This is a genomic window from Massilia sp. S19_KUP03_FR1 (assembly GCF_036688685.1).
In the GTDB taxonomy this organism is placed as follows: domain Bacteria; phylum Pseudomonadota; class Gammaproteobacteria; order Burkholderiales; family Burkholderiaceae_D; genus JALYUM01.
In genome coordinates this window covers 1-48,244 of the sequence record NZ_JAQQPS010000034.1, presented here as the reverse complement: position 1 = coordinate 48,244, position 48,244 = coordinate 1, and the positions used below count along the sequence as shown (strand labels likewise).

Below are 48,244 nucleotides of genomic sequence, written 5' to 3'. Positions count from 1 at the left end.
GGAGCGGGAGAAGAGGCTCGAACTCTCGACCTCAACCTTGGCAAGGTTGCGCTCTACCAACTGAGCTACTCCCGCTTGGCTCTTCGTGCTGCTTCGTTCACAACAGGCCCGCATTATAGATGATCCATGGGGCTTGTCAAGGAACCTTCTTCACCCATTTTGCCTAAATGGATTTTTCCTTGATCAGCGGCCAGGCCAGGCGCATGTAGTAGAACATCGACCACACGGTCAGGATGGCGGCAATGTACATCAGCCAGGTGCCCAGCTCCTGGGTATCGACCAGATGGAAGGCCACGTCGTGAAACAGCAACAAGGGGATGGCCGTCATCTGCGCTGCTGTCTTGATCTTGCCGATCGAGCTGACCGCCACCGAGCGCGATGCACCCAGCTGGGCCATCCACTCGCGCAGCGCCGAGATGGCGATTTCGCGGCCGATGATGATGAACGCGATGAAATGGTCGACGCGGTCGAGGTGCACCAGCACCAGCAAGGCACCGGCCACCATCAATTTATCGGCCACCGGGTCGAGGAAGGCGCCAAAGGCCGAGGTCTGGTTCCAGCGGCGCGCCAGGAAGCCGTCCAGCCAGTCGGTGAGGGCCGCGACGATGAAGACCAGCGTGGCGGCCAGGTCCTGGTCGGAGCGCGGCAGCCAGTGCACCGGCAAATAATAGACGCCTACTACCAGGGGAATCAGTGCAACCCGCAGCCAGGTCAGGAGAATCGGAATGTTAAAAGGCATAGGGGCGATCTGGGCTAAGCGTTAAGAATATATGCGGCAACAGTCTACATGGCTATTGTCGTATAGACCAGTTATGCACGCGCCCAGCAACATGCCGACACAATTCCAGTCTGTCAGTGTAGCTGGCGGTAGATTTCCTCGGCCAGTGTGCTCGATATGCCTTCGACTGACATCAAATCTTCCACGCTGGCGTCGACCACGCCGCGCAGCCCGCCAAAGCGCGCCAGCAGGCGCTGGCGCCGTTTGGCCCCAATCCCCTCGATTTCCTCCAGGCGCGACGCCTGGCGTGTCTTGGCACGCTTGGCGCGCATGCCAGTGATGGCGAAGCGGTGCGCTTCGTCGCGGATCAGCGCGACCAGCATCAGGGCCGCCGATTCCTTGCCCAGCTCCTGCGCTGCGCGGCCATCGACAAACACCAGCGTTTCCAGGCCAACCCGCCTGCCCTCGCCTTTTGCCACGCCGACGATCAGGCTGATGTCCAGCCCCAGCTCGGCAAACACCGAGCGCGCCTGTTCGACCTGCCCCTTGCCGCCGTCGATCAACACCACGTCCGGCATCACGCCTTCGCCATTCACGATTTTTTCGTAACGCCGCATCAGCACCTGGCGCATCGCCGCATAATCGTCGCCCGGTGTGATGCCATTGATGTTGTAGCGCCGGTATTCGCCGTTCTGCATGGCGTGGTGCTGGAACACCACGCACGAAGCCTGCGTCGCCTCTCCTCCGGTGTGGCTGATGTCGAAGCACTCGACGCGCAGCGCATCCAGATCGTCCATTTCCAGCGTCAGCGCGTCAGCCAGCGCGCGCGTGCGCGATTGCTGCGATCCCTGTTCCGACAACAAGCGCGCCAGCGAAATTTCCGCGCCCTTTTGGGCCAGCTCAAGCCACTGGCGGCGTTGCCCCTGCGGCTGAAAAATCAGGTTGATGCGGTGTCCGCACTGTTCGGTCAGCGCCACCATCAAGGCGGGCTGGTTGAACTCGATATTCAAGATCAGGCAGCCGGGAACGAATTTTTCCGTGTAGTGCTGGGCCAGGAAGGCCGCCAGCACTTCGCAGTCGAGGCTGGTGTCGTCATCGACTGCGGCCGCTTCCACTTGCGACGGGAAATAGGCGCGGTCGCCCAGGTGGCGCCCGCCCCGCACCATGGCCAGGTTGACGCAGGCGCGCCCGCCCTGCAACACCACTGCAATGATGTCGACGTCGGCGTCGCCGGTCGTTTCCATGCTCTGCTGGTGCAACACGCGCGAGAGCGACTGGATCTGGTTGCGCACGCCAGCGGCCTGCTCGAATTTGAGCTGCTCGGCAAAAGCGTGCATCTTCTTTTCCAGGTCGGCCAGCACTTCGCTCTGGCGCCCGCGCAGGAATTTGCCGGCATTGTCGACATCGACCTGGTAATCCTCCGGCGTGATGAGTTTTACGCACGGGCCGCTGCAGCGGCCGATCTGGTGCAGCAGGCACGGACGCGTGCGGTTGGCGTACACGCTGTCCTCGCAGGTGCGCAGCATGAACACCTTTTGCAGGATCTGGATCGATTCCTTGACCGCCCAGGCACTCGGGAAGGGGCCGAAGTACTGGTTGCGCTTGTCCACGGCGCCGCGGTAGTAGGCCATGCGCGGCACCGCGCCGCCGGTGATCTTCAGATACGGATACGACTTGTCGTCCCGGAACAAAATATTGAAGCGCGGCTTCAGGGTCTTGATCAGGTTGTTTTCCAGGATCAGCGCTTCCGCTTCGCTGTTGGTGACCGAGGTTTCCAGGCGCGCAATGCGCTCGACCATCATCGCGATGCGCGGGCTGGACAGGTTCTTCTGGAAATAGCTCGAGACACGTTTTTTGAGGTCGCGCGCCTTGCCGACGTACAGCACGGCGTCATTCGCATCGAAATAGCGGTACACGCCGGGCAGATTCGGTAACTTGGCCACCGTCGCCAGCACCTGCGCGCGCGGATCGACTTTTACAGCGGGGAATACTTCTTCAGTCATTGCTTGTCTTTAACTTGCTCACGCTGCGGCGGTGACGATCACGAACGCGACGCCGTAGTCGGCCTCGTCGCTGATGGTCACTTGCGCCGTGAGTTGATGTTCATCCATGAATGCTGCCAGCGCGCCACTGCAAACGATCACCGGCTTGCCACTCGGTGCATTGAGCATCTGGGCCGAGCGCCAGGTCATCGGCATGCGCATGCCCAGGCCGATGGCTTTCGAGAACGCTTCCTTGGCCGAGAACCGGGTGGCGAGAAAGCGCAGGCCGCGGATCTCGTTCTTGGCGCGGCGCGCGTGGAACTTGACCAGCTCTTCCGGGCCGAGGATCTTTTCGGCAAAGCGCTCGTTGCGTCCCAGTGCCGCCGCCACGCGCGAGATCTGGACGATGTCCGTGCCGATGCCGTAGATCGTCGTCATCGCAGCGTCACCCCCAGGCGCGCCGCGACCATGATCGCCTTCATTTCGCGCACGGCATTTTCCCAGCCTGCAAACAGGGCGTGGGCGACGATCGCATGACCGATGTTCAGCTCGCGGATATCCTGCAACTGGGCAATCGCCTGGACGTTCGTGTAGTGCAAGCCGTGGCCGGCATTCACCACCAGGCCCTGCGCCACGCCGAAACGGGCGCCGGCGCGGATGCGTTCAAGTTCGGGCGCAACCGCAGCGCCTTCTGCCTCTGCGTAACGGCCCGTGTGCAACTCGATGACGGGGGCGCCCAGGGCGGCGGTGGCGGCGATCTGCTGCTCGTCGGCATCAATGAACAGGGACACGCGAATGCCCTCCCCTTGCAGCTGTTTCACGGCCGCCTCCACCTGCTTGTAGTAGCGCACCACGTCGAGTCCACCCTCAGTCGTCACTTCTTCGCGCCGCTCCGGCACCAGGCAGACATCCTGCGGTTTCACGCGGCAGGCGAAGTCGATCATTTCCTGCGTGACGGCCGCTTCCAGATTCATGCGCGTCATCAGTTGCGGACGCATCGCCAGAACGTCGGCGTCCTTGATGTGGCGGCGGTCTTCGCGCAGGTGCAAGGTGATCAGGTCGGCGCCGGCCTGTTCGGCCAGCAAGGCGGCGCGGATCGGGTCCGGGTAGCGCGTGCCGCGCGCATTGCGCACGGTGGCGATGTGGTCGATGTTGACGCCGAGGTCGATGACCGTGCCGGAAGGTTGCAAAAAGCTCATGGTGAATTCTTATAGTTGCATCAGGTCGATCAGGATCTGGCGCGTGTTGAGGGGGTTGCCACCCAGTTGATGCGCCAGCAAAAAACGCATCAACTGCTTGCTTTGCGCCTGGGTCTGCGCATCGCGATAATCTTCGCGGTCCATGTCGAGCAGGGTTTTACCGAGCACGCGCGGCCAGGTATCGGACGCGCGCGCCAGCCGCGCACCGCGCTCCGGGTCGACCACATATTCTTGTTCAGAGAGCACGGCGCCGCGCTGCTCCGTGTCGCGCGTCAAATCGGCCGCGACCCCAGTCTCTTTAAGTAGGGCCCGTTCGAATTTTCGCAAGACGATCTGCGCGGTTTCATTGTGCGCCAACTGGTTCAAGGTCGAGACATAGTGGTCGAACAAGGCCGGATGGGCATCGTCGCGTGCCAGCAGTTTGACCAGCAATTCATTGACGTAAAAGCCGCACAACAGTGCGTTCTTTTCGATCGGCAGCATGCCGCCGACCCACTCGGCGTCGGTCAGGGTGCGCAACTCCGATTTTCCGGTCCACGAGACCGACAAGGGCTGAAAGGTTTGCAGCACCCCGCGCAGCTGCGAATGGGGCCGCTTGGCGCCCTTGGCCACCAGCGCCACGCGACCGAAGTCGCGCGTCATCATGTCGATGATCAGGCTGGTTTCTTTGTAGGGGTAGCTGTGCAGCACGAAGCCGGGCTGGCCGCTGACGCGGTGGTCGCGCACTGGCGCGCGACTGCGCTTGGGCAGCGCAGCGGCAGTGTTGATGGCAGCCGTGCGCGCGGCGGCCTGATCGGCAGCTTGCGCGACGACGTCCCGACTGGCGGGAGCGTCGGCCACGGCCGCTTGCACGGGCTTATTCGTAGCCGTAGGCGCGCAAGCCGGCTTCATTGTCGGCCCAGCCGGATTTGACCTTGACCCAAATTTCCAGGTACACCGGTCCGCCAAACAGTTTTTCCATGTCCAGGCGCGATTGGGTCGAAATGTCTTTCAATCGTGCACCCTTGTTACCGATGATCATCGATTTATGGGTGTCGCGCTCGACCAGGATGGCGGCGAACACGCGGCGCAGGTCGCCTTCCTGCTCGAACTGCTCGATCAGGACGGTGCTGGTGTAGGGCAATTCATCGCCCAGCAGGCGGAACACTTTTTCGCGCACAATCTCTGCGGCCAGGAATTTTTCGCTGCGGTCGGTGATATCGTCCGGGCCGAACACTGGCGGATTTTCCGGCAGGCGCGTGCGAATTTCGCGTTCCAGCGCATCGGTCTGAAAGCGCAATTTCGCCGAGACCGGGACGATGGCGGCGAAATTATGCAGCGCCGCCACTTTCTGCGCGAACGGCATCAGCGCGGCTTTATCCTTGACACGGTCCGATTTGTTAATCACCAGGATCACCGGGACGTCCGATGGCAGCAGGTCGATGACTTGCTGGTCGGCCGGCCCGAAGGTGCCCGCTTCCACCAGGAACAGGATTACGTCCGATGAGATCAAGCTACCGGTGACCGTTTTGTTCAGTGTCTTGTTCAGCGCATTCGCATGGCGGGTCTGGAAGCCCGGCGTGTCGACGTAAATGAACTGGGCGTCGTCGCGGGTCTGGATGCCGGTAATGCGGTGGCGCGTGGTCTGCGCCTTGCGCGACGTAATCGACACCTTGGCGCCGATCAGTACGTTCATCAGCGTCGACTTGCCCACGTTCGGGCGGCCGACGATGGCGATGTAGCCGCAGTGGAAAGCGGTGTCGGGCGTGGTGTCAGGGGTGGTCAATTCGGTGTTCATACGGACGTCGTTCCTTCGAGATGCGTGGCGACGTCCGGGCTGGAATCGAAGCTGCTGTCGCTTTGAATGGTGGCAATGCCGGCCAGCTTGAGCTGGGCGGCGCGTGGCTTGGGTTTGCGCGCAGGCGCGGCGGCTTTGTTGCCTTTCGCGGCACTGTGGCCGACGGCGTCGAGCGCCAGTTTGGCGGCGGCCTGCTCGCCGGCGCGGCGGCTGCCGCCGCGGCCGTACACCTGGATATTCAGGCGCGGAACCAGGCATTCGATTTCGAATTCCTGGCTGTGCGCGGCGCCGTGGGTGGCGACGACGTTGTACGTCGGCAGCGGGATTTTTTTACTCTGCAAAAATTCCTGCAGCAGGGTCTTGGCATCCTTGCCCAGCGTGCGCGGGTCGACCGAGTCGAGGATGGGAATATAGAACGCGCGGATCACCCGACTGGCCGCGTCGAAACCGCTGTCGAGGAAAATCGCCCCCAGCAAGGCTTCGAGCGTGTCGGCCAGGATCGAGGGACGGCGAAAACCGCCCGACTTCAACTCGCCCTCGCCGAGGCGCAGGAACTGCGACAGTTCGAGGCGCTGGGCAATTTCAAACAGCGACTGCTGCTTGACCAGGTTGGCGCGCAAGCGCGACAGGTCGCCCTCGTCGATCGCGGCAAAGCGTTCGTACAGGATCGAGGCGACCACGCAGTTCAGGACGGAGTCGCCCAGAAATTCGAGGCGCTCGTTATGCGTGGCGCTGTGGCTGCGATGGGTCAGGGCTTGCTGCAACAAGCCAGCATCCTGAAACGTGTAACCGAGGCGGGTCTGCAATAACTGGAGATTCATTGTCAATTCATGGCCTAACTATCTGCTAACTGCGTAAAACCTTATTTTGGCGGTGTTGCCGATAGCTCCGCAACGACGCCGCTTGGATCGGTGGTGCCGGAATAATCGATCACCAGGCTGACGTTACCCGCGATCGGCAGGCGTTTTTCGTAAGCGAAGCTGATTTCGACCTGGCCGCTGTCACGGGTGAAATTCAGGTCGCGTCCGGCGATCGTGGTGATATACGCGACGTCGGCGTTCTTGTCGAAGCTGGTGCGCATTTCCTGCACCGAACCACCGCTCGCTTTTGCGACGGCGATGCTGTTCTTGATGGCTTTGTACTCGATATAACTCGGCACGGTACGCATGCCGAATACCGCGATGACACCGATAATAGCAATGACAAAAATCAGGCCGCTGAGTGAAACGCCACGCTGCTTGTTACGAAAAACTTGCATCTTAAAATCCTCCGGATGGGGTTTTAATGGATGCCGCCGATGCGCTTCAGATCACCGAGATTCATCCAGACGAAGAACGCCTTGCCGACGATATTCTTATCCGGAACAAAACCCCAAAACCGGCTATCCGCGCTGTCGTCACGGTTATCACCCATCATGAAATAATTTCCTTCCGGAACGATACAGGTAAATTTGTCGTAAGAGTACTGGCAGTTGTCACGATGGGGGAAATTCGCCACCGATGCAACATCAAACGGCCCCCGATCGTCCATATTCAAGATGCGGTGTTGCTGCCCCGGCAAGTCTTCCATGAACTGCTTGTAGTAAACCGGACGGTCCGAATCGAGGTAATCGCTCATCGGCGCGTACGTCACTGGCTTGCCATTGACCGTCAGACGCTTGTTTTCGTAGGTGATTTTATCACCCGGCACGCCGATGACGCGCTTGATGTAATCCTGCGTCATGTCCTGGGGATATTTAAACACCATCACGTCGCCGCGCTGCGGGTCGTTGATCTGGATAATTTTCTGGTTCAGGATCGGCAGGCGAATGCCATAGGTGTACTTGTTCACCAGGATCAGGTCGCCCACTTCCAGCGTCGGCACCATCGACTTCGACGGGATCTTGAACGGCTCCCACAGGAACGAGCGCAGGATGAACACCAGTGCGATGACCGGGAAGAAACTGCCCGAGTACTCGATCCAGGTTGGCTGGCGCAGGATTGCCGCTGCAATCTGGGCGCGCTGGCCATTGTCGGCGTCGAGGCGCAGGCCTTCGCTGGTCAATTTCGCCTGACGCGCATCGTAGGCGGCCAGCGCCGCACCGGCGGCGGCGCGGCGCTGCCTGGCAAAAATAAAGACATCGAGGCACCAGATGACGCCGGTGACCACCATGGCCACGAACAAGATCAGCGCAAAATTACTCAGGATGGTTTGAAAACTCATTTATCGTCCACTTGAAGGATTGCCAGGAAAGCTTCTTGTGGAATCTCCACCGAGCCCACTTGCTTCATGCGCTTCTTGCCGGCCTTTTGCTTCTCCAGCAGTTTCTTTTTACGGCTGATATCGCCGCCATAACACTTGGCCAGCACGTTCTTGCGCAGCGCTTTCACGTTTTCACGCGAAATCACGTTCGCACCGATCGCGGCCTGGATGGCCACGTCGAACATCTGGCGCGGGATCAGTTCGCGCATCTTGGCGGCAACCTGGCGGCCACGGAACTGGCTGTTGGCGCGGTGCACGATGATGGCCAGCGCATCGACCTTCTCGCTATTGATCAGCATGTCGACTTTGACCACGTCGGCGGCGCGGTATTCCTTGAACTCGTAGTCCATCGAGGCGTAACCGCGCGAGGTCGATTTCAGCTTGTCGAAGAAGTCCAGCACGATTTCGGCCATCGGCATTTCGTACACCAGTTTGACCTGGCGACCGTGGTAGCTCATGTCGAGTTGCACGCCGCGCTTGCCGATACACAAGGTAATCACCGAGCCGACATATTCCTGCGGCGAGTACAGATTGACCGTGACGATCGGCTCGCGCACTTCTTCGATCTTGGACGGATCCGGCATTTTCGATGGATTGTCGACGCGCACCATCGAGCCGTCGCGCATGATGACTTCGTACACCACGGTCGGCGCCGTCGTGATCAGGTCCATGTCGAACTCGCGCTCGAGGCGTTCCTGGACGATTTCCATGTGCAGCAAACCGAGGAAGCCGCAGCGGAAGCCGAAGCCCAGCGCCTGCGACACTTCCGGCTCGTACATCAGGGCGGCATCGTTCAATTTCAGCTTTTCCAGCGAGTCGCGCAGCGCATCGTACTGGTTCGCTTCTACCGGGAACAGGCCGGCGAACACTTGCGGCTGGACTTCTTTAAAGCCTGGCAATGGCTCGGCGGCAGGTCGTGCCACGTGGGTGACGGTGTCGCCCACCTTGGCGGCCTTCAATTCCTTGATGCCGGCGATGACAAAGCCCACCTGCCCTGCGGAAATCTGTGGCAGCGACTGCGATTTCGGGCTGAACACGCCCACCGATTCCACAAGTTGCTGGGATTCGGATGCCATCAGCAAGATCTTTTCTTTTGGCTTCAGGGTGCCGTTGATGACGCGCACCAGCATGACCACGCCGACATAGTTGTCGAACCACGAGTCGACGATCAGCGCCTGCAGCGGCGCACTCGGGTCGCCTTTTGGCGGCGGCACGCGCGCGATCAAGGATTCGAGCACGTCTTCCACGCCCAGGCCGCTCTTGGCCGAGCACATCGCGGCGTCGCTGGCATCGATGCCGATGACGTCCTCGATTTCTTTCTTGGCATTTTCCGGGTCGGCGTGCGGCAAGTCGATCTTGTTGAGGACCGGCACCACTTCCACGCCCAGGTCGAGCGCGGTGTAGCAATTGGCCACCGTCTGCGCTTCCACGCCTTGCGAGGCATCGACCACCAGCAGCGCGCCTTCGCACGCCGACAGCGAGCGCGACACTTCATAGCTGAAGTCGACGTGGCCCGGCGTGTCGATCAAATTCAGGTTGTAGATGACCCCGTCGCGCGCCTTGTAATGCAGCGCTGCGGTCTGGGCCTTGATCGTGATCCCGCGCTCGCGCTCGAGGTCCATCGAATCGAGTACCTGCGCCTCCATGTCGCGGTCGGACAAGCCGCCGCAGATCTGGATGATGCGGTCGGCCAGGGTCGATTTACCGTGGTCGATGTGGGCGATGATGGAGAAGTTACGTATGTTGTTCATTAACCAAACTCAAAACCAAAAAGGAAGCGCAATACGAAAAAAGCGCTCAGTTGGGAGACTCCCCCCAATGCGAGCGCTAATTTAGCGAGAGATGCTGTGTGCGGCAGACGTGACGCGTCTCGAACCTTGGCATTTTACCGGATTTCTACATTGAAAGCCCGGTTTATGCTGAAGACGCTGACGAAGAGGAAAGTTGTGGCCCTGCCAGCCAGTTGCGAACTGCTAATTCATCGAGGAAATAGTGGCACAGTTCGGGGTCTTGCAGGCCGCCGAACAGCACGGGCACCAGTTCGTCGAAACGCGCCAATGGCCCCGCGTCGCCCGCCTCGGCCGCCGCATCGATGTCGATCACGGTGACCAGAAAGGGCCGCGGCGGCGACGCCATGGCGCGCAGGGCTGCCAGCATCTCCTCGCACAGGTGGCAATAGCTGCGCGAAAACAGCGTCAATTCCAGCACGACTACGAACGCGGCCTGATCACCACGAACTGGGTGGTGTTGTCGCGCCGCACCAGCACCGCGACGCTTTTCTTCGGATCGAGTTTCGCGGCCAGGGCGTTGAAACTGGCGGCGTCGCGCACTTCGACGTTATTCATCTGCATCAGCACGTCGCCGGCCTTGATACCGGCCGCCGCCGCCGCGCCGACTGCCGAGTCGACCAGCACGCCGCCGTCGATTTTCATGGCTTTGCGCTGGGCGGCGCTCAGGTCCGACACGTGCATGCCGAGCGCATTCGGCGCGACCGTGGCGGGCGGCGCTTTGGGTGTCGGCTTGACGCTGGCCGCTTCGTCCTGCAACTGGACAATGGTGACCGGCACGTCGAGTTGCTGGCCGCGGCGCCAGACGGTGACGGTGGCGCGGCTGCCGACCGGCGTCGCGCCGACCAGGCGCGGCAAGTCCGGGGTCTTGTCGATGGCCTGGCCATTGAATTTGAGGATGATGTCGCCAACCTTGATGCCGGCTTTTTCGGCCGGGCCGTCCGGCTCGACCATCGACACCTCGGCGCCGCGCGCCGCGCCCAGGCCCAGCGACTCGGCCACGTCGCGCGTGACCTCACCAATTTGCACGCCAAGGCGCCCGCGCGTGACGCGGCCGGTGGCTTTCAACTGATCGGCCACGCGCATCGCTTCGGCGATCGGCACGGCAAAAGAAATGCCGTTATAGGCGCCCGAGAGCGTCGCGATCTGCGAATTGATGCCGATGACCTCGCCGCGCATATTAATCAGCGGGCCGCCCGAATTGCCGGGATTGACGGCCACGTCGCTTTGAATCAGTGGCAGGTATTCGCCGGTGTCGCGCGCCTTGGCGGAGATGATGCCGGCGGTGACGGTGTTATCGAGGTTGAATGGCGAACCGATGGCGATGACCCACTCGCCGACACGGATCTTGTTCGAGTCGCCCATGCGCAGGCGCGGCAGATTGGTGGCCGCCAGCTTCAGCAAGGCGACATCGGAGCGCTTGTCGCTGCCCAGCACCTTGGCCTTGAACTCGCGCCGGTCGGTCAGCGTGACGGTGACTTCGTCGGCACCTTCGACCACGTGGGCGTTGGTCAAGACATAGCCGTCGTCGGAAATGATGAAGCCGGAGCCGACGCCGCGCGTGACTTCTTCTTCCTGCGGCTGCTGCGGCGCGCGCCGGCCACCGCGCGGCACCGCCTGGCCGCCGAAGAAGCGGCGCAGGAAATCCTGCATTTCTTCTTCATTTGGCGTACCACCCTGGCCCTGGCGTACTTTTTCGGTGGTGCGAATGTTGACGACTGCCGGGCCGACCTTGTCGATCAGGTCGGTAAAATCGGGCAAGCCGGTGACAACAGGGGTGGGCACCGGCGCTGCCGCCAGCACCGGGCCGTTGAACGCGAGGGAGAAGCCTGCGAGCAGCAGGGCCGGGACGATGTGGCTGGCGAATGTGCGTGTCATGGAGTGAAAAAAGAGGTGGATCTTGGCGTTATGGTAAGGCAAAATCGACGGTTTGTCGCGACGTGATGCCGGGCTCGCCAAGCGCAACGATCGCAGCCTCACGCACTCGCCAAGGGCACGCTGGCCACCTCCGCCACCGGCGCCGCACTGAGCGCTTTCTTGACCGGCAGCGGCTCCGCAGCCAAGCGCGCCGCCAGCCGATCGTTAAAACCGGGCGCCAGCGGCGGGCCGGGATCGACGCGCAGCACATCGCCGATCAGGTGGTACAGGGCCCAGGTCTGGCGACCGTCATCTCCTTGCAAAGCAGCCAGGGCCAGCTCCACATCGGCGTCCGGCGAAGCGCCGTCGGCGAAAGCGGAAATATGCTCGCGAATTTTTTTGTGCGTGTCCATCAATGTTCCATTACAGCGTTAAATTGCGAATTTTTAAGCTCCCCGTGTGTTACGTTTTTCACCACGATGCTACCGGCGTTTCTGATCCGGCATATCCAAAAGCGGCCTCAACTTTTCGGCGATGACTTCGCGTGCGCGAAAAATGCGACTGCGCACGGTGCCGATGGGACAGGCCATCACTTCGGATATCTCTTCGTAGCTCAAACCTTCAATTTCGCGCAGGACGATTGCCGTCCGTAATTCGAGCGGCAGCGCTTCCATTGCGGCGTTGACGGTGTGGGCGATTTGCTTGCTCGCCAACACCGATTCCGGCGTATTGATGTCGCGCAGGTTTTCCGCATCATCAAACCCCTCGGCGCGCTCCGCATCGGCCTCGGTCGAGGTCGGGGCGCGCCGCCCCTGTGTTACCAAAAAATTTTTTGCGGTATTGATACCAATGCGATACAACCAGGTATAAAAGGCCGAATCGCCGCGAAAATGCCGCAAAGCCCGGAACGCCTTGATGAACGTTTCCTGCACCACGTCCTCGGCCTCCGCCGGGTCGTGCACCAGACGCGCGACCAGCCGCATCAGCCGGCGCTGGTACTTGGCGACCAGCAGGTCGAATGCTTCCCGCTCGCCAGCCTGGACGCGCGCCACCAAGACCTGATCACCATCGCGTTCATTCGTCACGCAAGCCCCTGAGGACAGCGAAAACGTTGCTCCTACTATCTAAGAGTTGTTTCGCTGCAATAAGTTCAATGTATTTTTTGCCCATCCTTCGCGCTGCTGTGTCCGGCAATGGCGCGCATCGCCACGGACAGTGCGCGGAACGCTTCGCGCCCCGTACTGTCGGGCAAAACTAATATTGTCTGCGGGGGCGCCGCCGCATCGTCGGTGCTGCCGAAACGCAGCACCAGCAGCGCTCCCCATAGCAAAGAACCCGGCAACAGCCGCACTGCGCGCCCGGGCTCTGGCAGCTTCTGTTGTACCGTCAGGCGTAGCGCACCAGCTTTAGAAATATCAATCTGGCGCGTCTTCAAAGGCTGGGCCGCGGCCGTCGCGCAGAGCACCGCGGCCACGCCGGCACAACCTGCCAGCAGCCACGGCCAGGCCACGTCGAGCGCACCGCACAGGATCGACCAGGCAGCACCGCCATGCACCAGTGCAGCGAGAAACAGCAGCATGCGCAAGCGGCGCGACGGCGCAATCGACACCGATAGGGAAATCGAGGGCGGCAAGGCAGCAGCATGCATGTCGCGCATGGCGTTGGTATGGATGAGAAAGTGGGAAGGGAACGACAGGAGGCACTGCACAAACTAAAACCCCTTCCGTTTGACCGGAAGGGGCTGTACTGGTTCAGACTTTTTTGAACACCAGCGTACCGTTGGTACCACCGAAGCCAAACGAGTTTTTGACCGCGTAGTCGATCTTCATTTCGCGCGCCGTGTTGGCGCAGAAATCAAGGTCGCAGGCCGGGTCCTGGTTGAAGATGTTGATCGTCGGTGGCGAGACCTGATGGTACATCGCCAACACGGTGAACACCGCCTCCAGGCCGCCAGCGCCGCCCAGCAGGTGGCCGGTCATCGACTTGGTCGAATTGACCACCAGCTTGCCGGCGTGGTCGCCGAAGGTGCGCTTGATGCCCTGCACTTCGGCCAGGTCACCCTGCGGCGTCGACGTGCCATGCGCATTGATGTACTGAATTTGATCGCGATTCAGTTCAGCATTTGCCAAGGCCGACACCATGCACCGGCTTGCACCGGCGCCATCTTCGACTGGCGAGGTGATGTGGTAAGCATCCGCGCTCATGCCAAAGCCAATCAGCTCCGCATAAATACGCGCGCCGCGTGCTTTCGCATGCTCGTACTCTTCCAGCACCATGACACCGGCGCCTTCACCGAGGACGAAACCGTCACGGTCCATGTCCCATGGCCGCGACGCGGTCGATGGATCATCATTGCGTGACGACAAAGCGCGCGCCGTGGCGAAACCACCCAGACCCAGCGGCGAAATGGTCGACTCGGCACCGCCTGCCACCATGACATCGGCGTCGCCGTATTCGATCAGGCGGCCAGCCGCACCGATGCAGTGCAAGCCAGTGGTGCAAGCTGTCACGATGGCAAGGTTGGGGCCGCGCAGGCCGTACTTGATCGACAAGTCGCCGGAAATCATGTTGATGATCGAGGCTGGGACGAAGAACGGCGAAATGCGGCGTGGGCCGCGCTTGTCGTATTCTTCTTTTTGCTCTTCGATGCGCGGCAGACCGCCAATGCCGGAACCAATGATCACACCGATACGGTCGGCATTTTCTTCGGTAACGACAATGCCGCAATCCTGCAGCGCCTGCACACCCGCAGCCATGCCAAAGTGGATAAACGTATCCATATTGCGCGACTCTTTGGGCGGCAGGTAGTCATCGATATTGAAGCCTTTGACTTCGCCCGCAAAACGGGTCGAGAAAGCGGTGGCGTCGAACCGGGTAATGTCGGCAATACCCGACTTGCCGGCAAGTGCTGCACTCCAGGTATCGGCAATATTATTGCCGATCGGTGAAACACAGCCCAGGCCGGTAATGACGACACGACGATTGCGTGAACGACTCAAGCGATTCTCCTGAATGCTATGAACAGCTTAGGCCTTGACGTGCGCGGTTGCGTAGTCGATGGCTTGCTTGACGGTGGTGATTTTCTCAGCCTGCTCGTCAGGGATTTCCATTTCAAATTCATCTTCCAGGGCCATTACCAGCTCAACGGTGTCGAGGGAGTCTGCGCCGAGGTCGTCAACGAACGAGGATTCGATTTTGATGTCTGCTTCAGCAACACCCAGCTGCTCAGCGACGATTTTTTTAACGCGTTGTTCGATATCCGACATGTTATGGCTCCATTAGGTATGTGTTGCGGAAAGTGCGCGCATTTTATCAGGTTTGCGCGCCTTGAAACGTTTTTCGGTAACAGCTGCTAAGTCGACCGAAGGCACTACTAAAAACCGTGAATCTACCGGAACTTTATGGGTGCCGGCGCACCACTTCAACCCATGTACATGCCACCGTTGACGTGCAAGGTGGTGCCGGTGATGTAGGCCGCCTGCGGCCCCGCCAGGAAGGCGACCGCGTGGGCGATGTCCTCCGGCGCACCCAGACGGCCCAGCGGGATCTGGGTCATCAATGCCGCGTGCTGGTCGGCGCCCAGCGACTTGGTCATGTCGGTGTCGATAAAGCCCGGCGCGACGCAATTGACGGTGATGTTGCGGCTGCCAATTTCACGGGCCAGCGCACGACTCATGCCGGCCACGCCGGCTTTGGCGGCGGCGTAATTCATCTGGCCTGCATTGCCGGACGAGCCGACCACCGAGGTGATATTGATGATGCGGCCGGATTTGGCTTTCATCATGCCGCGCAGCACGGCGCGCGACAGGCGTGCGACTGCCGTGAGGTTGGTCGCGATGACGCTGTCCCATTCCTCATCCTTCATGCGCATGGCCAATTGATCCTGCGTGATGCCGGCGTTATTCACCAGAATCGACAAGCTGCCGACGTTCTTCTGCACGTCGTCGACCACGGCGGCGCAGTTGGCGGCATCGGTCACGTTCAGGACCACGCCCTTGCTACCGGCTGCCGCGCCGCAGTCTGCCAGGTAGGCGGAGATGGCTTCAGCGCCGGCGGCGCTGGTGGCCGTGCCGACTACTTTGGCGCCTTGGCGTGCCAGCTCGAGGGCGATGGCTTTACCGATCCCGCGCGTCGCGCCGGTGACCAGTGCCACTTGATTTTCGAGATTCATGGATTGTCCTTGTTGTATCACTATATTAATCGACAATTACGCCGACATTGCGGCAATCAGGCGCTCCAGGGCAGCCTGGTCGACCAGCGCTTCACCAACCAGCACCGGATCGATGCGCTTGGCCATGCCGATCAGCACTTTGCTCGGTGCGCATTCGATCACTTGCGTGACGCCGTCGGCTGCCATTTTCTGCATGGTTTCCACCCAGCGCACGGGGCCGGCGGCCTGGCGCACCAGCGCATCCTTGATGCCGGCCGGATCGTTCACGATGGCCACATCGACGTTGTTGATGACAGCGATCTGCGGCGTGTTGAAGGGGATGCCAGCCAGGTAATCGCGCAGGCGATCCGAGGCCGGCGCGAGCAGCGACGAGTGGAACGGCGCCGACACGGCCAGCTTCATGGCGCGCTTGGCGCCTTTCGACTTGGCCAGTTCGCAGGCGCGGTCAATGGCACCCATGTGGCCGGCGATGACGATCTGGGTCGGTTCGTTGAAGTTGACCGCTTCGAGCACCTCACCCTGGGCGGCTTCGACGCACAGCGCGCGCACGGCGTCGGCATCGAGCCCGAGCACGACGGCCATGCCGCCCTGCCCGACCGGCACCGCGTCCTGCATGGCCTGGGCGCGGAAGCGCACCAGCGGCACCGCATCTTTAAAGGCGATGACGCCGGCGGCGACCAGTGCCGAGTATTCACCCAGGCTATGGCCGGCCACGACGTGCGGCACCGGGCCGCCCGCAGCGATCCAGGCGCGGTACACGGCCACGGCCGCGGTCAGCATCACCGGCTGGGTATTCGTGGTGAGGTCGAGCGCTTCTTTCGGGCCTTCCAGGATCAGGCGGCCGAGGTCAATGCCGAGCGCGTCGGAAGCTTCGACCAGCGTGTCCGCAACCACCTTGTTGTCAGCAAAACCGTTCAGGAAGCCAACGGCTTGCGCCCCTTGGCCGGGAAAGACAAATGCAAATTTATTCATTGAATGATTCCTATGTTACATGCGGACGAGAATCGCGCCCCAGGTAAAGCCACCACCGACGCCTTCCATCATGACGTTGTGACCAGGTTGAATGCGGCCGTCGCGCACGGCGACATCGAGCGCCAGCGGAATCGAGGCGGCCGAGGTGTTGCCGTGCTGATCCACCGTCACCACCATTTTTTCCAGTGGCAGGCCGAGCTTTTTGGCGGTCGACTTCATGATCCGGATATTCGCCTGGTGCGGCACCAGCCAGTCGATCTCGGCGGCGTCCATGCCGGCCGCCTCGAGGGTTTCAACCGCCACCTGCTCGAGCACCGTCACGGCGAGCTTGAAGACGGCCTGGCCGTCCATGTGCAAATAGCCGCTGCCGGCAATGGCGCCATTCGACAGGTTGCCCGGAACGGACAAAATGTCGGCGTAGCGGCCGTCGGCATGCAATTTGGTGGCCAGGATGCCCGGCTCGCTCGACGCGCCCAGCAGCACGGCGCCGGCGCCGTCGCCGAACAGCACGCAAGTGGTACGGTCTTCGAAATTGAGGATACGCGAAAACACTTCCGCGCCGATCACCAGCACATGCTTGTGGGCGCCGGATTTGATGAAGGCGTCGGCAACCGACACCGCATACACAAAGCCGCTGCAGACTGCGGCCACGTCGAATGCGGCGCTGCCATTGGTCATGCCGAGCTTGCGCTGGACGATACAGGCAGTACTCGGGAAACTTCCATGGAAATCCGGGGTCGAACTGGCAACGATGACCAGATCGACGTCGGCGGGAGTCTTGCCTGCCATGTCGAGTGCCTTCAAACCGGCTTCAACGGCCATGTCCGAGGCGTTCTGGTCCGCAGCGGCATAGTGGCGCGCCGCGATGCCGCTGCGCGAGACGATCCATTCATCCGACGTTTCGACGCCCTTGGCAGCCAGCTCGGCCGCCAGTTCGGCGTTGGTCACGCGACGTTGTGGCAAATAGCTGCCGGTACCGATGATTTTGCTGTACAGAGTCATGTGGCCGTCCTGCTGGGTTAAAACATATTAGTTACTTGATCGAGGTGCTGGCCGCTTCCGCGCTGGTGGCGGCGGGTGCGTCCGGCATCGGCATCAGCTCGGCGATCATGCCGGCGAGCCGTTCCTGCACATTGAATTTGGCTGCGTCGAACGAGCGCTTCAGGGCCCATTCATACGAATAGGCGTCGGCCCCACCGTGGCTTTTGAATACCAGGCCGCGCAGGCCCAGCAGACTGGCCCCGTTGTAGCGCGACGGGTTGAGCTTTTTCAGCGATTTGCGGGCGATCACGGCGCCGATCATGCTCATCACACTTTCGCGCAGCGTGGCTTTGAAAAAGTGCGCCAGGCCCTCGATCGCTTTCAGCGTGACATTCCCGACAAAGCCGTCGCATACGACGACATTGGTCGTGCCCTTGAAAATATCGGTGCCTTCGACGTTGCCGTAGAAATTCAGATTGCCGCGTGCATGGTCTTCGCGCAGCAAGGCGCCGGTGGCTTTCACCACTTCATTGCCCTTGATTTCTTCGGTGCCGACATTGAGCAGGCCGATGGTCGGCCGCACCACGCCCTCCATGGCGGAGAACAACACCGATCCCATGATGGCGAACTGGTGCAGGTGATGGGGCTCGCAATCGACGTTCGCGCCCAGGTCGAGCATATAGGTCGGCTCGCCCTTTTCGTTGGGAATGATCGAGCAGATGGCCGGGCGGTCGACGCCGGGCATGGTTTTCAGCACGTAACGGGAAACCGCCATCAGGGCGCCGGTATTGCCGGCCGAGCAGCAAACTTGCGCCTTGCCGTCACGCACCAGTTCGATCGCCACGCGCATCGACGAATCCTTCTTGCGGCGCAGGGCCACTTCGAGCGGATCGTCCATGGTCACCACTTCGGACGCGTGTACGATCGACAGGCGCGGGTGATCGCTGGCATGGTGTTTTTTGAGCTCGGCGCGCAGGACGTCTTCCAGGCCGACCAGGATCAGTTCGGCTTCAGGTTGCGCCTTGGCGAAGCTAATCGCTGCGGGGATCGTCACGGCAGGACCGTGATCGCCGCCCATGCAGTCGATGGAAATTTTAATTGTCATTTGGGAAGGCGTACTGGGGCACGGGTGCCGGCAGCAGCAGGCAATGTGCGTGGTGCAACACCAACGAACGAGAAATCAAAATGACGGTGTGCAAAGAACTTGCTGCCGCAGACATGCAAAAAGCGGCGCCACGCCTAACCAGCACGGTGCACCGCTTTTAATATTACAAAAAAACAAGACGTCGATTACTCGTCGTTCTTGGTCTTCAGTACTTTACGACCACGGTAGAAACCGTTCGGGCTGATGTGGTGACGCAGATGCGTCTCACCAGTCGTAGGCTCGATACCCAGTTGTGGAGCAACCAGGAAATCGTGCGAACGGTGCATACCGCGCTTCGAAGGGGACTTCTTATTCTGCTGAACTGCCATGACTAACTCCTAAACCATAAGTTCTAAAATTCTAACACATTCGACTTGCAAATACATGCGCATCGAGTATCCCAGCGGCAAGATTTCTGCCAACATGTTTCACGCTTCACCTCATTTACTACTTACCACTGCCATACTCGACTACTGCACGTGCTGGCATTTCTACGACACGTTCTGTACTACAAAAAATTTATTCGGATTTCAGGTTCTGCAAGCCGGCGAACGGCGACGGTTTGTCGCTTTTCAAGGCATCGAGCATCGGCGTTGCCGGGCAGACATCGTGCTTTGGCACCTGCGGCAGGGCCAATAACGCTTCATCTTCCAGCAGATCACGGATGTCGCAGGTACGGCTGCCGACGATCACATCGATACTTTCATTGTCCAGGATCTCTTCGATCTGGTCCGCCTCTTCATCGTCCTTGCCCAATACCAGCATGGTGGACGAATCGAGTGGATACGCAAACGGCGCCAGACAGCGCTGGCACACCAGTTGCACGGTACCCGTCACCGACAAGGTCAATGAAGGATAGCCTTCACGCAGCACACCGCCCTGAATGGACCAATGCAAGGTGCCGGAATTGTCAGCAAGGTCGCTGGTAAAACGTTGCATCTCTGCGACAGGCGTGGCGCCTTCGCGCAGGCCGTTGCTTCGACTAAATTCAAAAGCGTCGATGACAAAAGCGCTCATTTGAGAGGTTTCCCCGGAAAACCTGCGATAATAACAGGCTTGTTTGGGTCGCGTCAAAGGCTTGAAGCAGTTTCTCCCCACTTTATCCACAGTGTTATGCACTGCGATGTCAAAGCGCCGACGAAAAATGCGTGTCGAGCCGGGCATTATTATAAGTCAGTTTTTCCATCAAACGCACATGAGCGATAAAATCATCACACCGCCGTTGATTCTTGCCTCCAGTTCCGTCTACCGGCGCGAACTACTCAGTCGGCTCGGCTTGCCCTTCGAATGCGTTGCGCCCCACCTCGATGAAACGCCCCTGCCCGGCGAGACGCCACCGGTAACGGCCATGCGCCTCGCGACCGCGAAAGCAGCCGCCGTGGCGGCCCTCTACCCCGGCACGCTGGTGATCGGTTCAGACCAGGTTGCCACGCTTGATGATCTGCAGATCGGCAAACCCGGCACCCACGACGCCGCGTTTGCCCAGCTTCAACTTATGCGCGGTCGCAGCGTCGTGTTTCATACGGCGCTGTGCCTGTTCGACGGGCGCGAAGGCGGCGGCCCGGTGCAACTCGAAAACATCCAGACCACCGTCACATTCCGCGACTTGCCCGACAACGAGCTCGACGCCTATCTGCGCATCGAACAACCCTACGATTGCGCTGGCAGCGCCAAGAACGAGGGTCTCGGCATCGCCATCCTCGAGCGCATCGACAGCACCGACCCCACTGCCCTGACCGGCTTGCCCCTCATTGCCCTGACCGGCATGCTGCGGCGCGCCGGCGTCGCCTTTTTCGGCGCCTGACCATTTCACCTGAAAATTTATGCCCGGCATCCTGTACCTCATACCAAACACCCTTGGACCCACCGCCGCCCTTTCTGGCGCCTTGCACCATGTTTTGCCGGAACAGGTGCAAGCCCTGACCGCCAGCCTGGATTATTTTGTCGCGGAGAATGCCAAGACCGCGCGCGCGTTCCTGAAATTGATTGCCATCGACCATCCACTGGGGCGCCCGCTGCAGGAAATCGAGATCGCGGAACTGAACGTCAACACGCCAGCGGCGGCGCTGGCCGGTTTATTGGCGCCTTTATTGGCCGGGCGCGACGCGGGCCTGGTGTCAGAAGCGGGCGTGCCCGCCGTGGCTGATCCCGGCGCCGACCTGGTGCGCCTGGCGCATCAGCACGGCATCACGGTACGGCCGCTGGTCGGCCCCTCTTCGCTGTTGTTGTCGGTGATGGCGAGCGGCCTGAACGGCCAGAGTTTTGCCTTCAATGGCTACCTGCCGACCGAGAGCGCCGCGCGCACCAAGCGCATCAAGGAACTGGAACAGCGATCACGCGTCGAGAAACAGACGCAGTTGCTGATCGAAACGCCTTATCGGAATGCGGCGATGCTCGATGCACTGGTGGGTGCATGCCAGCCGGGCACGCTCATTTGCGTGGCGACCGATTTGAGCCTGGAATCGGAATCGGTGCGCACCTACACTGGCGCGAAATGGAAGGCGCTCCTGGCGGCCGATCAAGCACCGGATTTCCACAAGAAACCAACGGTATTCCTGTTACTGGGGCAGTAAAAACATCAGTGCACTTCGCAGGATAGTTCCTGCACCCACTCGAAGGCCGCGAATTCGATATCGCGGATTTCCTTGACGGTCAGACCGAGTTTCTTCAAAGCGGCACTCAGCGGCCGGCCGCTGACCGCATTTTCCAGCACTTCGGCCACGCGCAGCATCTGGCCGAAAGTGCCGGTGCGGTCGATCAGCGCGGCCCGCACCTCGGTGGCGACGTCGACGTTCTCCAGGATGTCGTGCATCGGCACCGACAACATCGCTTCCGTCAGCGACATGATGCCGACCGTAAACGCGGTATCGGCTGCGGCCGGGTCGTTCGGCGTCACCTTCAGCGACATCAGTTCAAGCAATTTACCGCGCGTGCTGGCCATTTGCAGCAGCGGCGACTTCAGCTCGACTGTCGCGCCGGGCGCCGTGTAGAGCAGGATCTGCAGCCAGCGCTGCAACTGGCGCCGGCCCAGCAACTGCAGTGCCTGCGCCAGCGAGTCGATGCGTTGCCCGGGACGCGCCGCGCGGCTGTTGACCAGGCGCAGCAGGTTCAGGCTGACCAGCGCGTCGCGCTTGACGGCCGTCTCGATGGTGCGGTCGTCGGCCTGGCTTTTCAGCAGGTCAAGCAGCGCCAGGATGGCCACATCGGATGGTGCGATCTTTCTGCCGCTGAGCATATGGGGACGGGCAAAGTGGTAGCCCTGGAAATAATCAAAGCCCAGCTCCAGGCACAGATTGAATTCTTCCTGGGTCTCGACCTTTTCTGCCAGTAACTTTTTTTGCGGACGGCGCAAGGCGCACGTCAGGCTCGACAGGTCGGCCCGGGCAACCCCCTGGATGTCGACCTTGATGATGTCGACCAGCGCCACCAGCGAGTCGATTTCGGGTGAAAATGCCACCACGTCGTCGAGGGCGAATTTGAAGCCCAGCTGTTTCAGCTCGACCACGCGCGCCAGCAGGCGCGGCGTCGGCGTCACCGTTTCCAGGATTTCCAGGATCACTTGATGGGGCGGCAGGAAGCGCACGAAGTCGCTCATCAGCACAAATTCATCGACATTCACGAAGGCCAGCTGCTCGCCGACGACCTGCGCCATGCCCAGTTGGGATGCGTGCGAAATCACGGCGGCGGTCGCGGCGGCGCTATCGGTAATATTCGCGTCTTCGTGTTCGCCGGCTGCGCGAAACAGCAGCTCGTAGGCAAACAGATTCTGGTCACGGCCGAGAATCGGCTGGCGCGCCAGGAAGAATTCGTCGGATGGCGTCGTCTTCACTGCCGGAACTTCGGCATGCATCTAAAACTCCCTGAAACAAATGGCACGCAGATGCATGCAGCAGACGCGGCAGACGTCCCTTCGGTCGAATGATAGCATCATCTCGCGATGCTCTTTACATTTCGACATCGAAACGCGCCGGGTGTTACGGACGGCGTGGACGTGTGCTTTTTGCCACAGGACGGCCCGAGGCTGGCTTCGCAGCACTGCCGGCGGCGCCGGCCGGCTTCATGAATTTGCGGGCATTCAATTTGGCAGCAGGCGATTTCACGCTCGGGCGACCGAGCGATTCATCCTTCGGCTCGGCGCCGGGCGAACCGACCGGCGCCTGGCCCGGCAGGCGCAAACTGCCGCCGCCAGCCAGTGGACTGGCGCGGCGGGCATTGCCGACCGGGGTCCGGATGGCGCCATTGGCAATCGTGCGCTGGGCGGCCGCACCGGTCATCTGCTCACCTTTTTCAATCACAAACGTGGCGCCGGCATCCTTGCCCAGCACTTTGACCAGATACGGCATCACCTGGCGCAGCAGGGGTTCCAGGGTGTATGGCGGATTCATGATGAACATGCCGCTGCTGTGCAAACCGAAACCGGCCGGGCCGGGGGTGGAGACGGTCAGCGACACGTTCAGCCACTCTTTTGCCGGCAAGCGTTTCAGTTTGTCGGCAAACTGGCGCGACTCCATTCGATGCAGCAAGGGATACCAGACGGCAAAGGTGCCGGTCGGGAAACGACCGAGCGCTTCCTCCAGTGCATCCTTGACCTTGCGGTAATCGTTCTTGTCTTCGTACGGCGGGTCGATCAGCACCAGCGCGCGGCGCGATGGCGGCGGCAGCAAGGTTTTCAGCGCGGCAAAGCCGTCGCCGCGCTCGATCAGGACACGGCGACCGCGGGCGGTCGGACGCTCGCCCTGCTCGGCCTTGTGCGCATCGACGCGGCGGAAATTGTCCGCCAGGATCTTGCTGTCGGCCGGATGCAGTTCGAACAGGCGCAGGCGATCGATGTCGCGCGCGAGTTTGTCGGCGACATACGGCGAACCCGGGTAATAGCGCATCTTGCCGCTCGGGTTCATGCCTTTGACCAGGTCGAGATATTCCTTGAGTGCCGGCGGCAGGTCGGTGCGGTCCCACAGCGGGCCGATACCGGTTTCGTATTCCGCGTTTTTGGCGGCGTAGCCACCGTCGAGGGCGTAGACGCCGGCGCCAGAGTGGGTATCGATGTAGGTGTAGGCAGCGTCCTTCTGGTTCATATAGGCGTGAAGCTGAACCTGGACAAAATGCTTCAACACATCGGCGTGATTACCCGCGTGAAAGGCGTGGCGGTAGCTCAACATAGGGAGGGTGTTCCAAAAAACGGTAATGGGCGCGCCGGCGGGAGGTCAACCGGCAAGGATGCGCCATTATCGCTTAAAATGACGCGGGGCTTGCGAATAGCGATCTGAAGCGCTCATTTGCCCCCCGCGTTCTACAACGGGCGACGCGAATTACGCTACCTTCTTCTCATCAAAGAACTGTTCATCTTCGGTGGAACCATGCAGCGCCGTGGTCGAACTTTGCCCGTTCTGGATTGCCTGCGTCACCGCATCGAAATACCCGGTGCCCACTTCGCGCTGGTGCTTGACGGCGGTAAAGCCCTTGTCGGCCGCGGCGAATTCGGCTTCCTGCAATTCGACGAAGGCCGACATCTGGCGCCGCGCATAGCCGTGCGCGAGGTTGAACATGCCGTAGTTCAGCGAATGGAAACCGGCCAGTGTGATGAACTGGAATTTGTAGCCCATCGCGCCCAGCTCTTTCTGGAAGCTGGCAATGGTGGCGTCATCCAGGTTTTTCTTCCAGTTGAACGATGGCGAGCAGTTATACGCCAGCATTTTGCCCGGGAATTTGGCGTGCACGGCGTCGGCGAATTTTTTGGCAAAGGCCAGGTCCGGCTTGCCGGTTTCGCACCAGACCAGGTCGGCATACGGGGCGTAGGCAATGGCGCGCGAGATGGCCTGGTCGAGGCCGTTGCGCACTTTATAAAAGCCTTCGACGGTGCGTTCGCCGGTGACGAAGGGCTGGTCGACCGGGTCGACGTCGGACGTGAGCAGATCGGCGGCTTCCGCATCGGTACGGGCGATCACCAGGGTCGAGGTGCCCATGACATCGGCAGCCAGGCGCGCTGCCGTCAATTTTTCGATGGCTTCACGCGATGGCACCAGCACCTTGCCGCCCATATGGCCGCATTTTTTGACCGACGCCAACTGGTCTTCGAAGTGCACGCCGGCGGCGCCCGCTTCGATCATCGACTTCATCAGCTCATAGGCGTTGAGCACGCCGCCGAAACCGGCTTCGGCATCGGCCACGATGGGCGCGAAATAATCGATGTCGTCCTTGCCTTCCGACCATTGAATCTGGTCGGCACGCTGGAAGGTGTTGTTGATGCGGCGCACGACCAGTGGCACCGAGTTGGCAGGATACAGCGACTGATCGGGATACATTTCGCCAGCCACGTTGGCATCGCCGGCCACTTGCCAGCCCGACAAATAAATGGCTTTCAGACCGGCTTTGACTTGCTGCATGGCCTGGTTGCCGGTCAGGGCGCCCAGGGCATTCACGAACGGCTCTTCATTGACCAGGTCCCACAGTTTTTCGGCGCCGCGCTTGGCCAGCGTGTGCTCGATGCGCAGTGAACCGCGCAGGCGGACCACGTCGGCCGCCGTGTAAGTGCGGGTGACGCCTTTCCAGCGTGGATTGGTGTCCCAGTCTTGCTGGAGTGCTGCAATTTGCTGTTCGCGAGTTGCCATGGTAATTCTCCTGAAATGTGAGCGTAGTAGAAAATGAACTGATGAAAATCGTCGATCCCTTGGAATCATTGTAGGCCGTTTGTGCAAAGCAGCACCACTCTTATATAAGACATAGGAGTAAATTAAAACTCAATCTAATCAAGCGCTTGGATTTAGTTTTTCGGGATGCGAAACGATATTTCTTCAGTCGGGATAAATTCTTGGGCGAATTTTGCTGCGCATTTCACGATATGAAACACGGCTGGCGTCAGGTGAAATGCGGCGCCCCGCACATGCTAGTGCGGGGGCAGATGGGAAGAATTGAGCTAAGGCAACTTCAGTTCAGCGCTTCGCGCGACACCAGGATGCCGTCGGCGTCTGCCACGATCCAGTCGCCGGGACGGATGTGGGTGCCGGCAATGTGGATGATGGTGTCGCGGTGGCCGGCGCCCAGCTTGCCGCCGCGGCGTGGATGGACGGCTTTCGCGCGGATACCGATATCGGCGGCATTGAGCTCGTCAACATCGCGCACGCAGCCGTCGACGATGATGCCGCTCCAGCCATTGGCTTGCGCCAGCAGCGCCAGCTGGCCGCCGACCAGTGCGCAGCGCTGGCTGCCGCCGCCGTCGATCACCAGCACGCGGCCCGCGCCCGGCGTCTCGAGCGTCGCACGTACCAGCGCGTTGTCGTCCGTCACTTGCAGCGTGACGGCGTGTCCGGAAAAGGCGCGGCGTTTGCCGAAGGAAATGTAAAACGGCGCCAGCACGGCCATGCGGCCGTCGTTGAGACGGTCGCAGTGGGCATCGCAAAGGTCGGTGGTGGAAGTGGTCATGGGCGAACTTTCAGGAGGCAGCGGCGCGTCAGTGCGCCGCTGCCTCCAGACTACGCCGAAATCTGCCGCTCTGGCGTGCGGCTTACTTGTCCAGCGCCACTGCCGGCCGGAACGACAGCGCGCCGTTCACCACCCGCACCGGAATCGTGTCTTTCGGCCCGAACTTGCCCGACAAGATCAGTTTCGACAGCGGATTTTCGATCTGCTGCTGGATCGCGCGTTTCAACGGCCGCGCGCCATACACCGGATCGTAGCCCGCCTCGGCAATTTTCTGCAGCGCTTCGTCGGACACATCGAGCGACATCTCCATCTTGGCCAGGCGCTGTTCCAGGTGGCGCAGCTGGATCTTGGCAATGGCGCCGATGTTTTTCTCGTCCAGGCCGTGGAACACGACGATCTCGTCGATCCGGTTGATGAACTCGGGCCGGAAGTGGCTGCGCACTTCCGCCATCACGGCCAGTTTCACGACGCCCGGGTCGTCGCTCTCCATCGACTGGATTTTATGGGAACCGAGGTTCGACGTCATCACGATCACGGTGTTCTTGAAATCGACCGTGCGGCCCTGCCCGTCCGTCATGCGGCCATCGTCGAGCACCTGCAGCAGAACATTGAACACATCGTGGTGGGCCTTTTCGACTTCATCGAGCAGGATCACGCTGTACGGTTTGCGGCGCACGGCTTCGGTGAGATAGCCGCCCTCGTCGTAACCGACATAACCCGGCGGCGCGCCGATCAGGCGCGACACCGAATGCTTCTCCATGAATTCGCTCATGTCGAGGCGGATCATGGCGTCCTCGGTATCGAACAGGTAGGCAGCCAGCGCCTTGCACAATTCGGTCTTGCCCACGCCGGTGGGGCCGAGGAACATGAAGGAGCCGTACGGACGGTTCGGATCCGACAGGCCGGCGCGCGAGCGGCGGATGGCGTCGGCCACTGCCGTGATGGCTTCGTCCTGGCCCACCACGCGCTTGTGCAGCTCGTCTTCGATGTGCATCAGCTTGTCGCGCTCGCCCTGCATCATGCGCGATACCGGAATACCGGTCGCGCGCGAGACCACTTCGGCGATCTCTTCGGCACCGACCTGCGTGCGCAGCAGCTTCGGCTTGCCGCCATCGGCATGCTGGTCCCGGTCGACCGTCGCCTCGGCCTGCTTTAGTTGCTGCTCGAGTTCCGGCAGGCGCCCATATTGCAACTCCGACATGCGGGCGTAATTGCTTTGCCGGCGCGCTTCTTCCATCTGGAAGCGCACGGCCTCGATCTCCTCCTTGATGTGGGTGGTGCCCTGCACCATCGCCTTTTCGGCCTTCAGGATTTCATCGAAATCGTTGTATTCGCGCTCCAGGCGCGCAATTTCCGCGTCGATCAGCTCGAGGCGGCGCAGCGATGCTTCGTCCTTTTCTTTCTTGACGGCTTCCTTCTCGATTTTCAGCTGGATGATGCGGCGCTCGAGGCGGTCCATCACTTCCGGCTTGGAATCGATCTCGATCTTGATTTTCGACGCGGCTTCATCGATCAGGTCGATCGCCTTGTCGGGCAGGAAACGGTCCGTGATGTAGCGTTGCGACAATTCAGCTGCGGCAATGATGGCGGCATCGGTGATCTCGACCTTGTGGTGCAGCTCGTACTTGTCCTGCAAGCCGCGCAGGATGGCGATGGTGGCCTCCACGGTCGGCTCATCCACCAGGATTTTCTGGAAGCGCCGTTCCAGCGCAGCATCCTTCTCGATGTACTTGCGGTATTCGTCGAGCGTGGTCGCGCCGACGCAATGCAGTTCGCCGCGCGCCAGGGCCGGTTTCAGCATATTGCCCGCATCCATCGCCCCTTCGGCCTTGCCGGCGCCGACCATCGTGTGCAGCTCGTCAATGAAAAGGATGGTCTGGCCTTCGTCCTGGGCCAGTTCCTTCAGCACGGATTTGAGGCGCTCCTCGAATTCGCCACGGTATTTGGCGCCGGCCAGCAACCCGGCCATATCGAGCGACAGCACGCGTTTGCCCTTGAGCGAATCGGGCACCTCACCATTGATGATGCGCTGCGCCAGACCCTCGACGATGGCGGTCTTGCCCACGCCCGGCTCACCGATCAGCACCGGATTGTTCTTGGTGCGGCGCTGCAGCACCTGGATCGCACGGCGAATCTCCTCGTCGCGCCCGATCACCGGGTCGAGCTTGCCCAAGCGGGCGCGCTCGGTCAGGTCGAGTGTGTATTTTTTGAGCGATTCACGCTGGCCTTCGGCGTCCTGCGAGTTGACGCCATCACCACCGCGCACTGCCTGCACAGCCGACTCCAGCGCTTTTTTGGTGAGACCGGCTTCACGGGCTACGCGCCCGGCGTCCGACTTGTCGTCGGTCAGCGCCAATAAAATCATTTCGCTCGACAGGAACTGGTCGCCGCGTTTCTGCGATTCGCGGTCGGCCAGGTTCAGCAGCGCAACGAGTTCGCGCCCGACCTGCACTTCGCCGCCATTGCCAGAGACCTTGGCGAGGCGCTCGAGCGCACTTTTCAGCGAGGTGGTCAGGCTGCCGACATTCACGCCGGCGCGCTGCAACAGGGAACGGGCGCCACCGTCGTCCTGGTTCAGCAAAGCCAGCAGCAGGTGCGCCGGCTCGATGTACTGGTTGTCATTGCCGACCGCAAGGCTCTGGGCGTCGGCCAGGGCTTCCTGCAACTTGGTCGTCAGTTTGTCTTGGCGCATGGTATTACTCCCGAATGGTTTTAACTTGGGAATAAAATTGGGGTGAACGAGGGGGATTCAAGGCGGCGGCGAAAATGTCGCCTGTTGCTTACTTGGTTTTAGAACGCAATTTCCTGAAAGAGACTCAAATCCACCTGGTCGACAGGATGCCGATGCGCTCAATGCCTTTTCGTTTCACTGCGCTGTTTTCTGCTGCGCCCTGGCGCAAGCGGCCACCGACTGGCCCGCTGCCGCTGTGCAGGACTGGCAGTTTGCAGTCGATAAGGTGCAGCTCAGCCACGCCGCACTACCCCTTGCCAGTGCGAGAAGTCGTGGACGGCACCCTGGAGAAGGCGACAGCGCTGGCATCACAGTTGCGCAAGCGTCCGCGCGAGCCGTTCATCCCCGACTCGCCCTATCCAGGCGATCTGGCCGACGAGGCGGCGCTGATGAAATGGGTGGCCGCCAGCCTCCCCTTGCAGCGCGCGCCTAGAGTGCGCTGACGGGCGCCGTACCCGCGCTGCTGTCGCGCACATTCTTCTGTACGGCGACCGCAGCGAACAGGCTGAGTACGAACGACATTGCATAAAATCCTTTTTCGCTGAGCGCCATGGTCGCATTCACCAGGCCCACCGTCAGCAACAGCAGGGTCACCATGACGGACACCCAGCACAGGCCGAAATACATCGCCGTGACGCGGACGCCTTCGGCGCGGTCGCGCACTGACTTCTGCAGCGATACGGCGGCAAACAGGCCGTACATCAGCAGCGTGAAGTAATAGCCCTTTTCGTTCAGCGCCATGGCGGCATTCCACAGGCCGATCAGATAGGCGCCGCCACCGACCAGCAAGGCAGTCCAGGAGGCGAACACAAATGCAGCCGTTGGGCGAGGTGAAGAAACTTGCGGCATGGAAATCTCCTACGGTTGGGGAAATCAGATTGTGTCGGTGTGCAATAATCTTTGCAAGGCAAAACGCAAAGCGACCATCTGGCGAGATTGATCGTATCGGCCTGAGCAGCCTTTTAATGCGCCAGCGCGCGCCAGGTTGCGAAGCCGGCAATGCAGCAGGCAATCGAGCCGACCAGGTGCAGCGCCGAGTGCGCCAGCGCCCAGCCATATTCCTGGCGTTGCAGCAACACCATTGCTTCGCCGCTGAAGGTGGAAAACGTGGTCAGGCCGCCCAGGAAACCTGTGATGGCGAACAGGCGCCATTCGGGCGACAGATTGGGAAATGCCGTGAAGAAGCCAAGTCCCAGGCCGATCAGGTAGCCGCCGGCCAGGTTGGCGGTCAGCGTGCCCAATTGCACCTGTGACGTGAGCGTGTTCAGCCAGACTGCCAGCGCCCAGCGCAGCCAGGCGCCGACGGCAGCGCCGATGCCGACCGCCGCCCAACTCAGCGGGCCGCCCACTTGGCCTTTGCGCTGTCGTCGCTGTCGCGCGCATCGACCCAACGCGCGCCCTCCGGCGTCTGTTCCTTTTTCCAGAACGGCGCGTCGATTTTCAAATAATCGATAATGAATTCGCAGGCGGCGAACGCCTCGCCGCGGTGGGCCGCGCCGCAGGCCACCAGCACGATCTGCTCGAGCGGAAGGAGTGGTCCTACCCGGTGAACCACCAGCGTGCCCAGCAGCGGCCAGCGCGCATTGGCCTGGTCGACGATGTCCGCCAGCGCTTTTTCCGTCATGCCCGGATAATGCTCGAGCTCCATTTCGGACACCGCGCTGCCATCGTTCATGTCGCGCACGGTGCCGACAAAACTGACTACCGCGCCCACGCCGGGCTGGCCGGCGCGCAAGCGAGCGAGCTCTTCTCCCAGATCGAAGTCATCGGTCTGCACCCGCACTTCATTCATGTTCGGAATGGTCATGCGGCGAACCTCAACCCAGCTCGCGCGCCTGGCGCATCAGCAACTGCTCGACGCGCGTGGCGGTGCGCTCGTCAGCATTGGCCGGCAGCGCCAGCAAGGCTTGCAGCTGGGCAGCCTGCGCGACCGGCTTCTGGCCAGATTTCAAGGACGATTGCAGCACGTCCACTTGCAGCTTCAAGCGTTCGCGGGCGAATTCGGCGCCGCTGTCGATGCCGGCCGCAATTTCCTGGCGCAGCAAATCCTGCAACAAGGTGGCGCGGTTGGCTTCCAGCAGCCTGGCATGGGCCGCGCTCTCGGCGTCAGTGCCGGCCAGCGCAGCGGCAGCGGCGTCGAAGCGGCCCTTCAAAGCCCGCTCGGGGGCGCTGTCGAGGATCGGCAACGCACGCCATTCGGCAGTAAAGTCGGTGTCGGCCGGTGCGCCGGGACGCGCCACTGCCTGCTCCAGTGCCACGCACAGGCGCAATTTGTCTCGCAAGGCGCTGGCCTGGGCGGCACCCACGGCGCGGCGCACGGTTTCCACGTGCTCCTGCACCAAGGCAATTGCCGCCTGGTAGCGCTGTTCGATGCGCGCTTCGTGCGCGCGCGGCACCGGGCCGGCCGCGTGCCAGCTCGTGGCCGCGTCGCGCAGCAGTTTGGCGGCGCTCGCCGGCGTGGCCTCGAGGGCGCCCGCTTCCAGTTGTTCGCATATCGCGATCTTGGCCGTTTCGTGTTCGCGCCGACCGGCGTCGAGCGCATGCGCGCTTTCCTTGCGACTGGCAAAGACGGCGTCGCAGGCGGCGCGGAAGCGTTGCCACAGCATCTGTTCGGCGCGGCGCTCCAGCGGCACGGCGCGCGCCTGGGTTTGCCAGCGCTGCTGGATGTCACGGATCGCGTCGAGGGTGTGGCGGTCCTGCGGATCGAGCGCGCTGACGGCGTCAATCAGGGCTTCGCGCTGGCCCATTTCATCCTTGCGCTGCTGTTCCAGCGGCGCTTGCAACACGTTCAGGGCATCGGCGAATTCCTGGTCGAGGCGCTTCTTTTCCTTGCGGTCGAGCGCGCCCAGGTGGCTCCAGGCGGTGCGCAGGCGCTGCACTTCGGCCGCCATCTGCTTCCACTCGGTGTCCCCTTGCCCGTGCAGGCGCGCGATCTCGGCTTTCGCTTCGTCCAGCAAGGCCTGGCCCTTGGCGGCATTTGCGTGACGCTCTTCGCCCAACTGGCGGAAGTGCGCCGCGGCCGGGGCGTAGGCCACGCTGCAGGCGGCGTCGAACCGTTCCCACAGTGTTTTCGGCGCCGCGCCGGACAGGCTGTCGAGCGCTTTCCAGCGTTCGCGCATGCTGCCCACCTTTTTGGCCAGCTCGGCCATCGGCAGCGACTGGGTCGCCATCTGTTCGACCGCCTTGATGAGTTCCTCGCGCGACACGTTGCCGCCCCAGCGCGCCCAGTCCGACAGGCGTTTCAGCTCGGCACGCACATGGGCCAGGCGGTCGGCCTGGGCCGTCGTCAAGCGCAGATTGCGGCTGGACTTGCCATCCTTGAGCACTTTGTCGAGTTCGGCCGCGCTGCCCAGCGAGCCCTGTTCGAGCGCCGCTTCCATGGCGTCGAGGGCATCGAGGAAGGAACGGTCGGCGCCCTTGGCCGCAGCCACCGACTCGCGTTTGGCAGGCTTGTCCGGCGTCAGCTGCGCGCCACGCACCGGCTCAGGCAAGGTGGCCAGCAAGGCGTCGAAACGTGCTTGCAGGACAGTCGCGGCCTCGGTGGCGGGCATGGCCGGCAGCGCTTGCCAGCTGCGCCGGACGGTCGCGGCCTGCAAGGTATCGACCGGCGCGGCCGTCCAGGCATCGAGCGCGGCGCTGCGGGCGACGAGCGCGGCTTGCTGTTGTGCGCGCCCCGCCATGCCGGCCTGGATACGCGTCATTTCGAGATCGAACTCGGTCACCAGACTGCGCGGCAGCGAGCTGCGTTCGAACGAGGCCAGCGCGGCCGCCTGCTCGTCCTGCATCTGACGCAACTGCGCGCTGGCGCTGTCGACATCGGCGTCGCCGGCGTCGAGTTTGCGCAGGGCGCCGAGGCGGTCGATCATGGCGCGTTGCAACTGCACCTGGACATCGAGGCGCGCACCGAGCGTGGCACGCACGGCGTCGAATTCGGCGGCCAGCTGGGGCGCCTTGATGACGGTCCAGCGACGATCGATTTCGCCGACCTGGTTTGGCGCCAGTGCGGGATTGGCCGCCAGTTGCGTGGCGTCGTCGACCACCGCGCGCGCCCTGGCCGTCTCGGCATCGAGGTGGCGCAAGGCATCGAGGCGCCCCTGCACCAGCTTGGCGACGCGGCGGTCGACATTGCGCACGGCGCCATGTACGCGCTCGAGCGCGGCGCCCGAGTGCACGCTGGCCGCAGCGGCCAGGCGCAGCTCGGCAAAATCGGATTGCAAAATAAAATCGACTGCAGCGGCCTCGTCGTCGCCTAGGGCTTGCAAGGCAGCTGCCTGGAGGTCGCGCGCGGAAGGACCGGCAGGGGTGGTGGCGACTGGAGCGGCGGCGGCAGTGTCACGGCCTGCCTTCTCTGCGCGTTTGAACAAAAATTGGAACATGATGGGTCGCGCTGCCAAAAACCCCATCATAACAAACAACCACCTGTTTCTCTGGCCGATGGCGTGTTTGTGCTCAGTGCAAGGTGCTCAGACGTACCCCCGGCCGGGTGCCCTCCACCTGGCGTCCCGGCAAGACGTGATGCGTATTGCGCGCGGGCACCGGCTCGCAGCGGTGTTCCTGCAAGTAGGCATCGTGCGCCAGCATCTGGTTGGCCAGCGCAAACCACGCTGCGCCTGTCACCGCGGCGCGCGCCAGTGGAAACAAATCGTGCTCCTCGCGTTCGAGACGGGTGAGCAACACGTTGCAGAAGGCTTTGACCACGGTGCAAAACGCGTCGACGTGCGCGCTGTCGTCGATGGCGCCGCCAAAGGCTGTCGAGACCGCGAGCGCGTCGGCCGACTGCTTGCTGAGCGCGCCAAGTTCGGCCAGCAGGTCGTCCGCCAGGCGGGTGGCGCGCCGCACGGCCGGGATGAGGAACTTGTCCAGCTTGCGCCAGTGGCATGCATCGTACAGGCGCTGCATGCTGCTCGCGGCATACTCGACCTGCGCCGCCGTCAGCGCCGGCTGGCCCAGATAATAGGCGTGCAGCATCTGGCGCAGCGACTGCAATCCCACCCTGACACTGGTTTGCTCCACCGACAAGGCCACCAGGGTGTAAGTCGCTGTTAACATATGCTATCTCCTCGGTTTGTTTTCGCCCTGACGAGCAGGCCTGCCTTGCCGGGCGTGGAAGCACGGACAAATCGGTCGTGGTCGGGGAAAGACGTTTTAGGACAGGCCTGGAATGATGCTTGCACTGCAGCCTGAAGAAGTTCCAAGTGTAGGGAGAGCAGCTATTTGACGTTTGATCTGGCTCAAATTCACCATGATGGTGCATTCGACATTGCTGCGCTCGCAGCAATCCCACGCGGTCGGAATCGCCTGATTCGGCGCGCGCCGATTGTCCCCGGCCGCCACTCTGCGTTATAGTGGACACCTGTTTATTTATCCAGTACTTCTCGCCGGTAACTCCTATGCGTCTGCTCCACACATCCGACTGGCACCTGGGCCAGACCCTGCACACCTTCGAGCGCGGCTACGAGCACCAGTGCTTCCTCGACTGGCTGCTCGACACCCTGGTGGCGGAAGAGATCGACGCTCTGTTGATCGCCGGCGATATCTTTGACAACAGCAACCCGTCCGCCGCGGCGCAGCGCCAGCTATACCGGTTCCTGCAGCAGGCGCGCGTGCGGGCGCCGCAGCTGGACATCGTGGTCATTGCCGGCAACCACGATTCGCCGGGCCGACTGGAAGCGCCGGGGCCACTACTCGAAGCGCACGGCACCGTCGTCATCGGCCATGTGGCGCGCACGATGGACGGCGAGATCGACCTCGAGCGCCTGCTGGTGCCACTGCATGGCAAGGACGGCACGGTGCAGGCCTGGGTGCTGGCGGTGCCGTTCCTGCGTCCGGGCGATGTGCCGCGCGTCGCGCCAGCGCAGGACGGCACATCGCCCATCGATCCCTATCTGCACGGTATCACCCAGCTCTACCGGCAAGCCCATGCGCTGGCGCAAGCGAAACGTCAGCCCGGGCAAGCCATTGTCGCCATGGGCCATTGCCACATGGTCGATGGTCAGTCCTCGCTCGAATCCGAACGGCGCATCGTCATCGGCGGCACCGAGGCGCTGCCGGCGGCCATGTTCGACGACGCCATCGCCTACGCGGCGCTGGGCCATCTGCACCTGGCCCAGCGCGTCGGCAAGCAGGAACACCTGCGCTACTGCGGCAGCCCGCTGCCGCTGTCGTTTGCCGAAGTCGGCTACACGCACCAGGTGCTGCGGGTCGACCTGGCCGACGGGCGCGCCACGGCCATCACGCCGCTGCCAGTGCCGCGCGCGGTGCCGCTGCTGCGCATTCCCGCCACGCCAGCGCCTTTAAAAGACGTGCTGGCGGCGCTGGTCATGCTCGACCTGCCCGAGGTGCCCGTCCACGCCCAGCCGTTTCTGGAAGTGCGCGTGCTGCTCGACGCGCCCGAGCCCAGCCTGCGCGCGCAGATCGAAGCCGCGCTGATCGGCAAACCTGTGCGGCTGGCCAAAATCGAACCCACGCGCAAGGCGACGGCGCAGCAGGACGTGGACGCCGTGCTGACGCTCGACCAGCTGGCGCAGATGCAGCCGGACGATATTTTCCGCCGCCTGTACAAGCAAAAATATGACGAGGACGCACCAACCGAACAGTTGACCGCGTTTGCCGAATTGATGCTCCCCGCAGGTGACGCCAATGCACAAGGGAGCCCGCGATGAAAATTCTTAAAATTGCCGGGCGCAACCTGGCATCGCTGGCGGGCGACTTCTCGGTCGACTTCGAGTCGGAGCCGCTCGCATCGGCCGGCCTGTTCGCCATCAGCGGCCCTACCGGCGCCGGCAAGAGCACGCTGCTCGACGCGCTGTGCCTGGCCCTGTACGGCACCACGCCGCGCCTGCCCAAAAGCGCGCGCGGCGGCAGCGCCCTGCCCGACGCCGGCGGCGAGGCCGTATCCACCTTCGACCCGCGCAACCTGCTGCGCCGCGGCGCCGCCGAAGCGTATGCCGAGGTCGATTTCGTCGGCAACGACGACCAGCGTTACCGCGCGCGCTGGAGCGTGCGACGTTCGCGCAACAAGGCGGCCGGCCTGCTGCAGGCGTCGAACATGACCTTGCATCGTTTGCAGGACCTGACCGCGCTGGGCGGCACCAAGACCGAGGTGATGGACGAGATCGCCGACCGCATCGGTTTGAAGTTCGAACAATTCACGCGCTCCGTGCTGCTGGCCCAGAACGAGTTTTCGGCATTTTTGAAGACCGACGAAAACGAACGGGGCGAACTGCTGGAAACCCTCACCGGCAGCACGATTTACAGCGACATTTCGCGCCGCGCGTTCGAGCGCTACAAGGGTGAGCAGGAAGCGATGCGCCACCTGACGCGCAAGCTGGCCGACCAGGCGCCGCTGCCACCGGACGAACGCACGCTGGTCGACACCGAATTACTGGCTGCCAGCGCCGCCCTCGACGCCATCGACGCCCACAAGCTGGTGCTCGAGCAGCAGTTGCGCTGGCACCAGGAGCTGGCGCGCCTGAGCGCCGGCGTGGCGCAGGCCGAACTGGCGCTGGCCGCCGCCGACGCCCAGCTCACGCAGGCCGCAGCGCGCCGCCAGCGCCTGGCGACGCTCGACAAAGTCCAGGAAGCGCGCCCCATGGCAGCCGACCTAGCCCGCCTGGAGCAGGAAGCGAACCAGGCCCAACAAGCCATCGGCGCGCACGATGCCGCCCTGGCGCTTGCCATCGACGCCCATCAATGCGCGGCGCGCGACGCGGCCGCCGCCACGGAACGGGTTGCCCTGGCCGAGAGCGCCCAGCGCGAGGCCGCCCCCATACTGGACGACGCCAAGCGGCTCGACGCCACCGTGGCCGCGCTCGCGCCGCTGCACCAGCAAGCTGCCCGCGCGCACGACGCCGCGCGCAGCCAGTTGGTCGACGCGCAAACCGGCTTGCAAGACAAGGCCGGACAGATTGCCGCCACCCAGCGCGCGCAGCAGGATAGCGCCGCCTGGCTGGCCGGTCACGCGCCCGTCGAAGCGCTGGCGGCCCAATGGCCGCGCTGGGACCGGCTGTTTGCCCAGGCCGAGGCCGCCGGCGCGCAAGTCGCCCTCAGCGCCGACGCGCTGGCCGCAGCCAGACAGGCGCACGACGAGCACGCTGCGCAAGCGGCCCAGGCCGCGTCTGGCCTGGCCGCCGCGCACGACACGCTGGCCCAGCGCGCGACGCAGCGCGAGCAGGCGACGCAGGCCCTTGCCGCCATCGACCATGAAGCACTCGCCCCACAGCGCCAGGACATCGAGGCGCGCCGCGAAGCGCTGACCGTCGCAGAACGCACCTGGTCGCTGCTGGCCACCACGCGCGCACGCCACGACGAGGTGTGCGCGCAGGCGGCCACCCTGGAACAGGCGGCCGCGAGCGCGCAAGCCACCTTGTGCGCGGCCGAGGAGGCAGCGCCGCAACTGGCGGTCGGCCTGGATCAGTCCGAGCGCTCGCTGGCGGCTGCCGAACTGGCGTGCGCCGGCAACGTCGTCGACCTGCGCGCCACGCTGGTCGACGACGCCCCCTGCCCGGTCTGCGGCAGCGTTGCGCACCCGTACGAACACCAGGACGCGCGCCTGGAAACAATGCTGGCGAACCTGCGCGACGAAGTGCGGCGCTGCCGCCAGCAGGTACAGGACAATCTCGCTGCGCAAACCAACGGACGCGCCGCGCAAGAGAACATCGCCGAGCGCCTGCCCGGTTTGCAGCGCGAGCGTGCGCAACTGGTCACGTCACTGGCCGAACTGGACGCGGAATGGCAAGCCGATCCGGTCGGCGCGGGCGCCCCGCCGGCGCCACAGCGCAGCGACTGGTTCAGTACCCAGTTGACCGCATTGCGCACAGCGCTGCGCGCGCTCGACCAGCAGGAACAGGCCGCCCGGCGCGTCGCAACGGCGCGCGACGCCGCGCAGCAAGCGTGGGAACAGGCACAGGCAGCGCACGCCCAATTGCAGCAAGCGGCACACACCCACGCAACGCAACTGGCGCGCCTGGACGCGGCGCAGGGCGCGCAGGCCGGCAAGCACGAGACGGCACAGGCGGCATTGACCAGTGTGCTGGCCGAGCTCGACCCGGTGCTGGCGGCACTGGGGCCGGACTGGCAAGCCAGCTGGAGCAGCGCACCGTCCGCGTTCCGCGCCGCCCGTGGCGCCGACGTGCAAGCCTGGATCGACCGTTCCAGCGCGCAGGCCGCTCTGGCGGCCACGCTGGCGAACCAGCAAGCCGCCCACGGCACCCTGGCGGAACGGGTCGTCCACCTGCAGGCCAGTGCGACCGACGCCGACCAGCTGTTTGCCGAGCGCGACGACGCCTTGCGCGCGCGCCAGGGTGAACGGGCAACGCTGTGGGATGGCCGACCGGTTGCAGCGGTCGAAGCCGCATATGCCCAGGCGCTCGCCACGGCGCGCGCCGCACAGCAGGCGCTTCAACTGTCGTTGCACAACGCGGCGCAAGCAGAAGCGGCTGCACGCACCGCACTGGCGCAAGCGCGGGCCCAGGTGGGCAGCATCCAGGCCGCAACCGCCGCCACGCAAGTGCGCCTGGCCGACTGGCTGGAAGACACCAGCCGCACGGCCAGCGAGCTGGAAGCCATCGACAGCTTGTCAGATTTGACCAGCCTGCTGGCCGTGGGCACGGCGTGGATTGCCCAGGAACGGGCGGCGCTGGCCGAGCTCGCCTCAAACGTGCAGCGCGCCGCCACCGTGCGTGCCGAGCGGCAGGCGCAATCAGCGCAACACGCTGCGGCGCAGCCAGCTGCGGCACCGCTGGCAAGCGTCGAGACCGCGTTGACGGCGGTGCTGGAACAGCGCCGCGCAGCCCATGAACTGGCCGCCGGCCTGCGCTTGCGCACCGCCCAGGACGACGCACGCCGGGCCGACGCCGCAGCAGTGCTGGCCGACATCGCGCACCAGCAAGCCATCGAGCAGCGCTGGGGCCGTCTATCCGAGCTGATCGGTTCGGCCGACGGCAAAAAGTTCCGCAACTATGCCCAGCAATTCACGCTGGACGTGCTGCTCGGCTATGCCAACAGCCACCTGTCCCAGCTGGCGCGCCGCTACCGGCTCGAACGCGTGCAAGTTGGCAATGCGCCGTCGCTGGCCTTGATGGTGCGCGACCAGGATATGGGCGGCGAAGTGCGCTCGGTCAATTCCCTGTCCGGTGGCGAATCCTTCCTCGTATCGCTCGCGCTTGCGCTGGGCCTGGCGTCGCTGTCGTCGAACCGGGTGCGGGTCGAATCGCTGTTCATCGACGAAGGTTTTGGCAGCCTCGACAGCGAGACGCTGGGCGTTGCCATGGATGCCCTCGACGCACTGCAATCGATGGGCCGGAAAGTCGGCGTCATCTCGCACGTGCAGGAAATGACGGAGCGCATTTCGGCCAAAATCCTCGTGCGCCCGGCAGGGGGAGGCAGCAGCGCCGTCACCGTCAGCGTGTAAAATGTCGCCTTTCGCCTTACACTTTCAGAGCAATCAACCATGTCCAAACCAGCCCGTATTTTGACGTTCAAATGCACCGCCTGCACCAAGCCCGTGAAGGTGTACCTGCAAAAGGTATCGGCCTGCTCGCACATCCAGCCTTACCAGGGCATCTGCGACTGCGGCGAAGTGCGCCGCCACGCCACGGGCGACGCGGCCACGGTTGCGTCCTACCTGGCGTCGCCGACCGGCACCTGGTCGCACCATCATTAATATGACGACTGCCACCATCAGCTGGCTCGAGACCAATGGCGCACCTGCAAGCGCCACCTGGCGCTCCGGCAGCGGCTTGAACGTGCCCAAAAAAGTCGTCATCGCCGACGACCAGATGCCCGCCGACGTCGCCTACCACCACGCCCTGGCCGGCACCGCCCTGCTCTGGCGCGGCGACTTCCAGAATGCCCGCCAGCTGCTGCAGGCAATGGCCCGCCGCATCGACCACAAGCCGGCCCGCACCAGCCGCGCCAAGGCAGTCAAAGCGGCCAAGGCGCCGCCCACTCCGCTCGAATCGTTCCACCTGCACCGCCTGGCCCAGTCGCAGCGCGCCCGCACGCTGGGCATGCTGCTCATTGCCTTCGATGCCGACTACGCCATTGCGCTGCGCCGCGCACCCGATGTCCAGCTGGCCTGCAATGAAGCCTGGGGCCGTTTCGAGGCGCCATTCGTGGCGTCGCTGCGCGAACTGCTGGGCGTCATTGGCGCCCACGAGTGGCGCAGAAACGGTGTGCCGATCGCCGCGCTCGACGCGAAGATACACCCGTGGTACGGCGTGTTCTCGCCGATCCGCGGCGAATACGTGCAAATGGTAATGGATGCGCCGTTGCCGGCCGGCGCTGAAAACGAATCGTTCGATATCGGCACCGGCACCGGCGTGCTGGCCGCGGTGCTGGCCAAACGTGGCGTCAATAAAGTCATCGCCACCGACATGGACCCGCGCGCGCTCGGCTGCGCCCGCGAGAACATGGAACGGCTCGACCTGGCCCGCCACGTCGACATCATCCAGGCCGACCTGTTTCCGCAAGGCCGCGCCGCACTGGTGGTCTGCAATCCGCCCTGGTTGCCCGGCAAGCCAAGCTCGGCTATTGAAGCGGCCGTCTACGATCCGGACAGCCGCATGCTGAAAGCCTTCCTGGCCGGCCTGGCGACGCACCTGCTGCCCGGTGGTGAAGGCTGGTTGATCCTGTCCGACTTCGCCGAGCACCTGGGCTTGCGCACCCGCGAGCAGTTGCTGCAATGGATAGCGGCAGCGGGTCTATCCGTCATCGACCGCATCGACACGCGCCCCGTGCACCCGCGCGCCAGCGACGCCACCGACCCGCTGCACGGGGCCCGGGCGGCCGAAATGACGTCCTTGTGGCGACTTCAAGCAAACTGACCTTGTAATCAAGGTTCAGCACGAGTACAATTGCTCCTGCGGGGTGGAGCAGTCTGGCAGCTCGTCGGGCTCATAACCCGAAGGTCACAGGTTCAAATCCTGTCCCCGCAACCATTCAATAGCGCCCTGATGCAGTTGATCAAGGTGACTGATTCAAAGCCTGAACACAGAAGCCCGACTCTTGCAGCCGGGCTTTTGTTTTCTGGGCGGAGTTTTTTTTCATGCGCGACAAAAAAGATATAGCGACATTCGACCTGCCGGGTTTCGAGGCTGCCAGCGCGCCCGAAACGGGGTCACGTCTTCACGACGGCGAGCCAAGGCCGCGGGTCACGCGCACGCGCCGTACCCCACTCAAACAAGAACAATTGCAGCTGCTCGACGAAACCGACGCTTCCGGATTGCCGGTCTGGCGCCGCGACGATACACTCGACCTGACCGGCTTGCCGGTCTGGGCGCCCGCCTGACACCCTGCCGGAAACCGCACCACCATGACCATCGCAAACGACTCCTTCGCCACGCTCGCACTGTCCGCGCCCTTCCTTGCCAACCTCGACGCCCTCGGCTACAAGCAGATGACGGCGATCCAGGCCGCCAGCCTGCCGCCCGTGCTGCAGGGGCGCGACCTGATCGCCCAGGCCAAGACCGGCAGCGGCAAGACCGCCGCCTTCGGCATCGGCCTGCTCAGCAAGCTCAACCCGACCTGGTTCGCCGTGCAGGGACTGGTGCTGTGCCCGACCCGCGAACTGGCCGACCAGGTTGCGAATGAATTGCGGCGCCTGGCGCGCGGCGTTGGCAACGTCAAAATTCTGACGCTGACCGGCGGCACCGCCATGCGTCCGCAGATCGCGTCGCTGGAACATGGCGCGCACATCGTCGTTGGTACGCCGGGCCGCATCCGCGATCACCTGGGCCGCGCTACCATCGATCTGTCGAAAGTGCAGACGCTGGTGCTGGACGAAGCCGACCGCATGACCGACATGGGGTTTTATGACGAAATCGCCGGCATCGTCAGCGCCTGCCCGAAACGCCGCCAGACGCTGCTGTTTTCGGCCACCTACCCGGACGATATCCGCACCGCCACTGCACTGTTTCTGAACGACGCAGTCGAAGTGAGCGTCGAAGCGACCCACACCACGGGCCAGATCGAACAGCGCTTTTATGAAGTCGGTTTCGACGAGCGCGACGACGTGGTCGGCAAACTGCTGGGGCACTTCCGCCCGGTGTCGGCGCTGGCCTTCTGCAACACCAAAGTGCACTGCCGTGAACTGGCCGACAGCCTGCGCGCCCAGGGCTTTTCGGCGCTGGCCCTGTATGGCGAACTGGAACAGCGCGAGCGCGATGAAATCCTGGTGTTGTTTGCCAACCGCAGCTGCTCGGTGCTGGTCGCCACCGACGTCGCCGCGCGCGGCCTCGACATCGCCAACCTGGAAGCGGTGATCAACGTCGATGTGTCGAAAGACACCGAAGTGCACGTACACCGCATCGGCCGCACCGGCCGCGCCGGCGAAAATGGCCTGGCACTGTCGCTGTGCGCCCCAAACGAAAAAAAATGGGTTCGCCTGATCGAAGAATACCAGGGCGTGCCGGTCAGCTGGCATACGCTGGACGAACTGGAAACGGACACGCTCGAAGCCGAACCGGCACCGATGGTGACCCTCGTCATCATGGGTGGAAAGAAAGACAAGCTGCGTCCGGGCGATGTCCTGGGTGCACTGACGGGCGACGCCGGCCTCACCAAGGAACAAGTCGGCAAAATCAATGTGTTCGAGTTCATGACCTATGTGGCGCTGGATCGCCACATTGCTGAGCAAGCCTATAAACGATTGGCGGCAGGCAATCCGCTGGGCGCCGACTTTGGCGCCATCAAGGGACGCAACTTCAAGATGCGCTTTATTGGCGCCTGATCGCCCCGGGCCACGCGACACGACACGCTAAGCGTCGCGTGATAGCTGCAAATCTGTCATCATTACTGTTGATTAAAACAGGCAGCATGATGACCACCACTCCGAACTTTCCACAAGAACGCCATCCCGACGGCCGCACGGTGCGCGACATCGCCGAACAAAGCCCGGCGCTGGTCAACGAAGTCTGGTGCCGCAAGATCCTGCGCCAGGTGCTGCAGTCGCTCGAGGCGCAATATGCCAATGGCAATCCGCACCGGCTGATCATGCCGGACACCATCGTCATCAAGGCGAGCGGCGACGCCATCCTGTTGCCGGATCCCGACGCGAACACCGATTTTCAGCCGGAAGTGGCGGCCGACCTGCGCGCGCTGGCCGCCACCATCCACTACGCCATCACGCACGAAATGCCCTCGAGCGGCCCGTTGACCGGACGCGGCCTGGTGGGCTACAGCGACTCCTTGCTCGGCGCCGTCGACCGCTGCATGATGCCGAATAAAACCCAGCGTCCGCAAACCGTGGCCGAACTGCGCGATTTATTAGGCATGGTGTCGGTGGGTTTGCTGAAACCGTCGGCCGCCGCGCCTGAGGCAGCCGCACCGACGCCGGCGCCGCAAAGCGCAGCGCTGGTTCACAAGAGCGTCGACCTCGGCCCGCCCGCGTCGCGCAGAAAATGGCTGTGGATCGGCGTCGCCGCTGCCCTGCTGGCTGGCGCACTGTACATCGTGCGCCAGCATGGCGCCGAAGAACTGGTCGGCGCGCCGGTCCAGCCACCCAAGGTGCAGACGGTCGCCCCCGCACCAGTGCCGGTCGCGCCGGCTGTCGAACCGGCACCGGAAGTCGCCCCAGTCGAACCGACGCCCGCACCTGCGCCCGAGGTGGCCGCCACCTACGCCACCGAAACGGCGGACAGCGAACCCGCCGCGGCGACCGCCACCGCCACCTACCGCCTGATGGTCAAGCCGTGGGGCACGGTTTATGTCGACGGCAAGCGGCACGGCGTCAGTCCACCCATGAAACGCCTGGTGCTGCCAACCGGCCGTCACACCGTCATGCTGGAAAACCCCGGCTACCCGGACCGTACCATTCAGATCAACAGTACACGCGGCGCGTCCGGGCAAATCGAACACGATTTCCTGGCCGCGCCGGCTGAAGCCGCAAACTAAGGACCTTCATGCGCGCTCCCCTTCTCATCATGGCGGCGTTATTGCTCGGCGGCTGCGCCGACATGCGCACGCTGGACCAGAGCGTGACGGGCGGCTTCCACCCTGCCGCGAATGACGACCACCCACGCGCCGAGGCCGTGCTGGCGCGCGAGAACAGGCCGGCGCCGGTGCGCGACAGCCAACCCGCGCCGGTACCCGACAACAGTCTTGATGCCGCTGCGGCACTGCGCGAAGGAATACGCCTCTACAACAACGGCGACTTCAATGGCGCCATCGCAAAATTGAATGCGCCCGAGATCGAGGGTGCGAATGTCGCCACCCGCACCAGCGCACTGAAATACACGGCATTCAGTTATTGCGTGACGCAACGCCCTGCCCCATGCCGCCAGGCGTTCGACAAGGCGCTGCGTATCGACGCCGGCTTCGCACTGGCGCCCGGCGAGGAGGGGCACCCGATGTGGCGCCCGGTCTTCGACAAGGCCCGGGCCAGCCAGGCTAAGAACCTATCCCGGTAGATAGGAGGAAGCGGCGGTCGATGCATGGCAAGTGGGGGCAAGGCGCGAGGAGGACGCATGGCGAACCATGCTACGACGAGGCAAGTCATATATGACGGCCTGCACCCGCTTGTCAGGCGCGGCCGCAGCGACTCCGAACTGACGGGATAGGTTCTAAGCGCGCCGATTGACGGTCGCGACGAAGGCTGGCGCCCGCAGCGCGTGGCTGGCCTGTTCATAGGCGTAGGCCAGGCCCAGCATCTGCGCATCGCGCCAGGCCGTTCCCACGAATGAGATTCCGACCGGCAGGCCATTCACGAAGCCGGCCGGCACCGTCACGTGCGGGTAGCCCGCCACCGCCGCCGGCGACGAAAAGCTGCCGCCGTAATGGTCGCCATTGATGTAATCCGTCAGCCAGGCCGGGCCACCGGTCGGCGCCACCAGCGCATCGAGTCGATGTTCTTTTAAAACCTGATCGATCCCCTCTTCACGTGCGTAACGGCGGTTATCGGCCTGCGCTTTGACATAGGCCGGCGTATCGAGTCCACCCTTTTTGGCCGAGGCAAGCAGATGCTCCTGGCCGAAATACGGCAGTTCGCGCGCCGCCTGTTTGCTGTTAAAGACAATCAGCTCGTCCATATTCCGGACTGGCGCATCGGGTGCATACGTTTTTAAATAATCTTCCAGGCCGGGTTTGAATTCATACAGCAGCACCTCGGTTTCGGTGTCGCCATATTTGTCGGTATTCGGCACCGTCACGTCAACCAGAATTGCGCCCTGCGCGCGCAACACAGCCAGCGCCTGTTCGGCGATCGCGTCGACCGCGTCGTTGGACCCGAAGAAATTGCGCGCCACGCCCAGGCGCTTGCCGCGCAAGGCATCCGATTGCAATGCCTTGACGAAGTCGACCGGCTTGCCGGCGCTGGCGGCCGTCGCAGCGTCGTCCTGGTCGACGCCGGCCATTGCCGCCAGCATCAATGCCGCGTCTTCGACCGAACGCGTCATCGGACCGGCCGTGTCCTGCGATGCGGCGATCGGAATGATGCCGCTGCGGCTGAGCAAACCCAGGGTCGGCTTGAAGCCGACGATGCCGCAGGTCGAGGCCGGCGAGACGATCGAACCATCCGTTTCGGTGCCCACCGCCAGCGTCGCAAAACCCGCTGCCATGGCTGCGCCCGACCCGGAACTCGAACCGCTGGTGTTGCGGTCGAGCGCGTGCGGATTGCGGGTCAGCCCGCCGCGCCCGCTCCAGCCGCTGGTCGAATGGGTCGAACGCATATTCGCCCACTCGCTAAGGTTGGTTTTGCCGAGGATGACGGCGCCGGCCGCGCGCAACTGCTTGACGATATGCGCATCCTGGCGCGCGCGCACGCCTGCCAGCGCCAGCGAGCCGGCACTGGTGGCCATTTTGTCGGCCGTGGCGATATTGTCTTTCAGTAGCACCGGGATGCCATGCAGCGGCCCGCGCACTTTCCCGGCCTTGCGCTCCAGGTCCATGGCCGCGGCAATGGCGAGCGCGTCCGGATTGAGTTCGATGATGGCATTGATGTGCGGTCCGGCCTTGTCGAGTTTGGCGATGCGCGCCAGGTATTGCCGGGCCAGCGATTGGGCGCTCAAGGTGCCGGCCTGCATGCGCGCGGCCTGGGCCCGCACACCGGCGTCGAGAATATTATTCGGCGCGGCTGCACCAGCTTCGTTGATCAAGCCGGCAGCAACGCCAGCGGCCACACTCATTTGAACAAACTGCCTGCGCTTCATGCACTGTCCTTTTATGATTCATTATTGAAAGAATCAGGATAACAGGCAGGCCAAAAAAAACGCCACCCTCGGGCAGCGTTTTTTTGAAAACAGCGGGATCGTCTTAGTTACGGACGACGCGCTTGTATTCATTGGTACGGGTATCGATTTCGATAACGTCGTCCTGGGCCACGAACAATGGCACTTGCACGCTGTGGCGATGGACTTCCACGGCGTTTTCGATTTTGGCTTCTTTCAGGACGTTGCCCGAAGTATTGCCCTTGACTGCCGGCTCCGAGTACACGACCTGGCGTGCGATCGTGGTTGGCAATTCGACCGAAATGGCTTTGCCGTCGTAGAACACGGCTTCGCATTCCATGCCGTCTTTCAGGTAATGCAAGGCATCGCCCAGGTTTTCTTCTTCGATTTCGTACTGGTTGTATTCACCATCCATGAACACGAACAGCGGATCAGCGAAATACGAATAGGTTACTGGCTTCTTTTCCAATACGACCACGTCGAACTTGTCGTCGCCGCGGAACACGTTTTCCATCGGGCTGTTCGTCAGAAGATTTTTCATCTTCCATTTGTAGGTGAAGCCCGTGCGGCTCGAACCGTTCACATCGGAACGCAGAACGATGAACGGCTTGCTATCCACCATGATGATATTGCCAACACGAATTTCTTTTGCGGGTTTCATAAGTGATCGTAAAAAGTAAGGTTGCGGTAACCGCGCATCATATCATAGGTCGTGCACGAAGCGAACAGGCGAAACCGAGCAGATTGCTGGCCAGGTCGCCATGTGAATGCATTTCGCGCTGCCATGCGTGCGCCCGCGCAGCGATCCCATCGGCGTCCTTGTACAGCGCTTGCCACAGGGCGGACCAGTCGGGTGCAGCACCCGTGTCGACGCCGTTCCACGCCATTGCGAAGGCGCTCACTGCGGGGCTGGCGTAGCGCTGCAGGAATGCGCCCAGTTTTACATGGTGCAGGTTTTCATCCTGGTGATAGATGTGCCAGATGAACGGCTTGCCGGCCCACTGCGCGCGCACGAACGAATCCTCCCCGCGCACGAAATTCAGGTCGCAGGCCCACAACAATTTGTCGTAATCGGGCTGCGCCACGAAGGGCAGTACGCGCACCGTCAACGCGCCGTTCGTGCCGACAAATGCGCTGACCGCATCCACCGCCACGCCTTCCGGGACCAGGCACAACACCGGATCGGTGCCGTCGCGCCAGGCCGCGAACAGGTCGGCGACCGGCGCCTGCGGATAGCAAAACAGCGAGACCCTGGTCGCTTGCATGTCAGTGGCGGTCACGCCAAAGTTCGCCAGAAAGTCTGCCTGCGCCGCCGGATCGGCCTGAAACGCCCGGCGCGCATCATCGAGCGACCCTTCGCGCAGCAAGCCGCCGGTTTTCGCGGTAAAACCGGGAAAGAAAAAATGCTTGGTCAGCGGCAGTTGTGGATGCATCGACGGCAGCGTGTGGCAGCCTTCGACCCATTCTTCCGCCGTCAAGCCTTCCAGGTTCAGCCAGACCGGGCGTGGCGTACGTTGCGCCATGGCCTGAATATATCGCGGCGGGATGTCGCAGGCGAAAAATTCGATGACGATGTCGGCGATATCGTGCGGCGCGAACACGCCTTCCTGGTCGCGCCAGTGCTGCACGCACACGGCTGCCACCGCCTGCTGTGCGGCATCGACATCGATCGCCGGGCAAATGCGCTTGAAACTGATTAAATCGTCGACCCACAGGGTGACGGCGACGTCATGCTCGGCTTGCAGTTGGCGCGCGAGACGCCAGCAAATGCCGATGTCGCCGTAATTATCGACCACGCGGCAAAAGATAACGAGGGAGAGGGAATGAGAATCGGCCATGGATGATCGAAAGAGTACACGCGTAAAAAAACCGGAGCACCTATACGCATGCGCGTTGGTCTGCTCCGGCTTTTAACTGGCGTCCCCAAGGGGATTCGAACCCCTGTACTCACCGTGAAAGGGTGATGTCCTAGGCCTCTAGACGATGGGGACATGAACTGTCCATACTACATACTACTTGACGCTGACTTGGCGTCCCCAAGGGGATTCGAACCCCTGTACTCACCGTGAAAGGGTGATGTCCTAGGCCTCTAGACGATGGGGA

At 62.7% G+C, this 48,244-nt stretch carries 47 protein-coding genes and 3 tRNA genes; 12 read left to right on the top strand and 38 right to left on the bottom strand.

All coding sequences use genetic code 11. The features are described 5' to 3' along the window. Positions 1-2: 2 nt before the first annotated feature. The 24 genes from V6M87_RS25650 to V6M87_RS25535 form a co-directional block, all read right to left on the bottom strand. A tRNA-Gly gene (locus V6M87_RS25650) sits at positions 3-75 on the bottom strand. A gap of 88 nt (positions 76-163) precedes the next feature. After that, complete coding sequence (pgsA, locus tag V6M87_RS25645; RefSeq protein ID WP_332879517.1) at positions 164-739, bottom strand: CDP-diacylglycerol--glycerol-3-phosphate 3-phosphatidyltransferase; 576 nt, start codon at positions 737-739, stop codon at positions 164-166. Between the two features lie 113 nt (positions 740-852). Further along, a complete protein-coding gene (uvrC, locus tag V6M87_RS25640) occupies positions 853-2,721 on the bottom strand; it encodes an excinuclease ABC subunit UvrC (protein WP_332879516.1) in 1,869 nt (622 codons plus the stop codon). Between the two features lie 18 nt (positions 2,722-2,739). Next, positions 2,740-3,138, bottom strand: a complete 399-nt coding sequence (acpS, locus tag V6M87_RS25635; protein WP_332879515.1) for a holo-ACP synthase — start codon at positions 3,136-3,138, stop codon at positions 2,740-2,742. Further along, the gene (gene pdxJ, locus V6M87_RS25630; RefSeq protein ID WP_332879514.1) at positions 3,135-3,899 is read right to left on the bottom strand and encodes a pyridoxine 5'-phosphate synthase; all 765 of its coding nucleotides are present in this window, start codon (positions 3,897-3,899) and stop codon (positions 3,135-3,137) included. The genes acpS and pdxJ overlap by 4 nt, the downstream gene beginning before the upstream one ends. 9 nt (positions 3,900-3,908) lie before the next feature. Further along, positions 3,909-4,790 carry a DNA repair protein RecO gene (recO, locus tag V6M87_RS25625; protein WP_442920638.1) on the bottom strand — a complete coding sequence of 294 codons (882 nt, stop codon included), beginning with the start codon at positions 4,788-4,790 and terminating at the stop codon, positions 3,909-3,911. Next, positions 4,756-5,676 carry a GTPase Era gene (gene era / locus V6M87_RS25620; protein ID WP_332879512.1) on the bottom strand — a complete coding sequence of 307 codons (921 nt, stop codon included), beginning with the start codon at positions 5,674-5,676 and terminating at the stop codon, positions 4,756-4,758. Before era ends, recO begins: the two co-directional genes overlap by 35 nt. Then, positions 5,673-6,497 carry a ribonuclease III gene (rnc, locus tag V6M87_RS25615; protein WP_332879511.1) on the bottom strand — a complete coding sequence of 275 codons (825 nt, stop codon included), beginning with the start codon at positions 6,495-6,497 and terminating at the stop codon, positions 5,673-5,675. Before rnc ends, era begins: the two co-directional genes overlap by 4 nt. Positions 6,498-6,538: 41 nt before the next feature. Beyond that, complete coding sequence (locus V6M87_RS25610; protein ID WP_332879510.1) at positions 6,539-6,934, bottom strand: DUF4845 domain-containing protein; 396 nt, start codon at positions 6,932-6,934, stop codon at positions 6,539-6,541. A 23-nt stretch (positions 6,935-6,957) separates the two neighbouring features. After that, positions 6,958-7,878 carry a signal peptidase I gene (gene lepB / locus V6M87_RS25605; protein WP_332879509.1) on the bottom strand — a complete coding sequence of 307 codons (921 nt, stop codon included), beginning with the start codon at positions 7,876-7,878 and terminating at the stop codon, positions 6,958-6,960. Continuing rightward, positions 7,875-9,668, bottom strand: coding sequence for a translation elongation factor 4 (gene lepA, locus V6M87_RS25600; protein ID WP_332879508.1), 1,794 nt, complete (start codon positions 9,666-9,668; stop codon positions 7,875-7,877). The genes lepB and lepA overlap by 4 nt, the downstream gene beginning before the upstream one ends. 163 nt (positions 9,669-9,831) lie before the next feature. Continuing rightward, entirely contained in the window at positions 9,832-10,125 is a 294-nt protein-coding gene (locus tag V6M87_RS25595; protein ID WP_332879507.1) for a glutaredoxin family protein, read from the bottom strand. A 2-nt stretch (positions 10,126-10,127) separates the two neighbouring features. Beyond that, positions 10,128-11,582, bottom strand: coding sequence for a Do family serine endopeptidase (locus V6M87_RS25590; RefSeq protein ID WP_332879506.1), 1,455 nt, complete (start codon positions 11,580-11,582; stop codon positions 10,128-10,130). Positions 11,583-11,680: 98 nt separating this feature from the next. Continuing rightward, positions 11,681-11,974: a sigma-E factor negative regulatory protein gene (locus V6M87_RS25585; protein ID WP_332879505.1), complete on the bottom strand. Its 294-nt coding sequence runs from the start codon at positions 11,972-11,974 to the stop codon at positions 11,681-11,683. A 69-nt stretch (positions 11,975-12,043) separates the two neighbouring features. After that, complete coding sequence (rpoE, locus tag V6M87_RS25580; RefSeq protein ID WP_332879504.1) at positions 12,044-12,646, bottom strand: RNA polymerase sigma factor RpoE; 603 nt, start codon at positions 12,644-12,646, stop codon at positions 12,044-12,046. Positions 12,647-12,711: 65 nt separating this feature from the next. Continuing rightward, positions 12,712-13,218: a protein YgfX gene (locus V6M87_RS25575; RefSeq protein ID WP_332879503.1), complete on the bottom strand. Its 507-nt coding sequence runs from the start codon at positions 13,216-13,218 to the stop codon at positions 12,712-12,714. 94 nt (positions 13,219-13,312) lie between these two features. Then, the gene (fabF, locus tag V6M87_RS25570; protein WP_332879502.1) at positions 13,313-14,560 is read right to left on the bottom strand and encodes a beta-ketoacyl-ACP synthase II; all 1,248 of its coding nucleotides are present in this window, start codon (positions 14,558-14,560) and stop codon (positions 13,313-13,315) included. 27 nt (positions 14,561-14,587) lie between these two features. Next, entirely contained in the window at positions 14,588-14,827 is a 240-nt protein-coding gene (gene acpP / locus V6M87_RS25565; protein WP_020653257.1) for an acyl carrier protein, read from the bottom strand. Between the two features lie 155 nt (positions 14,828-14,982). Continuing rightward, a complete protein-coding gene (gene fabG, locus V6M87_RS25560) occupies positions 14,983-15,732 on the bottom strand; it encodes a 3-oxoacyl-ACP reductase FabG (RefSeq protein ID WP_332879501.1) in 750 nt (249 codons plus the stop codon). Between the two features lie 36 nt (positions 15,733-15,768). Beyond that, entirely contained in the window at positions 15,769-16,704 is a 936-nt protein-coding gene (gene fabD / locus V6M87_RS25555; protein ID WP_332879500.1) for an ACP S-malonyltransferase, read from the bottom strand. A gap of 15 nt (positions 16,705-16,719) precedes the next feature. Next, positions 16,720-17,706 carry a beta-ketoacyl-ACP synthase III gene (locus V6M87_RS25550; RefSeq protein ID WP_332879499.1) on the bottom strand — a complete coding sequence of 329 codons (987 nt, stop codon included), beginning with the start codon at positions 17,704-17,706 and terminating at the stop codon, positions 16,720-16,722. A gap of 31 nt (positions 17,707-17,737) precedes the next feature. Beyond that, a complete protein-coding gene (plsX, locus tag V6M87_RS25545) occupies positions 17,738-18,790 on the bottom strand; it encodes a phosphate acyltransferase PlsX (protein ID WP_332879498.1) in 1,053 nt (350 codons plus the stop codon). Between the two features lie 185 nt (positions 18,791-18,975). After that, positions 18,976-19,158: a 50S ribosomal protein L32 gene (rpmF, locus tag V6M87_RS25540; RefSeq protein ID WP_008449924.1), complete on the bottom strand. Its 183-nt coding sequence runs from the start codon at positions 19,156-19,158 to the stop codon at positions 18,976-18,978. A 190-nt stretch (positions 19,159-19,348) separates the two neighbouring features. Beyond that, positions 19,349-19,846, bottom strand: a complete 498-nt coding sequence (locus tag V6M87_RS25535; protein WP_332879496.1) for a YceD family protein — start codon at positions 19,844-19,846, stop codon at positions 19,349-19,351. Between the two features lie 178 nt (positions 19,847-20,024). Here V6M87_RS25535 and V6M87_RS25530 point away from each other — a divergent pair, with 178 nt between their 5' ends. Then, positions 20,025-20,633, top strand: a complete 609-nt coding sequence (locus V6M87_RS25530; protein ID WP_332879495.1) for a Maf-like protein — start codon at positions 20,025-20,027, stop codon at positions 20,631-20,633. 19 nt (positions 20,634-20,652) lie between these two features. Beyond that, positions 20,653-21,402: an SAM-dependent methyltransferase gene (locus V6M87_RS25525; RefSeq protein WP_332879494.1), complete on the top strand. Its 750-nt coding sequence runs from the start codon at positions 20,653-20,655 to the stop codon at positions 21,400-21,402. A 5-nt stretch (positions 21,403-21,407) separates the two neighbouring features. Here the strand turns inward: V6M87_RS25525 and V6M87_RS25520 are convergent, their stop codons facing one another. The 5 genes from V6M87_RS25520 to clpB form a co-directional block, all read right to left on the bottom strand. Further along, positions 21,408-22,679: an EAL and HDOD domain-containing protein gene (locus V6M87_RS25520; protein ID WP_332879493.1), complete on the bottom strand. Its 1,272-nt coding sequence runs from the start codon at positions 22,677-22,679 to the stop codon at positions 21,408-21,410. 124 nt (positions 22,680-22,803) lie between these two features. Next, positions 22,804-23,988 carry a 23S rRNA (adenine(2030)-N(6))-methyltransferase RlmJ gene (locus V6M87_RS25515; protein ID WP_332879492.1) on the bottom strand — a complete coding sequence of 395 codons (1,185 nt, stop codon included), beginning with the start codon at positions 23,986-23,988 and terminating at the stop codon, positions 22,804-22,806. A 150-nt stretch (positions 23,989-24,138) separates the two neighbouring features. Then, positions 24,139-25,437: an isocitrate lyase gene (aceA, locus tag V6M87_RS25510; protein WP_332879491.1), complete on the bottom strand. Its 1,299-nt coding sequence runs from the start codon at positions 25,435-25,437 to the stop codon at positions 24,139-24,141. Positions 25,438-25,753: 316 nt separating this feature from the next. Continuing rightward, positions 25,754-26,248, bottom strand: coding sequence for a ribonuclease E activity regulator RraA (rraA, locus tag V6M87_RS25505; RefSeq protein ID WP_332879490.1), 495 nt, complete (start codon positions 26,246-26,248; stop codon positions 25,754-25,756). A gap of 82 nt (positions 26,249-26,330) precedes the next feature. Further along, the gene (gene clpB / locus V6M87_RS25500) at positions 26,331-28,940 is read right to left on the bottom strand and encodes an ATP-dependent chaperone ClpB (protein ID WP_332879489.1); all 2,610 of its coding nucleotides are present in this window, start codon (positions 28,938-28,940) and stop codon (positions 26,331-26,333) included. A gap of 74 nt (positions 28,941-29,014) precedes the next feature. Between clpB and V6M87_RS25495 the strand changes: the two genes are divergently transcribed. Then, the gene (locus V6M87_RS25495; RefSeq protein WP_332879488.1) at positions 29,015-29,422 is read left to right on the top strand and encodes a hypothetical protein; all 408 of its coding nucleotides are present in this window, start codon (positions 29,015-29,017) and stop codon (positions 29,420-29,422) included. On the opposite strand, the gene yiaA is transcribed toward V6M87_RS25495, so the two are convergent. From yiaA to V6M87_RS25470, 5 genes are all read right to left on the bottom strand, one after another. After that, positions 29,409-29,828, bottom strand: coding sequence for an inner membrane protein YiaA (gene yiaA / locus V6M87_RS25490; protein WP_332879487.1), 420 nt, complete (start codon positions 29,826-29,828; stop codon positions 29,409-29,411). The genes V6M87_RS25495 and yiaA overlap by 14 nt on opposite strands. 113 nt (positions 29,829-29,941) lie before the next feature. After that, positions 29,942-30,328 (bottom strand): fluoride efflux transporter CrcB, encoded by a 387-nt coding sequence (gene crcB, locus V6M87_RS25485; RefSeq protein WP_332879486.1) that lies wholly within the window; start codon positions 30,326-30,328, stop codon positions 29,942-29,944. Continuing rightward, complete coding sequence (moaE, locus tag V6M87_RS25480; protein WP_442920639.1) at positions 30,313-30,771, bottom strand: molybdopterin synthase catalytic subunit MoaE; 459 nt, start codon at positions 30,769-30,771, stop codon at positions 30,313-30,315. The genes crcB and moaE overlap by 16 nt, the downstream gene beginning before the upstream one ends. Before the next feature lie 25 nt (positions 30,772-30,796). Beyond that, positions 30,797-33,355: a DUF349 domain-containing protein gene (locus V6M87_RS25475; protein WP_332879484.1), complete on the bottom strand. Its 2,559-nt coding sequence runs from the start codon at positions 33,353-33,355 to the stop codon at positions 30,797-30,799. Positions 33,356-33,428: 73 nt separating this feature from the next. Further along, on the bottom strand, positions 33,429-34,028 hold the full coding sequence (locus tag V6M87_RS25470; RefSeq protein ID WP_332879483.1) for a hypothetical protein: 600 nt from the start codon (positions 34,026-34,028) through the stop codon (positions 33,429-33,431). A 341-nt stretch (positions 34,029-34,369) separates the two neighbouring features. On the opposite strand from V6M87_RS25470, the gene V6M87_RS25465 reads away from it, so the two are divergent. The 9 genes from V6M87_RS25465 to V6M87_RS25425 all read left to right on the top strand — a co-directional run bounded on the left by V6M87_RS25465 (position 34,370) and on the right by V6M87_RS25425 (position 44,386). Next, entirely contained in the window at positions 34,370-35,641 is a 1,272-nt protein-coding gene (locus V6M87_RS25465; RefSeq protein ID WP_332879482.1) for an exonuclease SbcCD subunit D C-terminal domain-containing protein, read from the top strand. Further along, a complete protein-coding gene (locus V6M87_RS25460; RefSeq protein ID WP_332879481.1) occupies positions 35,638-39,390 on the top strand; it encodes an AAA family ATPase in 3,753 nt (1,250 codons plus the stop codon). Before V6M87_RS25465 ends, V6M87_RS25460 begins: the two co-directional genes overlap by 4 nt. 39 nt (positions 39,391-39,429) lie before the next feature. Then, positions 39,430-39,642, top strand: coding sequence for a hypothetical protein (locus V6M87_RS25455; protein ID WP_332879480.1), 213 nt, complete (start codon positions 39,430-39,432; stop codon positions 39,640-39,642). Between the two features lies 1 nt (position 39,643). Beyond that, complete coding sequence (locus V6M87_RS25450; RefSeq protein WP_332879479.1) at positions 39,644-40,804, top strand: class I SAM-dependent methyltransferase; 1,161 nt, start codon at positions 39,644-39,646, stop codon at positions 40,802-40,804. Between the two features lie 37 nt (positions 40,805-40,841). After that, positions 40,842-40,918 (top strand) — tRNA-Met (locus tag V6M87_RS25445). Positions 40,919-41,025: 107 nt separating this feature from the next. Continuing rightward, positions 41,026-41,268: a hypothetical protein gene (locus V6M87_RS25440; protein ID WP_332879478.1), complete on the top strand. Its 243-nt coding sequence runs from the start codon at positions 41,026-41,028 to the stop codon at positions 41,266-41,268. A gap of 24 nt (positions 41,269-41,292) precedes the next feature. Further along, positions 41,293-42,708, top strand: a complete 1,416-nt coding sequence (gene dbpA, locus V6M87_RS25435) for an ATP-dependent RNA helicase DbpA (RefSeq protein ID WP_332879477.1) — start codon at positions 41,293-41,295, stop codon at positions 42,706-42,708. Positions 42,709-42,794: 86 nt separating this feature from the next. After that, positions 42,795-43,871 (top strand): PEGA domain-containing protein, encoded by a 1,077-nt coding sequence (locus V6M87_RS25430; RefSeq protein ID WP_332879476.1) that lies wholly within the window; start codon positions 42,795-42,797, stop codon positions 43,869-43,871. A gap of 8 nt (positions 43,872-43,879) precedes the next feature. Further along, positions 43,880-44,386, top strand: a complete 507-nt coding sequence (locus V6M87_RS25425) for a TssQ family T6SS-associated lipoprotein (RefSeq protein ID WP_332879475.1) — start codon at positions 43,880-43,882, stop codon at positions 44,384-44,386. Between the two features lie 153 nt (positions 44,387-44,539). On the opposite strand, the gene V6M87_RS25420 is transcribed toward V6M87_RS25425, so the two are convergent. From V6M87_RS25420 to V6M87_RS25405, 4 genes are all read right to left on the bottom strand, one after another. Beyond that, positions 44,540-46,123 carry an amidase gene (locus V6M87_RS25420; protein WP_332879474.1) on the bottom strand — a complete coding sequence of 528 codons (1,584 nt, stop codon included), beginning with the start codon at positions 46,121-46,123 and terminating at the stop codon, positions 44,540-44,542. A 103-nt stretch (positions 46,124-46,226) separates the two neighbouring features. Next, positions 46,227-46,802 carry an elongation factor P gene (locus V6M87_RS25415; RefSeq protein ID WP_332879473.1) on the bottom strand — a complete coding sequence of 192 codons (576 nt, stop codon included), beginning with the start codon at positions 46,800-46,802 and terminating at the stop codon, positions 46,227-46,229. A gap of 37 nt (positions 46,803-46,839) precedes the next feature. Beyond that, positions 46,840-47,979 carry an elongation factor P maturation arginine rhamnosyltransferase EarP gene (gene earP, locus V6M87_RS25410; RefSeq protein WP_332879472.1) on the bottom strand — a complete coding sequence of 380 codons (1,140 nt, stop codon included), beginning with the start codon at positions 47,977-47,979 and terminating at the stop codon, positions 46,840-46,842. Between the two features lie 77 nt (positions 47,980-48,056). Continuing rightward, positions 48,057-48,132 (bottom strand) — tRNA-Glu (locus V6M87_RS25405). Positions 48,133-48,244: the final 112 nt, after the last annotated feature.

Coding starts and splice junctions, on each gene's coding strand:
- era (WP_332879512.1), bottom strand. CDS start 5,676: ATGAACACCGAATTGACCACCCCTGACACCACGCCCGACACCGCTTTC.
- fabG (WP_332879501.1), bottom strand. CDS start 15,732: ATGAATCTCGAAAATCAAGTGGCACTGGTCACCGGCGCGACGCGCGGG.
- V6M87_RS25430 (WP_332879476.1), top strand. CDS start 42,795: ATGATGACCACCACTCCGAACTTTCCACAAGAACGCCATCCCGACGGC.
- V6M87_RS25420 (WP_332879474.1), bottom strand. CDS start 46,123: ATGAAGCGCAGGCAGTTTGTTCAAATGAGTGTGGCCGCTGGCGTTGCT.
- V6M87_RS25535 (WP_332879496.1), bottom strand. CDS start 19,846: ATGAGCGCTTTTGTCATCGACGCTTTTGAATTTAGTCGAAGCAACGGC.
- V6M87_RS25515 (WP_332879492.1), bottom strand. CDS start 23,988: ATGTTGAGCTACCGCCACGCCTTTCACGCGGGTAATCACGCCGATGTG.
- V6M87_RS25455 (WP_332879480.1), top strand. CDS start 39,430: ATGTCCAAACCAGCCCGTATTTTGACGTTCAAATGCACCGCCTGCACC.
- acpP (WP_020653257.1), bottom strand. CDS start 14,827: ATGTCGGATATCGAACAACGCGTTAAAAAAATCGTCGCTGAGCAGCTG.
- uvrC (WP_332879516.1), bottom strand. CDS start 2,721: ATGACTGAAGAAGTATTCCCCGCTGTAAAAGTCGATCCGCGCGCGCAG.
- V6M87_RS25495 (WP_332879488.1), top strand. CDS start 29,015: ATGTCGCCTGTTGCTTACTTGGTTTTAGAACGCAATTTCCTGAAAGAG.
- rpmF (WP_008449924.1), bottom strand. CDS start 19,158: ATGGCAGTTCAGCAGAATAAGAAGTCCCCTTCGAAGCGCGGTATGCAC.
- V6M87_RS25465 (WP_332879482.1), top strand. CDS start 34,370: ATGCGTCTGCTCCACACATCCGACTGGCACCTGGGCCAGACCCTGCAC.
- V6M87_RS25550 (WP_332879499.1), bottom strand. CDS start 17,706: ATGACTCTGTACAGCAAAATCATCGGTACCGGCAGCTATTTGCCACAA.
- V6M87_RS25585 (WP_332879505.1), bottom strand. CDS start 11,974: ATGGACACGCACAAAAAAATTCGCGAGCATATTTCCGCTTTCGCCGAC.
- V6M87_RS25470 (WP_332879483.1), bottom strand. CDS start 34,028: ATGTTAACAGCGACTTACACCCTGGTGGCCTTGTCGGTGGAGCAAACC.
- pdxJ (WP_332879514.1), bottom strand. CDS start 3,899: ATGAGCTTTTTGCAACCTTCCGGCACGGTCATCGACCTCGGCGTCAAC.
- clpB (WP_332879489.1), bottom strand. CDS start 28,940: ATGCGCCAAGACAAACTGACGACCAAGTTGCAGGAAGCCCTGGCCGAC.
- aceA (WP_332879491.1), bottom strand. CDS start 25,437: ATGGCAACTCGCGAACAGCAAATTGCAGCACTCCAGCAAGACTGGGAC.
- V6M87_RS25610 (WP_332879510.1), bottom strand. CDS start 6,934: ATGCAAGTTTTTCGTAACAAGCAGCGTGGCGTTTCACTCAGCGGCCTG.
- V6M87_RS25425 (WP_332879475.1), top strand. CDS start 43,880: ATGCGCGCTCCCCTTCTCATCATGGCGGCGTTATTGCTCGGCGGCTGC.
- V6M87_RS25590 (WP_332879506.1), bottom strand. CDS start 11,582: ATGACACGCACATTCGCCAGCCACATCGTCCCGGCCCTGCTGCTCGCA.
- V6M87_RS25520 (WP_332879493.1), bottom strand. CDS start 22,679: ATGCATGCCGAAGTTCCGGCAGTGAAGACGACGCCATCCGACGAATTC.
- V6M87_RS25415 (WP_332879473.1), bottom strand. CDS start 46,802: ATGAAACCCGCAAAAGAAATTCGTGTTGGCAATATCATCATGGTGGAT.
- fabD (WP_332879500.1), bottom strand. CDS start 16,704: ATGAATAAATTTGCATTTGTCTTTCCCGGCCAAGGGGCGCAAGCCGTT.
- rnc (WP_332879511.1), bottom strand. CDS start 6,497: ATGAATCTCCAGTTATTGCAGACCCGCCTCGGTTACACGTTTCAGGAT.
- V6M87_RS25440 (WP_332879478.1), top strand. CDS start 41,026: ATGCGCGACAAAAAAGATATAGCGACATTCGACCTGCCGGGTTTCGAG.
- acpS (WP_332879515.1), bottom strand. CDS start 3,138: ATGACGACGATCTACGGCATCGGCACGGACATCGTCCAGATCTCGCGC.
- V6M87_RS25475 (WP_332879484.1), bottom strand. CDS start 33,355: ATGTTCCAATTTTTGTTCAAACGCGCAGAGAAGGCAGGCCGTGACACT.
- lepA (WP_332879508.1), bottom strand. CDS start 9,668: ATGAACAACATACGTAACTTCTCCATCATCGCCCACATCGACCACGGT.
- dbpA (WP_332879477.1), top strand. CDS start 41,293: ATGACCATCGCAAACGACTCCTTCGCCACGCTCGCACTGTCCGCGCCC.
- recO (WP_442920638.1), bottom strand. CDS start 4,790: ATGAAGCCGGCTTGCGCGCCTACGGCTACGAATAAGCCCGTGCAAGCG.
- V6M87_RS25575 (WP_332879503.1), bottom strand. CDS start 13,218: ATGCGCGACATGCATGCTGCTGCCTTGCCGCCCTCGATTTCCCTATCG.
- V6M87_RS25530 (WP_332879495.1), top strand. CDS start 20,025: ATGAGCGATAAAATCATCACACCGCCGTTGATTCTTGCCTCCAGTTCC.
- rraA (WP_332879490.1), bottom strand. CDS start 26,248: ATGACCACTTCCACCACCGACCTTTGCGATGCCCACTGCGACCGTCTC.
- moaE (WP_442920639.1), bottom strand. CDS start 30,771: ATGAATGAAGTGCGGGTGCAGACCGATGACTTCGATCTGGGAGAAGAG.
- pgsA (WP_332879517.1), bottom strand. CDS start 739: ATGCCTTTTAACATTCCGATTCTCCTGACCTGGCTGCGGGTTGCACTG.
- yiaA (WP_332879487.1), bottom strand. CDS start 29,828: ATGCCGCAAGTTTCTTCACCTCGCCCAACGGCTGCATTTGTGTTCGCC.
- plsX (WP_332879498.1), bottom strand. CDS start 18,790: ATGACAATTAAAATTTCCATCGACTGCATGGGCGGCGATCACGGTCCT.
- V6M87_RS25460 (WP_332879481.1), top strand. CDS start 35,638: ATGAAAATTCTTAAAATTGCCGGGCGCAACCTGGCATCGCTGGCGGGC.
- lepB (WP_332879509.1), bottom strand. CDS start 7,878: ATGAGTTTTCAAACCATCCTGAGTAATTTTGCGCTGATCTTGTTCGTG.
- V6M87_RS25525 (WP_332879494.1), top strand. CDS start 20,653: ATGCCCGGCATCCTGTACCTCATACCAAACACCCTTGGACCCACCGCC.
- earP (WP_332879472.1), bottom strand. CDS start 47,979: ATGGCCGATTCTCATTCCCTCTCCCTCGTTATCTTTTGCCGCGTGGTC.
- V6M87_RS25450 (WP_332879479.1), top strand. CDS start 39,644: ATGACGACTGCCACCATCAGCTGGCTCGAGACCAATGGCGCACCTGCA.